Genomic DNA, 55,585 nt, shown 5'->3' with positions numbered 1-55,585 from the left:
AAGTGGAACGGGAACTGCGCACTCTTGGTGAACGCGCCGAGCAGGATCAGCACCAGCGCCACCGGGTACAGCGCGTGCGCGCGGATGATGTCGCCCGAGGCCAGCACGATGTCGAGCTCGTAGCTGCCGACGATGCGGCCCAGCACGAGCACGCCGGCCAAGAGGCACAGCCCGCCCGCGCCGGTGACAGTGAGCGCCATGCGCGCACCGCGCCGCGCGTCGCGCCGGTGGTGCCAGTAGCCGATGAGCAGGAAGGAGAACAGGCTGGTGAGTTCCCAGAACAGCACCATCTGGATCAGGTTGCCCGAGAGCACCACGCCCATCATCGCGCCCATGAACGCGAGGAAGAACGAGAAGAAGCGCGGCACCGGGTCGGAGGCCGACATGTAGTAGCGCGCATAGAGCACCACCAGCGCGCCGATGCCCAGCACCAGCATGCAGAACAGCCACGCGAAGCCGTCGAGGCGGAACACGAGGTTCAGGCCGAGGGCGGGCAGCCACTCGATCTCCTGGCGCAGCACGTTGCCGTGCGCGATCTGCGGAAAGAGCCAGGCGACCTGGATCGCGCAGCCCAATGCGACGAGCCCTGCGAGGGTCGACTCCCGGTTGCGCGCGTTGGACGGCATCAACGCGGCCAGCACGCTGGCAAGAAAGGGGAGTGCGACGAGAAGGGCGAGGGGCATCGGGGGTCGATTCTATCGACCGACCCTCTGGAGAGCCCCTGTCTATAACCGCAGGAGCACGGGCAGTTTTTTCGCTGTCACGAAGCCAGCACGAGCTGCACGCTGCGGATGCCCAGCCAGGTCAGCACCAGCGAGCCGCACAGGTGCAGCAGGCCGGTGCCCAGCGCCAGCAGCGGTCGTCCACCGAGCAGCAGCGCGACCACTTCGGCCGAGAAGCTCGAGAAGGTCGTGAGCCCGCCGAGGAAGCCGGTGATGAGCAGCAGCCGCCACACCGGGTCGAGCTGCGGCAGCGCCTGGAAGACGGCCACGGCCACGCCGACGAGGTAGCCGCCGACGAGGTTGGCGGCCAGCGTGCCGTAGGGCACGGGGCCGCCGGTGTTGAGCCAGAGGCCCAGGCCCCAGCGGGCGAGGGCGCCGCACGAGGCGCCCACGCAGATCGCTAGAACCGGCAGCAGAGGAGGCATCCGTTCCCTTGTCGTCGTCGCACTGTCATTTCTCCTTGCCCATCACCAGGTCGGGCAGGATCGTGACGATACCCGGGAACAACGTGATCAGCGCGATGCACAGCACGAGGCAGAAGAAGAACGGAATCGCCGCCCTGGCGATCACGTTGCTGTCCTTGCCTGTCATGTTCTGCAGCACGAACAGGTTGAAGCCCACCGGCGGCGTGACCTCGGCGATCTCGACCAGCAGCACCACGAAGATGCCGAACCAGACCAGGTCGAAGCCCGCCTTCTGGATCATCGGCAGCACCACCGCGCTGGTCAGCACGATCATCGAGATGCCGTCCAGCGCCGTGCCCAGCACCAGGTACACCACCACCAGCGCACCGATGAGCGCATAGGGCGACAGGTGCATGCTGTCGACCCATTCGGCCAGCTCACGCGGGATGCCGGTGAAGGCCATGGTCTTGGTCAGGAACGCAGCCCCGGCCAGGATGAACATGATCATGCAGCTGGTGCGCGTGGCACCCATGATCCCGTCCTTGAAGTTCTGCCAGGTCAGGCTCTTGCCGTAGGCCGCGATGGCCAGCGAGCCCAGCACGCCGAAGGCCGCGCACTCGGTGGCCGTGGCCCAGCCGGCCACCAGCACCCAGACGATGAACACGATCAGCAGCGCGCACGGGATGAGGTTGCCTGAGAGCCTGATCTTCTCCATGAAGGTGGTCGGTGGATCGGCCGGCGGCACCTGGTCGGGGTGGCGCAGGCTCCACCAGCCGATGTAGCCCGAGAACAGCAGCATCAACAAAAAGCCCGGTAGGAAGCCCGCCAGGAAGATGCGGATGATCGACGCGTCGGCCGCCACCGCGTACACCACCATGGTGATCGAGGGCGGAATCAGGATGCCCAGCGTGCCGGCCGTGGCCAGCGAGCCGATGGCCAGCTTCTCGTTGTAGCCGCGGCGCTTGAGCTCGGGCAGCGCCACCTTGGCGATGGTCGCGCAGGTGGCGGCCGAGGAGCCCGAGACCGAGCCGAACACGCCGCAGCCGAGGATGGTGGTGTGCATGAGCCGGCCGGGCACGCGGTTGAGCCACGGCCTCAAGCCTTCGAACATCTCTTCGCTGAGCTTGGTGCGGAACAGGATCTCGCCCATCCAGATGAACAGCGGCAGCGCCGCCAACTCCCAGCTCGCGTTGCTTTCCCAGAAGGCCGAGAACAGGTTCTTGCCGGGCAGGGTGTTGGTGAAGAAGGCCTGGCCGACCCAGCCGACGATGGCCAGGGTCATGGCGATCCAGACGCCGCCGGCGAGCAGCAACAGCATGATGCCGAGCAGCAGCGCGCCCATCAGAAGGGTTTCGAGCATCGGTGTCTTTGTTGTTGTCGTTCAGACGTCGGAGGAGAAGTCGCCCGCAGCATGGCGCTCTTCGACGGCGCGCTGGTAGCTGGGCTTCTCGCCGCGCACCACGCCGACGAGTTCGTCGACCATGGCGATCAGGAGCAGCCAGCAGCCGATCACGAAGCTCGATTGCGGAATCCAGATCGGGATCACGAGCAGGCCCGTGGCCATCTCCTTGAACTCGTAGCTTTCGTACGTGAAGCTGGTGGCCCAGTAGGTCAGGTAGGCCACCGACACGGCGGCGACCAGCAGGCAGGCCACGTCGAGCACGCGGCGCACCTTGGGCGGCACGGCATCGAGCAGCAGCGTGACGCGCACGAAGTCGCCGTGCCGGAACGCATGCGCCATCGCGAAGAAGGCCGCCGCCGCGCACAGCCAGGCCACCGCGTCGTTGAGCCCGCTCACGTGCCAGTTCATCTGCCGGCCCACGCCGGCCACGATCATCAGCACGAAGATCAGGAAAACGCAGAACGCGCCGAGCGCGCCGGCACCGTTGTACAGGCGGTCGAGGAAGCGCCTCACGGCTTACTTCTTCTTGTAGGCGTCGACGATCGCCGCGCCGTCGGCACCGGCCGCCTTGAGCCAGTCGGCCTGCATGATGCCGCCGACCTGGCGCATGTCGGTGTCCAGCTTGGGCGAGGGCTTGTGGATCTTCATGCCGCGCTCGGCCAAGAGGCGCTTGTACTCGTCGTTCTTCTCCTGCGCGACCTTCCAGCCGCGTGCTTCTGCATCGGCGGCAGCCTTGGTGACGGCGGCCTTGCCGGCGGCGTCGAGTGCATCGAAGGCCTTGGCGTTCACGAGGATCGCGTTCTTCGGAATCCAGGCCTGCGTGTCGTAGAAGTTCTTGATGTGCTCGAAGGTCTTGGTGTCGTAGCCGGTGGAGCCCGAGCTCATGTAGCTCTCGATCACACCCGTGGCCATGGCGGCGCTCAGTTCGGCCTGCTGGATCTGCACCGGCTGCGCGCCGATGAGCTCGGCGATCTTGGCCGTGGCCGGGCTGTAGGCACGCCACTTGATGCCACGCAGGTCGGCCACCGAGCCGATCTCCTTCTTGGTGTAGATGCCTTGGGGCGCCCATGGCACCACGAACAGCACCTTGATGCCTTGCGCAGCCAGCAGCTTGTCCATCGCGGGCTTGGAGGCGTCGTAGAGCTTGCGGGCCTCGGGATAGGTCGTCGCCAGGAAAGGCACGCCGTCCAGCGCGTAGATCGGGTTCTCGTTGGCGTAGTTGGCCAGCAGGATCTCGCCGGCCTGGGCCTGGCCGCTTTGCACGGCGCGCTTGATTTCGGGCGCCTTGAACAGCGACGCGTTGGCGTGCACCGTGATCTTCAGCTTGCCGCCGGTGGCCGCGTCCACGTCTTTGGCGAACTGCGTGATGTTCTCGGTGTGGTAGTTGGTCGCGGGGTAGGCGGTGGGCAGGTCCCACTTGGTTTGCGCGAAGGCGGCGGCGCCAAGGGTGAGGCCCGCCAGGGCAATGCCGAACTTGTGATTCATGGACGCGCTCCGGAATGTAGTCAAAGCTGAATGAAAGAAAAGCATACGTGCAAATTCCGGGCCATTCGCTGAGGCATTTCCCTGCCATGTGGCGTCGATGCGGCACCAGCTGCGGGCATGAAAAAACCGCCTCGAGGGCGGTTTCTTCGGTTCAGGGCGAGGTCACTGCTTGGCGGGTTTCGCCTCGGCCACCTTGGCGGCCTTGCTTGCCTTGGCCGGTGCCGCCGCGCCGTTGAAGCTCTGGCCGTTGACCGTCAGGCCCTCGGCCGACAGCTTGGCCGCGCTCTTCTCCTTCACGCCCTTCACGCGCTGCATGAGGTCGGGCCAGTCCTTGAACTCGCCTTCCTTGCGCGCGTCGAGGATGCGCTTGGACAGCGACGGGCCGACGCCCTTGAGGCCGTCGAGGTCGGCGGCGCTGCCCTTGTTGGCGTCGACGGCGGCAAACGAGACGGCCGCGAAGCACATGGCGAGCGTGGCGATGACTTTCTTGAACATGGTGAAAACTCCCTCTTTCAATCGTTGGTATGGCTATGCCGACAGGAATATCGGCTTCGGCTCAACGAGAGGGCGCGCGCACCAGTTGACGTGAAAACGGGGCCCAGGGCCCCGTGTGACGATTGTTCCGAACCGTGGTCAGAGTTCTTCCACGCGCCGCGGCGGATAGCTGTCCCAAGCCTGGCAGCCGGGGCAGTGCCAGAAGTACTGGTGCGCCTCGAAGCCGCAGGCCGCGCAGCGGTAGCGCATGAGCGGACGGGTCGCCTGGTCGAGCGCGCGTTGCACCTGCGGATGGAACTGCTCGTGCTCGAAGCGCTCGCCGGCGAGCCAGCGCGAAGCCGCGACGAGCGAGGGCTGGTGCGCGAGGTGGGCGATGTAGCTGTCGCGCGGCGTGGGGGCTTCGGTGGGCGTGTCCGATGGCGTGGCGTCGGGTGTGCCGCCGAGCGCGATCAGCGCCTCGAGCACGTCGATCGACGGCGACTCGGCATAGCGCCGCTGCAGCAGCGCCAGCGCCTCGCCTTCGCGCTGCGCGGCCACGGCGGCCTTCTGCAGCGACGCGGCGTACAGCGGCAGCGCCAGCGGCGCCGTGTCGCTGAGCCCTTCGAGCGTGTCGAAGGCCGCGGCGGCTTCGCCGTTGCGCAGCTGCAAGGTGGCGGTGTCGATGGCCGGGCGCGGTGCCTGCGGCGCCAGGGCGCGGGCCTGCGTGAGCAGGTCGCCGGCGCCCTGCAGGTCGCCGGCCGCGACGCGTTCGTTGGCCTGCTCGCACAGGTGGTGGGCGCGGCGCGTGCTGTAGCTGGCCTGGTCGGACTCGTCGAGCTTCTGTGCCACGTCGGCGGCCTGCGCCCATTCGCGCGAGCGTTCGTAGATGGCCAGCAGCGCGAGCCGGGCCTCGTTCTCGTAGCGCGTGCCTTCGAGCTTCTGCAGCGCCGCTTCGGCGCGGTCGAGCAGGCCGGCGCGCAGGAAGTCTTGCGCCAGCGCGTGCTGCGCGCGTTCGCGGTCGGCACGGCTCAGGTCGCCGCGGCCCAGCAGGTGCTCATGCACGCGCACGGCGCGCTGGTACTCGCCGCGGCGGCGGAACAGGTTGCCGAGCGCGAAGTGCAGCTCCTGCGTGTCGGGGTCGTTCTGCACGGCCTCGATGAAGGCGTCGATGGCCTGGTCCTGCTGCTCGTTGAGCAGGAAGTTCAGGCCGCGAAAGTAGGCCTTGGGTGCCTGCCGGTTCTCGAGCTTGAGCTGGCGGATGTCGAAGCGCGATGCGAGCCAGCCCAGCACGAAGGCGACGGGCAGGCCGATCAGCAGCCAGCTGGGATCAAAGTCCATGTTGACGTACGGCGGGAAGGTCGGTGGCGGAGATGGACGGCGTTGCCGCGGAGGCGGTCGCAGTGGCCAGCGGTGCGGGCGAGGGGGCTTCGGTGGTCGCAGGCACTTGCGCCGCGGCGGCGCGGTGTTTCCACCAGCCGGGCAGCATCCCCAGCGCGCCGACCACGAGCCCGCCGGCAAAGGCCGCGAGCACGACGAGCACCAGCGGCGCGCGCCAGTGGGTTCCGAAGAAGAAGTAGACGGTCGCGTCGTGCTGGTTGTTCAGCGCGAAGGCGAAGAGCGTAAAAAAAATGGCTGCCTTGAGCAGCCACAGGAGGTACTTCATAGCTGTTCCCGTTGCCGGGAGCATTCTACGTTTGCATTCATTTGCATCAGGCCTTGCGGCCGGCGGCTTCCTTGCCTGCATCGAGCTCGGCGGTCTTCGCGTCGACGGCTTCGCGCAGCGCCTTGCCCGGCTTGAAGTGCGGCACGCGCTTCTCGGGAATCTGCACGCTCTCGCCCGAACGCGGGTTGCGGCCGATGCGCGGCGGACGGCGGTTGACCGAGAAGCTGCCGAAGCCACGGATCTCGATGCGATGGCCGCGCACCAGCGCGTCGCTCATGGCGTCCAGGATGGTCTTGACGGCGTATTCGGCATCGCGGTGCGTGAGCTGCGCGAAACGGGCTGCGAGTTCTTCGACGAGGTCTGAGCGGGTCATAGGCCAAACATAAACGAAAAACGTGGACGAAAAAAAAGACAGAGCGGCCCCGGGGGCCTGCCTCTGTCTTCGGACTCAGCTTACTTGTTGTCGCTGTTGTCGAGCTTGGCGCGCAGCAGGGCGCCCAGGCTGGTCGTGCCCGCGTTTTCGCGTGCCGACTGCTGGCTCAGGCTGGCCATGGCGCCTTGTTCGTCAACCATGTCCTTCTGCTTGATCGACAGCTGGATGTTGCGGGTCTTGCGATCCACATTCACCACGATGGCCGTGACTTCGTCGCCTTCCTTGAGCACGTTGCGGGCATCTTCGACGCGGTCGCGCGAGATTTCCGAAGCACGCAGGTAGCCGATGATGTCTTCGCCGAGGTCGATTTCAGCGCCGCGGGCGTCCACGGTCTTGACCTTGCCGGTCACGATCTGGCCCTTGTCGTTCACGGTGGTGAACGTGGTGAACGGATCGCTGTCGAGCTGCTTGATGCCCAGCGAGATGCGTTCGCGGTCGACGTCGACAGCCAGCACGATCGCTTCGACTTCCTGGCCCTTCTTGTAGTTGCGAACGGCGGTTTCGCCGGTTTCGTTCCACGAGAGGTCCGAGAGGTGAACCAGGCCGTCGATGCCGGCAGCCAGACCCACGAACACGCCGAAGTCGGTGATCGACTTGATCGGGCCCTTGACGCGGTCGCCACGCTTCGTGTTCTGAGCGAACTCTTGCCACGGGTTGGCCTTGCACTGCTTCATGCCCAGGCTGATGCGGCGCTTGTCTTCGTCGATTTCCAGGACCATGACTTCGACTTCGTCGCCCAGCGAGACGATCTTGTTCGGAGCGATGTTCTTGTTGGTCCAGTCCATTTCGGAGACGTGCACCAGGCCTTCGATGCCGGGTTCGAGTTCGACGAACGCGCCGTAGTCGGCAATGTTCGTGACCTTGCCGAACAGGCGGGTCGATTGCGGGTAGCGGCGCGAAACGCCCATCCACGGGTCGTCACCCATTTGCTTGAGACCCAGCGAGACACGGTTCTTTTCGGTGTCGAACTTGAGGATCTTGGCGGTGATTTCCTGGCCGGCCTGAACGACTTCGCTCGGGTGGCGGACACGGCGCCATGCCATGTCGGTGATGTGCAGCAGGCCGTCGATGCCGCCGAGGTCCACGAACGCACCGTATTCGGTGATGTTCTTGACCACGCCGCGCACGACTGCGCCTTCCTTCAGGGTTTCCATCAGCTTGGCGCGTTCTTCGCCCATGCTGGCTTCGACCACGGCACGGCGCGACAGCACGACGTTGTTGCGCTTGCGATCGAGCTTGATGACCTTGAATTCGAGGGTCTTGTTCTCGTACGGGGTCAGGTCCTTGATCGGACGCGTGTCGATCAGCGAACCCGGCAGGAACGCGCGGATGCCGTTGACCAGGACGGTGAGACCGCCCTTGACCTTGCCGCTGGTGGTGCCGGTGACGAAGTCGCCCGATTCCAGGGCCTTCTCGAGGGCGAGCCACGAAGCCAGACGCTTGGCGGTGTCGCGCGAGAGGATGGTGTCGCCGTAGCCGTTTTCAACGCTGCCGATGGCAACGGAAACGAAATCGCCGGCCTGGACTTCGAGTTCGCCCTTGTCGTTCTTGAACTCTTCGATCGGCACATACGCTTCGGACTTCAGACCGGCGTTGACGACGACGTGGTTGTGTTCGACACGCACGACTTCGGCGGTGATGACCTCGCCGCTGCGCATTTCGGAACGCTTCAGGGACTCTTCGAATAGGTCGGCAAAAGATTCAGACATTTATGGTTCCTTCCGTCAGGCAGGGTTGGCAGGCGCTCTTGCGAAATTGCGTGCGGCTGCTGTGGGTCTGTAGACGGCGGTTAGGTTGTGGGCGTGAGCCCGGTTGGTTGAACAACCAGCAGGCCGGTGCGCTGTCGCGCGGAAGGAGCCTGCTGGAGCGGTAGGCGCCACCCGGAACACCCGGGAGACGCAAGCCTTTCAAGCGGACTTGAAAGGCTGCACTTCAATCCGCTCAAGCGGACTTGAACGGTTGAATTTCTTGCCACCAGTTCAACACCGTGTCGATCGAGCGTTCGATGGACAGCTGGGAGTTGTCGAGGTGGCGAGCATCCTGCGCCGGCTTCAGAGGGGCGACGCTGCGGGAAGAGTCCCGGGCGTCACGTGCTTCCAAGTCGGAGCGAAGACTGTCGAGTGTAGTCGAAATACCCTTTGAAATCAACTGCTTATGCCGCCGTTCGGCGCGCTGGGCGGCTCCCGCCGTGAGGAACACCTTGAGCGCTGCGTCGGGGAAGATCACGGTGCCCATGTCGCGCCCGTCGGCCACCAGGCCGGGCAGGCGGCGAAAGCGGTGCTGCAGGTCTTGCAGCGCCTCGCGCACGGCGGGCAGCGCGGAGACGCGCGAGGCGTCCATGCCGGCGGCTTCGGTGCGGATGTCGTCGCTCACGTCTTCGCCGGCCAGCAGCACCTTGCCCTCGGTGAACTGCAGGGGCAGGGCGGCGGCGAGGGCGGCGATCTGCGCTTCGTTCGCGGCCGTGGCCTCCAGGCCGGCGCGGCGGGCGGCGAGCCCGGTCACGCGGTAGAGCGATCCCGAGTCGAGGTAGTGGTAGCCCAGCAGGCGCCCCACCTCGGCGGCCAGCGTGCCCTTGCCCGAGGCGGTTGGGCCGTCGATGCAGATCACGGGCACCTCGGCAGCCTCGGCCACCGAGAACAGGGTCTCGAAGTAGTCGGGGAAGGTCTTGGCGACGCAGTGCGGCTCGAGGATGCGCACCGGCACGCCGGCCGGATTGAAGGCCGCGAGCGAGAAGCACATGGCGACCCGGTGGTCGTCGTAGGTGCGGATGCTGGCGGGCCGCCAGCCGGCGGCGGGGAGGGGGTGGACGCGGATGAAATCGGGCCCGGCCTCGACCGTCGCGCCGAGCTTTTGCAGCTCGTTCGCCATGGCGTCGATGCGGTCGGTTTCCTTCACGCGCCAGCTTGCGATGTTGCGCAGCGTGCTGGGGCCGTCGGCGTACAGCGCCATGACGGCCAGTGTCATCGCGGCGTCGGGGATGTGGTTCGCGTCGAGGTCGATGGCCTTCAAGGGCCAGGCGCCGCGGCGGATTTCGAGCCAGTTCGGGCCGCTGTCGACCCGCGCGCCCATCTGTTGGGCGGCGTCGATGAAGCGGATGTCGCCCTGGATCGAGGCCGCGCCGACACCTTCGATGCGGATGCCGTTCTGCCCCGAAACGCCCGTTGCGATGGCCCCGAGTGCTATGAAATAGCTAGCAGAGGACGCGTCCGCCTCGACGTGGATCTCGCCCGGCGAGCTGTAGCGGCTGCCGGCGGGGATGGTGAAGCGCTCCCAGCCGTCGCGCTGCACCTTGATGCCAAAGCGTGCCAGCAGGTTCAGCGTGATCTCGATGTAGGGCTTGGAGATCAGCTCGCCGACCACTTCGATCACGATGTCGTCGGCCGCCGCGAGCGGCAGCGCCAGCAGCAGGGCGGTCAGGAACTGGCTCGACACGTCGCCGCGCACGCGGATCGGTGCGCCCAGCGCCAGCTCGCCGTGCGACACCGGGTGGATGCGCAGCGGCGGGTAGCCGGGGTTGCCGAGGTAGTCGATGCGGCAGCCGAGTTGCGTGAGGGCGTCGACCAGGTCGCCGATCGGGCGCTCGTGCATGCGCGGCACGCCGCTGAGTTCGAATTCGCCGCCGAGCAGTGACAGCGCCGCCGTCAGCGGACGCATGGCCGTGCCGGCGTTGCCCAGGAACAGCGGCAGCAGCGTCGCGCCCAGCGACGGCGGCAGCTGGCCGCCCAGGCCCGTGATGCGCAGCGAGGCGCCGGCCGGCTCGATGCCGCAGCCCAGCGCGCGCAGGGCGTCGAGCATCACGCGCGTGTCGTCGGAATCGAGCAGGTCGTGGATCGTGGTGGTGCCGCTGGCGAGCGCCGCCAGCAGCAGCACGCGGTTGGAGATGCTCTTGGAGCCCGGCAGCCGGACCGTGCCGGCGGCGCCCGCGAGGGGCGGGAGGTCGAGGAAGGCGGTCGAGAACATGTCAGCTGTCCTGCTGGGCCAGAGCGTCCGTGCTCGAATTCGGCCGCCAGGCGGCGCGCGCCTTGCTGGCGGCGGCGATGGATTGCTCCAGGCCCTGCAGGTCGCCGGCGGTCATCAGCGTCTCGAGGTCGTCGAGCGCCTTGCGGAAGGCCTGCGACTGCTGCAGCACCTGCTCGCGGTTGGCGAGCAGCACGTCGCGCCACATGACGGGGTCGCTGGCGGCGATGCGCGAGAAGTCGCGAAAGCCCGGCCCCGCCAGGCTCAGGAAGCGGTCGCCCTGCGGCTGGCCGATGAGCGCGTTGGTGTAGGCAAAGGCCAGCAGGTGCGGCAGGTGGCTCACGGCGGCGAAGGCGGCGTCGTGCTCCTCATGCGTCATGGTGACGACGTTGGCGCCGATGCCGCTCCACACCTGCGAGGCGCGCTGCACGTTGGAGCGCAGCGTGGTCTTGACGGGGGTCAGCACGACCTGGCGGCCGGTGAAGAGCGAGGCTTCGGCATGCTCGATGCCGGAGACTTCCTTGCCGGCGATCGGATGCGCCGGCACGAAGTTCGCGAACTGCTTTTGCAGGCCGTTGCGCGCGGCCTCGATCACGTCGCCCTTGGTCGAGCCCACGTCCATCACCAGCGTGTCGGCCGAGATGCCGTGGCGGATGGCCTTGAAGGTGGCTTCCGAGGCGGCCACCGGCACGGCCAGCAGCACGATGTCGGCGCCCGACACCGCCAGCAGCGCCGAGGGCGCCGCCACGTCGATCACGCCGAGCTGGCGCGCCCGTTCGGTGGTGGAGGGCGACTTGCTGTAGCCCACCACGCGTTTCACCAGCTTCGCGCGCTTGAGCGCGAGCGCAAAGGAGCCGCCCATGAGGCCGCAGCCGATCAATCCCAGTTGCTCGAACATCGCGTCGGTCCGTTCGGCTCAGGCTTTGATCGGGTAGGCGCCGAGCACCTTGTAGAAGGCGCAGAGGCCGCGCAGTTCGGCCAGCGCCGCCGCCACGTTGGGCTGCGAGGGGTGGCCGTCGAGGTCGATGTAGAAGTAGTACTCCCACTGGCCGGTGCGTGCGGGGCGCGACTCGAAGCGCGTCATCGAGACGTTGTTGGCCTTCAGGGGCACCAGCAGGTCGTGCACCGCGCCGGGGCGGTTGGGCACCGAGACGATCAGGCTCGTGCAGTCCTTGCCCGAGGCCGGCGGCATGGCCAGCGTCTGCGGCAGGCAGATCACGGAGAAGCGGGTGCGGTTGTACGAATCGTCCTGGATGGCATGCGCCACGATGTGCAGGCCGAAGCGGGTGGCGGCGCGTTCGCCGGCCAGTGCGGCCCAGGCCGGGTTGGTGGCCGCGAGGCGCGCGCCTTCGGCGTTGCTCGACACGGCGCGCCGCTCGGCGTTGGGCAGGTGCTTGGACAGCCAGGTCTGGCACTGCGCCAGCGCCTGCGGGTGGGCCAGCACGGCCTCGACGCCTTCGAGCGAATTGCTGCTGCGCATCAGGTGGTGGCGCACCAGCAGGCTGACCTCGCCGACGACATGGGTGGGCGAGTGCAGGAACAGGTCGAGCGAGCGTGTGACCACGCCCTCGGTCGAGTTCTCGACGCCGACCACGCCGTACTGGGCGCTGCCTGCGGCGGTGGCGTGGAACACCTCGTCGAAGCTGGCGCAGTAGATCAGGTCGGCGGCGCCGCCGAAGTACTCGATGGCGGCCTGTTCGCAGAAGGTGCCTTCGGGGCCGAGCACGGCCACGCGCTGGGGCGATTCGAGTGCCAGGCAGGCCGACATGATCTCGCGCCAGATGGCCGCGACATGGAGGTCCTTGAGCGGACCGCCATTGCTTTTCTGCATCTTGTCGATGACCGCGGCGACGCGGTCGGGGCGGAAGAAGGGCGTGCCTTCGCGCTTCTTGACCTCGCCGACCAGCTCGGCCACATGGGCGCGCTCATTGAGCAGGCTCAGCAGCCGTTGGTCGAGGGAGTCGATCTGCACGCGCAGACCGGCCAGGCTTTCGGAATTGTCGGGGGTGGTGGGTGGTGTGGGGGCAGAGGCGGTCATCGGTGCGAGCAACAGGGCATGCGCCTACGCATGCGATCGCTCGAATTCTCTCATGTAGGCCACCAAGGCCTGCACCCCTGCCAGCGGCATGGCGTTGTAGATGCTCGCGCGCATGCCACCGACCGACTTGTGGCCCTTGAGCTGCAGCAGCCCGGCTTCGCGCGCGCCGGCCAGGAAGGCTTCGTTGCGCCCCTCGTCGGCCAGGAAGAACGGCACGTTCATGCGCGAACGGCAGTTGGCATCGATGCGGTTGGCGTAGAAGTCGGAGCCGTCGATGAAGTCGTACAGCAGCTTCGCCTTCTCGACATTGCGCTGCTCCATGGCGGCAACGCCGGTGAGCGCGCCCTCGGTCTGCTGCAGCAGCCATTGGAACGTGAGCCCTGCCATGTAGATGCCCCAGGTCGGCGGGGTGTTGTACATGGAGTGGTTGTCGGCCACGGTCTTGTAGTTAAACGCGCTCGGGCAGATCTCGAGCGCGTGGCCCAGCAGGTCGTCGCGCACGACCACGATGGTCAGGCCGGCGGGGCCGAGGTTCTTCTGGGCGCCGCCGAAGGCCAGGCCGACGCGGGTCCAGTCGACGCTGCGCGAAGCGACGTGGGAAGAAAAATCGATGACCAGCGGCGCCTTGCTGCCGAGCGCGGCCAGGTCGGGCAGTTGCTGGAACTCGATGCCGTTGATGGTCTCGTTGCTGCACACGTGCACGTACGAGGCGTCGGCGGACAGCTGCCAGCTGGCGGGATCGGGCAGCTTCGTGTGCTGGTTGTCAGCGTTGCTGGCCGCCACGCGGGCGGTGCAGTAGCGCTGCGCTTCCTTGTGCGACTTGGCGCTCCAGCTGCCGGTGACGACGAAGTCGGCAACGCCGCCGCGTGACAGGTTCAGCGGCACGATGGCGTTCTCGCCGAGGCCGCCACCCTGCATGAACAGGATGTGAAAGTGCGAGGGGATGGCCAGCAGCGTGCGGATGTCGGCTTCGGCCTGGGTGCAGATGGCACCGAATTCCTTGCCGCGATGGCTCATCTCCATCACGCTCATGCCGCTGCCCTGCCAATCGAGCATCTCGGAAGCGGCGCGTTGCAGCACCGCCTCCGGCATGGCAGCCGGACCGGCCGAAAAGTTGTAGGGGCGCTTGCCGGCCGGCGTCTGCTGCTGGGTCACGTTGCTTTACTTCTTGGCGGGAGCCTTGGCGGCGGGCGCCTTGGCGGGAGCTGCTGCACCGTCGGTCGGAGCACCGAGGGCCTTGGCGACGTTGGTGTCGAGTGCGCGCATCTTGGGTTCGATGGTGGCGCGGGTTTCGGTCACCAGCTTTTCCGTCAGAGCGGTCTGCATCTTCGGGTTCAGTTCCTGGTACTTCTTGCTCAGGGGCGAGTTGATCCAGGCCAGCAGCTGCTTGAGTTCGTCTTCGCTGAAGTTCTGCTCGAGGATGGGCGTGAGGGCGCCAGGGGCGATCTGCACGGCCTTGTCGCGCACCAGCGGGTAGGCGTCGTCGAAGTACTTCTTCAGCTCGGCGTCAGCGGCCTTGGCGGCGGATTCGCGCTTGGCTTCGGGCACCTGGGTCTGCAGGTACTGCGAACCGGCTTGCGCGATGGGGGCGCTCGACTGCTCGATCAGGCCGCGTGCCAGCGACTCGATGCCGGGGCGCTGGATCTCGATGAACTGCTTGATTAGCGTGGCCTTGTCCTGGGCCATGGCGGCCATGGACGAGCCGGCGAGGGCAGCGGTCAGGAGTGCGAGCTTGAGTTGTTTTTTCACTGAGGATTCTCCGTTGAAGATGTGGAAGTGTCGTCTGCGTCCGGCTCACCTTCGCCGTTCGCGTCGTTTTCGACGATGCGTTGAAGCCCGCTGAGTTTGGCGCCTTCGTCGAGCCCGATCAGCGTGACGCCTTGCGTCGCCCGACCCAGTTCGCGAATCTCGGCCACACGGGTGCGCACGAGCACACCCTTGTCGGTGATGAGCATGATCTCATCGTCCGCATGAACGAGCGTGGCGGCAACGACCTTGCCGTTGCGCTCACTCTGTTGAATCGCGATCATGCCTTTGGTTCCGCGGCCATGACGCGTGTATTCGGTAATGCTTGTGCGTTTTCCGTAACCATTTTCGGTGGCGGTGAGCACGCTCTGCTGTTCGTCTTCGGCCACCAACATGGCGATCACGCCTTGGCCGGGCTCCAGCGACATGCCGCGCACGCCGCGGGCGTTGCGGCCCAGCGGGCGGACGTCTTCCTCGTCGAAGCGCACGGCCTTGCCGTTGTCGCTGAAGAGCATCACGTCGTGCTTGCCGTCGGTGAGCGCCGCGCCGATGAGGTAGTCGCCTTCATCGAGGTTCACGGCAATGATGCCGCCTTTGCGCGGGTTGCTGAATTCGTCGAGCGCCGTCTTCTTGACCGTGCCCATCGAGGTCGCCATGAACACGTACTGGTCGGCCGGGAAGTTGCGCTTCTCGCCGGTGAGGGCGAGGGCGACGTTGATCTTCTCGCCTTCCTGCAGCGGGAACATGTTGACGATGGGGCGTCCGCGCGAGCCGCGCGAACCTGCCGGCACTTCCCACACCTTGAGCCAGTACAGCCGGCCGCGGTTGGAGAAGCACAGGATGTAGTCGTGCGTGTTGGCGATGAAGAGCTGGTCGATCCAGTCGTCGTCCTTGGTGGACGTGGCCTGCTTGCCGCGCCCGCCGCGCTTTTGCGCGCGGTACTCGCCCAGCGGCTGGCTCTTGATGTAGCCGCTGTGCGAGAGCGTGACGACCATGTCGGTCGGCGTGATCAGGTCTTCGGTCGAGAGGTCGTAGGCACTGTGCTCGACCAGGCTGCGGCGGGCGCCGATCTTCGACTGGCCGAACTCCTGCTTGATCTCGCCGAGTTCGTCGCCAATGATGATCGAGACGCGCTCGGGCTTGGCCAGGATGTCGAGCAGGTCGTCGATCTCGGCCATGACGTCCTTGTACTCGGCGACAATCTTGTCCTGCTCGAGGCCGGTCAGGCGCTGCAGGCGCATCTGCAGGATTTCCTGCGCTTGCGTTTCCGACAGGCGGTACAGGCCGTCGCCGCCCATGCCGTACTCGCGCTCGAGGCCTTCGGGGCGGTAGTCGTCGGCGTTGATCACGCCGCCATCGGCACGCGAACGGGTGAGCATCTCGCGCACCAGCTTGCTGTCCCAGCTGCGGGTCATCAGCTCGGCCTTGGCGACCGGCGGGGTGGGCGACTCGCGGATGATGCGGATGAACTCGTCGATGTTGGCCAGCGCCACCGCCAGGCCTTCGAGCACGTGGCCGCGTTCGCGGGCCTTGCGCAGCGTGAAGACGGTGCGGCGCGTGACCACTTCGCGGCGGTGCTGCAGGAAGACCTCGATCAGGTCCTTCAGGTTGCACAGCTTGGGCTGGCCGTCGACCAGCGCCACCATGTTGATGCCGAAGGTGTCCTGCAGCTGGGTCTGCTTGTAGAGGTTGTTGAGTACCACCTCGGGCACTTCGCCGCGCTTGAGCTCGATCACCAGGCGCATGCCCGACTTGTCGGACTCGTCCTGGATGTGGCTGATGCCTTCGATCTTCTTCTCGTGCACCAGCTCGGCCATGCGCTCCTGCAGCGTCTTCTTGTTGACCTGGTAGGGGAGCTCGTCGACGATGATCGCCTGGCGCTGGCCACGGTCGATCTCCTCGAAGTGGCACTTGGCGCGCATCACGACCTTGCCGCGGCCGGTGCGGTAGCCGTCCTTCACGCCGTTGATGCCGTAGATGATGCCGGCGGTGGGGAAGTCGGGCGCCGGCACGATTTCCATCAACTCGTCGATGCTCGCCTGCGGATTGCGCAGCAGATACAGGCAGGCATCCACCACTTCATTCAGGTTGTGCGGCGGGATATTGGTGGCCATGCCGACCGCAATACCGCCGGAGCCATTGACCAGCAAATTCGGCAGCTGGCTGGGTAAAACTTTCGGTTCTTTTTCGGAGCCGTCGTAATTGTCCTGAAAGTCGACAGTTTCCTTGTCGATATCGGCCAGCATTTCATGCGCAATTTTGGCCAGCCGGATTTCCGTATAACGCATTGCGGCGGCGTTGTCGCCGTCGACCGACCCGAAGTTGCCCTGGCCGTCGACCAGCATATGGCGCATCGAGAAGTCCTGGGCCAGCCGGACGATGGTGTCGTAAACCGACTGGTCGCCGTGCGGGTGGTACTTACCGATCACGTCGCCGACGATACGGGCCGACTTCTTGTACGGCCGGTTCCAGTCGTTGTTGAGCTCGTGCATCGCGTACAGCACGCGCCGGTGCACCGGCTTGAGGCCGTCGCGGGCGTCGGGAAGCGCCCGGCCGACGATCACGCTCATGGCGTAATCGAGGTAGCTGCTGCGCATTTCCTCTTCGAGACTGATGGGCAGGGTTTCTTTGGCGAAGGAGGTCATGAGCAAGAGGCTGGCGGCAGGAAGGCGAAATTTTACGCTGTGAGGGGTGTCGCACCGCCGCAACACAAGGGCTCTATTCCGCCTCCGTCCTACGCTTCAGGGGCGTCCAGCGGCCTGTTTGCCAAAGACCCTATGGCACAATCGTCTCAACGTTTTGGGTGGTGGTCACTTAAAGCGTCCTTGATTCGCAGCGCGGCTGCGGCTTTTTCCCCAAGAGGAGAACCATGAAGAAACTGAATAAAGTGGCGATGATGTTTGCAGTCGCTGCGCTCGCCACTGCCGCCGGCGCGCAGACCCGTGTCACCGCTGCGAACGGCGGTCCTACGATCGACAACTGGCAAAACGGCACCGGCGAACTGGTCTGGAAGAACGGCACGAACGAACTGTGCTGGCGCGATGCCAACTGGACGCCCGCAACGGCTGCCGCCGGTTGCGACGGCGCTCTGGTTCCGGCTGCTCCGGCTGCTGTGGCTCCCACGCCTGGCGCTCCGGTCGCTCCGCCTGCCGCACAAGTCGCTGCTTCGAAGGTCACCTTCGCTGCTGACGCCTTCTTCGACTTCGACAAGTCGGTGCTGAAGCCCGAAGGTCGCGCCAAGCTGACCGACCTGGTCGAGAAGATCCGTGGCGTGAACCTCGAAGTCATCATCGCTGTGGGTCACACCGACTCCATCGGTACCGACGCCTACAACCAGCGTCTGTCGGTGCGTCGCGCCGAAGCCGTCAAGGCCTTCCTGGTCTCGAAGGGCATCGAACGCAACCGCGTCTACACCGAAGGCAAGGGCGAGAAGCAGCCTGTGGCTGACAACCGCACCAAGGAAGGCCGCGCCAAGAACCGTCGCGTGGAAATCGAAGTGGTTGGCACCCGCGCCAACTGATCGATCGATTCCATCGACGAATGAAAACCCCGCCTCGGCGGGGTTTTTTTATGCCTGCCGTATTTGCGGCCGTGCCTGAGGCAAGCCCATTGCGTTCGAGCCGGGCTTTGCTCGCTTCATAATTGGCCCATGACAGAAAACGTGAATGCAGACCCGGCCGAACTGGCCAAGTTTTCGGAGCTCGCACACCGGTGGTGGGATTTGGAGAGCGAATTCCGCCCGCTGCACGAAATCAATCCATTGCGGCTGGAATGGATTGACGGTATTGCGCCTATTTCGGGCCAGCGCGTGGTCGATATCGGCTGCGGCGGCGGCATCCTGGCCGATTCGATGGCGCGCAAGGGCGCCGACGTGCTGGGCGTCGACCTCGCGACCAAGGCGCTCAAGGTCGCTCAACTGCACGCCCTCGAAGCCGGGACGCGCGGCGTCAAGTACCGCGAAGTCAGTGCCGAGGCGCTGGCAGCCGAGCAGCCCGGCAGCTTCGATGTGGTCACCTGCATGGAAATGCTGGAGCACGTGCCCGATCCGGCATCGGTGATCCAGGCCTGCGCCACCCTGGTGAAGCCGGGCGGCTGGGTGTTCTTCTCGACCATCAACCGCAACCTGAAGTCCTTCATGCTGGCGATCGTGGGCGCCGAGTACGTCCTGGGCATGCTGCCGCGCGGCACGCACGAGTACCCCAAGCTGATCCGTCCCAGCGAACTGGCCGGCTACTGCCGCGCTGCCAGCCTGGACCTGCGCCACACCCGCGGCATGGAATACAACCCGCTGACCCGCCGCTACTGGCTCAGTGCCGACACCAGCGTCAACTACCTCTTCGCGACCCAGAAGCCGGCGCTGCCGGAGGCGCAGGGATGATGAAGATCGGGAGCACGACCACACAGGCCATCCTGTTCGACCTCGACGGCACGCTGATCGACAGCGCGCCCGACCTCGGCGCAGCCGCCGACAAGATGCGCACCGACCGCGGCCTGGAGCCCTACCCACTGGAGCGCTACCGCCCGATGGCTGGCGCCGGCGCGCGCGGCATGCTCGGCATCGCATTCGGCATCACACCCGATGCGCCCGAGTTCGACGCGCTGCGCGAGGAGTTCTACGTCGCCTACGAGCGCCGCATGCTGCTCAACACGCTGGTGTTCGAGGGCGTCGTGCCGCTGATCGAGGCGATCCGCGAGCGCGGCTTGCGCTGGGGCGTGGTCACCAACAAGTCGGCCCGCTTCACCGAACCGCTGACGGCTGCGATGCCGCTCTTCGCGAGCGCGGGCGCGATCGTGAGCGGCGACACCACGCCGTTCGCCAAGCCGCACCCCGAACCGCTGCACGAGGCGGCGCGCCGTCTCGGCGTGGCGCCCGAGGCCTGCATCTACGTGGGAGACGACGAGCGCGACATCATCGCGGGCCGCGCCGCGGGCATGGGAACCGTGGCGGCCACCTACGGCTACATGGGTTCGCAGGCCGATGCGGCGCTGTGGAAAGCCGATGCCTCAATCTCTTCGCCCCTGGAGCTCTTGAAGTTACTCAATAGCGCCTAAAATGAGTCGCTTGGGGCTGCACTGGTTTCGACGTGGGTTCGGAGTCGCAGCGGGGCATGTCGAGCTGAATGCGCTCGTAAAACAGATTCAAACAAACTAACTGCAAACGACGAACGTTTCGCACTCGCTGCTTAATTGCCAGTGAGCCTTGCAACAGTTGGCCGATGGGCTGGGCAAGGGGGTCTGGAGCAATCCTGACCTCCCGGCTGCAAGGATAATTACATGGGCTGGCTCCGATCCGGGTACCTTGGGTCGGGGCGAGAAAATAGGGTGCTGGCGTCCGGTTTAGCGTGTGACTGCGCGACTCCGGAAGCGAGACTCAAATCAGATCACTACACATGTAGAACTGCGCGATGAAGGCTTGCGGACGGGGGTTCAAATCCCCCCAGCTCCACCACACAACGACCCAGGGCGTTCACTGAAATTCAGTGAACGCCCTTTTTCATTGGCCAGACGGCTTCGTTTGGACGACCCCCGCGATCCCGTCGATGGGGTTCACTCCACACGCTAGCTAGTCAATCGCGATCTTGTTCTTCTTCACAAGGTCTGCCCAGCGCCGCATGTCGGTGTGGATGTAGTCGGCGGTCTGCTTCGCGCTGCTGGCTTCGGGAAACATGCCGACGTTCTCGAAGCCTTTCATGACCTCCGGGTCCTTCAGGGCTTGTGCCACCGCTTCGTTGAGGCGATCGCTTCGGTCTGCCGGGAGGCCCGTGCGCGCAGCGAGGACGAACCACTGGCTTGCTTCGAAGTTGGCGATGCCGGCTTCCCTGAGTGTCGGCACCTCGGGCAAGGAGGCGGAGCGGGTCGCCGTGGAGACCCCATACGCCTTGAGCTTGCCGGACTTGATGTGCGGGAGCACGGGTGTGATGCCCAGCACGGCCAGGGGGAGCTGTCCACCGATCACGTCGGTCACCGCCTGGTTGCCGCCCTTGTAGGGCACATGCGTCATCGTCACGCCTGTCAGTGCCTGGATGAGTTCTCCGGTCAGGTGTTGGCCGGTGCCGTTGCCGGAAGAGCCGTAGCTGTACTTGTCCGGGTGGGCGGATGCGTCTGAGAGCAGGGCCTTGAGGTCCTTGGGTGCGTCGGGCCGTGCCGGTCCTACGAGAACGGTGGAGCCTTTGGCGAGCATGGCGATGGCGCTCATCTCCTTGCCGATCTGCGGCATCGGGATGCTCGTGAGCACCGGGCCGGGAACCGTCACCAGGGTATAGCCGTCGGCGGGCTGGGTTGCCACGTATCGCAGCGCGAGCGAGCCCGTGGCGCCGGGCTTGTTGTCGACCACGATGGGCTGGCCGAGCGTCGCTTCCAGCTTGCGGGCGACAAGGCGCGTGACGACATCGACGCTGCCCCCGGGTGGGTAGCCGACGACCCAGGTGATCGCTCGAGAGGGGTACTTCTCTTGCGCGAGCGCCGCAGAAGACGCCAGCGCCGTGAGCGCGCAGAAGATCAGAAAGAGGCCTCGGCGGCCGCCTGGATGCTTGGACATGGGGTGAGCCTTCTGGGACGGTGGAGAGATGCTCGAGCGCGTCAGGGATTCCGCGGCCTCAGTCTGGCGCGCCCGGCGCCGTGTGAGGATGTGCTGCCGCACTCTGATGGAAGGCGCGGACCATCCGCTGGATTGGCCCCAGGACCCACGTGTTGTAGACGAGCACATCCGACTCCTCCTTGGGGTCGCGCGTGATGTTGAAGAGATAGGGCGACTCGAGCTTGCCCTTGCCTTCGTTCACCTCGGGCTCCCAGTAGAAATGCAGCTTCCAGTCGCGCCATTTCACTGCGCGCAGTTCGTTCTTGATATGGAAGAGAAAGCCCTCGCGCAAGGATTTCTGTTCGCCGAGGAAGAAGGGCATCTGGTCCATGCCATCGATCGGCCTGTCCTCGGGAATGCGGGCGCCACCCGCGCGTGCCAGCGTGGAGAAGAGGTCGGTGACGTGCACGATCTCGTTGCTCACCCGGCCTGCGGCGATCTTGCCCGGCCAGCGCACGATGCACGGCACGCGCAGGCTGCCTTCCATGGCCGTGTGATAGGTGCCGCGCCAGGGGCCGGCCGTGCCGCGGTACGGAGCGCGGAACTCGGGGCCGTTGTCGCTCGCGAAGATGAAGAGGGTGTCTTCTGAAATGCCGAGGCGCTCGATCTCGTCGATGACCTGGCCCACGCGGTGATCCATCTCGACCATGGAATCGGCGAAGTCGCCATGGCCGGTGCGGCCCGCGAAATCGCGGTGAGGCAGGGTGGGGAAATGCAGGTGCGTGAGCGGCAGATAAAGGAAGAACGGCTTCTGTGCCGCGTGGTTGCGCTGGATGAATTCCAGAGACCGGTTCGTCAGCGTCTCGTCGATGCGCCGGCGCGAATCCAGGTTGTATTCCTCGACGTTCTGCGAAGGCGCACCGGCACGGCCCTGCATGATGTACGGGATGTCCGCCACGCTCGGGTCGTAGCCGACACTGGCCGTGAACTGGCTCTCGTCCGTGGTGCGCGGAATGCCGTACCACTCGTCGAATCCCCGGTCGCTCGGGAAGCGGCCTTCCACATCGCCCAGGTGCCATTTGCCGTAGTGCGCAGTCGCATAGCCCTGTGCCGAGAGCAACTGCGCCAGGGTGATCTCGCGGCGTGCCAGGCCCTGAGGCAGGCCGGGCGGCACCGATTGCAGGCAGCCCGTGCGGATCGGATGCCGCCCGCTCATCAGCGCGGAGCGCGTCGGCACGCAATCGCTCTCGACATTGAAGTTCTGCAGCAGAAGGCCTTGGCTGGCGAGCGCGTCGATGCGTGGCGTGGGCGCGCCCCGCAGCGCCCCGCCGCCGTAGCAGCCGAGCTCGCCCCAGCCGAGGTTGTCGGCAAGGATGAGAACGATGTTGGGTGGGTTCATGGAGGGACTCATTGCGACTGCAGTCTAGGAACGGCTAGGATTCGGGTGTTTCCAATTGGGAAATCTTCGTTGACTTTTATTCATGTCCTTCTCGGCACGCGACCTCGACTACTTCCTGGAAGTGGCGCGCCATGGGCAGCTGGCCCGTGCTGCAACCAGCCTGACGGTGACGGCCGCGGCGCTGTCCAAGGCGATCCGCCGGCTGGAGGACGAGATGGGGCTCGGTCTCTTCGAGCGCTCGGGCCATGGCATGACACTCACGCCCTTCGGCGTCGCGTTCCGCGAACGTGCGCAACGCATGAAGTCAGAGCACGACGAGGCGCTTCGTCATGCGGGCGACGTCCGCGCAGGACGCGCCGGGCTCATCCGTGTGGGCGCGACGCTGGCGGTTCTGGATGCCGTGCTTTCACCGGCGCTTGCGGCGCTGCAGCCCCGTCGCCCGGGCATGCATGTGCGCCTGGAAGTGGCGTCCTCGGACGAGTTGATCGACTGGACGCGCCAGGGCCTGCTCGATGTCGCCGTGATTCCGACCTATGAATCCATGCCGCACGGCCTGGTGCATGAGGATCTGCTGACCGATGCGCTCGTCGCCGTGGCGCGCGTGGGGCATCCGGTCTTCGCGCGTCGCCGTCTCACGATGGGCGATCTGTCGAAATTCCCCTGGGTGCTGCCGTCCGTTCACTCGGCTGCACGCGCGAAGCTGGACGAGGTATTTCGCTGCGCGGGCGCGACGCCGCCGCAAGGCGCGATCGAGGTGCACTTCAATGCGTCCTGGTCGCTGCCGGTGCTTGCAGCGACCGATCTGATGGGCATCGTCCCGATCTCCGTGCTCGCACTGCCCCAGGCGCGTGGTGTCAAGGTGATTCCCGTTGACGCGCTGTCGATTCCGAGGCGCATCTCGCTTTTCTCACGTCCGAATACCTACCGCTCCCCACTCCTCGAGGAGTTCGTGCAGGCGCTCAAGGCACTGGCGCCGGCGCAGCGAAGCAGCGCGGCGCGCAAGGGCTGACGGACGCTCGCTGAGGTCGTCTTCAGTTCGCTGTCGTCGCCTTCACCGGCCAGTCGCGCAGCTTGCCCGGGTTCAGCAAGCCCATCGGATCGAAGCGCTGCTTCACCTCGATGACTTCCGGCGGCAGCGGGCCGCCGGCCTTGCCGTCTTCCACGATGTTCACGTGCGGGTTGTTGATGTGCACCTGGTGCGCACGGTGGATGTCGATGATCTCGTTCAGGCGATCCTCGGTACTGAAGCGCACGAGTTGCAGCCCGCTGCAGGTGAGGAGCCCCGCCGCGTTGCGCAGGAACTCGACGTGCATCATGACCTCGCCGCCCAGCAGTTTTTCCATCTCGATGACCTGCTCGACATGCCGGCCGGGGATGAACCCGCTTTGCAGGTAGGTCAGCGTCGGGTCGATCTTCAGCGCGTGCAGCGTCGTGTGGTTCCAGGTGAACTCCATCAGCGTGCGGTTGCTCTTCTGCACTTCGGCGGCCGTCTTGCGGTAGCTCACGGTGCCACCGTGCGCCTGCACCAAAAGCATCATGGCCGGCTCGCTCTGCTCGGCCACCAGCGACAGCACCGTGTGGCAGCCCTTCGGCAGGTGCGTCGCCAGCTGCGCGAGGTGGTCGGCGATGGGCGCCGCGAAGAAGGTGACGCCGCGCTTCACGATGCCCGGCGCATGCGCGAGCTTGTCCGCGAAGTTCAGCGCGTTCTCGAAGTCGTCGAAGGTCACCAGCGTCTCGAGCCACGGATGCGCGGGCGCCAGTGCGATCTCCAGCTCCAGCACGAGGCCGTTGGTGCCCCACAGGTGGTGCATGCGCATCGCTTCGGCGCCGCGCAGTTCGATCACCTGCGGCTCGGCCTCGATGGTCATCGCGCGAATGCCCAGCACATTGCCGGGCGCGCCCAGCGGCCCGTAGTTGATCGAGCCCACGCCGCCGAAGCCACCACCGAACAGGCCGCCCAGCGTCGCGCTGCGGTAGGTCGAGGGCACGCAGCGCATCTCCTGGCCGGTGGGTCTTGTCTGCTTCTCGAGTTCGCCCAGGCGGATGCCGGCCTGCGCGCGCGCCACGCCGGGCTGCACCCACAGGCAGGCGTTGTAGCCCGTCATGTCGAGCACCACGCCGCCGGCGAGCGGCGTGGTCTGGCCGTAGTTGCCGGTGCCGCTGCCACGAATGGTGATGGGCACGCCGCGGCGCGCGCAGGCGCCCACCACCGCGCGGATGTCTTCTTCGGTGCGCGGGCGCACCACCACGTCGGCGCGCTTGTCCTTCAGCTGGCGGGTGAGCACCGGGCTGAACCAGGAGAAGTCCTGTGAGAGGCGCGTGACGCGGCCTTCGTCGGTGATCCAGTCGAGGTCGGGGAGTTCGAGCAGCAGTTGTTCGATGGCGGAAGCGGGAGCATTCATGGTCGATTTCAATCCTGGGAAAGTTCGCTCGCATGCCACGAGCCCAGCGCCACCTTGGTGAGCCAGGCCATCAGCACGAAGAGCGCGACACCGGTGAGGGAGATGAGCAGCAGGGCCGCGAACATGCGCGGAATGTTCAGCTGGAAGCCCGCCTGCAGGATCTGGTAGGCCAGCCCCGCGCCCGAGCCGCCGGTGCCGGCCACGAACTCCGCCACCACCGCGCCGATCAGCGCCAGGCCGCTGGAGATGCGCAGCCCGCCGAAGAAATAGGGCAGCGCGCTCGGAATGCGCAGGCGCACCAGCTGCTGCCAGCGCGTGGCGCGGTTCAGCTTGAAGTAGCTCTGCAGGTCGGGGTCGATGCTGCGCAGGCCCAGCGTGGTGTTGCTGATGATGGGAAACAGCGCCACCAGCGCCGCGCACACCGTCATGGCCGCGACCGGGTTCTTCACCCAGATGATGATCAGCGGCGCCACGGCCACGATGGGCGTGACCTGCAGCAGCACCGCGTACGGAAAGAGGGCGGTCTCGATGCGCTTGCTCTGCACGAACAGGAACGAGATCAGCACACCCGCCACCGTGGCCAGCGCGAAGGACAGCACCGTGATCTTCAGCGTGACCAGGAGCGCGCTGCCCAGCGGCGCCCAGTCGGTCACCAGCGTCTGCACCATCAGCCAGGGCGAGGGCACGAGGTAGGGCGGCAGTTCCATGGCGACCACCATCCATTGCCACAGCGCGACCAGCACCACGCCGATGAGCACCGGGTAGAGCACGCGCTGCACGCGCGGCTGGCTCAGCAGGGGCGCCGCGGGTTTCGTCGCCGTCTTCATGGCGCGGCCTCCTCTTCTTCTGTGGTGCTGGCGCGCAGCAGGCTGTCCTGCAACTGCTTCGCGTGGCGCGCGAACGCGGGCGTGACCATGAAGTCGGCCTGGCGCGGGTAGGGCTCGTCGATCTGGAACTGCTCGACCACGCGACCCGGCCGCGCGGCCATCATCACCACGCGGCTCGAGAGGAACACCGCCTCGTGGATCGAGTGCGTCACGAAGATCACCGTGAGCTTCTTCTTGCGCCACAGTTCGAGCAGGTCGGCGTCGAGCTTGTGGCGCGTGATCTCGTCGAGTGCGCCGAAGGGCTCGTCCATCAGCAGCAGGTCCGGCTGCGTGACCAGGCCGCGCGCGATCGACACGCGCATCTGCATGCCGCCCGACAGCGCGCGCGGCAGCGCACTGGCGAACTTCTCCAGCCCCACGAGTGCGAGCGATTCCGTCACCCGCGCGTCGGCCTCCTTGCGCGGCACGCCGGCCAGGTCCAGCGGCAGCCGCACATTGGTCTGCACGCTGGCCCACGGCATCAGCGTGGGCGACTGGAACACGAACGACATCTTGTGCGGGCAGTCGTGCAACTGCGCCACGGGCTTGCGCCACACCAGCAGGCGCCCGTCGCTGGGTTCGAGCATGCCCGCCACCATCTTCAGCAGCGTGCTCTTGCCGCAGCCCGAGGGGCCCAGCAGCGTGACGAACTCGCCTTCGGCGATCGACAGGTCCACCGGCAGCAGCGCCTGCGTGCCGTTGGGGTAGGTCTTCTCGGCCGAGAGCACTTCCACCGCCGGCACGGCAGGCGTGGTCGGCGGTGCGAGGGTGTGGGGTTCGATGCGGTTCATGGCCGGCGAGGTTCAGGGCAAGACCTTGGCGTCCTTCACGAACTCGGTCGTGTAGGTTTTGGCCAAGTCGACCTTGGCCGGATCGAGCAGCTTGGAGGCCACGAGAAAGTCGTAGCTCGCTTTGGCGCGCGCATCGGTGATCACGCCGATGCCGAGCTTGGCCGCATCGCCGCCGGTGACCATGCCCATCTCCTTGAGCTTGGCCACGCTGTAGGCGAGCTGGTCGTCGGTCATGTTGGGGTTGTCCTTCTTGATCAGCGCGTTGGCCGGTGCCGGGTCGGCCAGGTAGCTCTTCCAGCCCTCGGCCGAGGCCTTCACGAAGGCGGCGACCTGCTTGCTGCGCTCCTTCACCGTCTTGTCCATGCACGACACGGTGACCGCGTAGGAGGGGTAGCCGTGGTCGCTGAACATGAGCACCGTGCTCTTCACGCCGGCCTTCTGGATGGCGTAGGGCTCGGAGGTCAGATAGCCCTGCTGCGCGGTGTTCGGGTCGGCCACGAAGGGCTGGATGTTGAAGGTGTAGGGACGCGTCTGTTCGTCCTTCAGGCCGAAGCGGGCCTTGAGCCACGGCCAGTAGCCGCGGTTGGCCTGCGCGCCGATGAGCAGCGTCTTGCCCTTGAGGTCCTCGAACTTCTTGACGTCGTCGTGCGCGATCAGCACCTGCGGGTCCTTCTGGAAGAAGGCCGCCACGTTGACCACCGGCACGCCGCCTTCGCGCACCTGCATCATCTGGATGTCGCTCGATCCCATGATGCAGTCGGCCTGGCCCGCGGCCATCATCTGCGTGATGTTGACCTGCGGGCCGCCCATGCGGATCGTCACGTCCAGGCCGTGCTTCTTGTAGATGCCCTGCGCCACCGCCTGGTAGAAGCCGCCGTGCTCGGCCTGCGCATACCAGTTGGTCATGTAGGTGAACTTGTCCTGGGCCTGTGCGGGTGCGACGGCCGCGAGGAGCGAGAGCGCGGCGGCGCCGGCCAGGGAAAGAGCGAAGGAGCGCATGGTGGGAACCTCTCGAAGGCAGGAGTGGAAGAACGGGGAAGAAAAAAAGAACCGATGTACGCAGCGCGCGCGGCACGCCTCAGGCGGGCTCGAACGACTGCTGGATGAAGCCCTGCTGGTGGCCGCGCTCCCAGGTGGCTTCCTCGCGCACGACCCAGCGCAGCGCATGAAGCTCGGTCAGTGCCTGCGCCCAGCTGCCTGCGAGCGTGTCCAGGATTTCGAGGCCCTGTTCGCGCGTGGCGCTGGTCGGGTCGCCGATCACGCCGCTGGGGCCGAAGTCGCGCGCGGTCCAGGCGCAGGCCGGGCGGCCGTCGGCCGACAGCAGCTTGATCGGGAAGGGCGGCGGAAAGTTGGCCACCGCGCGTTCCATGTGCACGGTGTCGGGCGCCAGCGCGAGCATCAGCGCGGTTTCCGAATGGCCCGCGTGCATCGCGAGCTTCTTCTCCTGCTCGCTCACCTGCCGGCTCGCCGCGCTGGGCAGGCGCGACACGCCGTGCGGCACGATCACGAAGTCGCCATGGCGCAGGCGCAGTTCGCGCGCCGCCATCTCCAGCACCTGCGGCTGGCCGCCGTGCCCGTTGGCGAACAGCAGCTTGCGAAAGCCCGAGCGATACACCGATTCGCCGATCTCGATCACGGTCGACAGCAGCGTGGTGCCCGTGAGCGTCACCGTGCCGGGAAAGTGCAGGTGCTCTTCCGACTTGCCGTAGGTGATCGGCGGCAGGGCAAAGGCGCGCACTTCGGCCGGCAGCTTCTCCAGCGCCTTGCCCATCACGCCCGAGGCGATCACGCTGTCGACCGAGCACGGCAGGTGCGGGCCGTGCTGCTCGATCGCGCCGCACGGCAGCACGATGACGGTGTTCTCGCGGTCGGGCAGCGCGGCGATTTCGGTCCAGCTCAGGTAGGGCAGGAAGCGGTGGGGCGGAATGTAGCCGTGGAGCATGGGGGTCCTTGCGTGTTCTTTATTCAGGGAAGAAAGGCGATGCATCGCCGTGCGTCACGCGGCCGTCGCGCAGCACCACGCGGGTGGCGCTGCGCGAGGGCCAGCCGTGGCGGTCGGCCTGCGTGAACAGCACCAGGTCGGCTTTCGCGCCGACCAGCGTGGGCGCCGTCGTGGCGGGCGTGCGTTCCAGCCAGTCGCTGCGGCACAGCGCCTGCGACCAGGTGTCGAAGGGGTCGTCGAGCTGTGCCACCAGCGCGGCCGTGCCCAGTGCCTCGACCGGATCGAAGCTGCCGAGGCGGCAGAACGGGTCCTGCACGTTGTCGCTCGCGAACAGCAGCGGAATGCCGCGCGCATGCGCTTCCTTGACCAGCGTGATGCCGCGCTGGCGCGGCGTGCGCCCGGTGACGGCGTCCTGCAGCAGCAGGTTGGTGGCGGGCAGCGACACCACGGTGATGGGCGCGCGCGCCACGGCGTCCAGCGTGGCGAAGGCCTGCGCCTCGGGCTGGGCCGCCAGCGCGCAGAGGTGGCCGCAGACCACGCGGCCTTCGTAGCCGATCTCGCGCAGCAGGCGCGCGGTGGTCTGCAGGCCCACGGCCGAGGCGTCGAGTTCCTCGTCCACGTGCAGGTCGATGTCGAGCTCGCAGGCCTGCGCCGCCAGCAGCAGGTTGCGCAGCGCGTTCTCGCTCCAGTTGGTGGAGTGCACGAAGCCGCCGAGCAGCGCGTGCGGTCCGGTGGCCTTCACCTGCCGCGCCAGGCGCAGTGCCTGCGACGCGTCTTCGAACAGGGGCAGCTTGATGAGGGCGACCTGCTCCAGCCGCACCCGGCCGGCCCATTCCTGCGCCAGCTCGGCCATGACGGGCCAGGCCGTGGGCAGCGCGTCGGGCTCCCACCAGTCGACGTGCGTGCGCACATGGGCGGTGCCGCATGCCCAGGCCCATTGCAGGCCGCGCGATGCACGTTCGCGCACGTCGGCGGGCGTCCAGTGCACGCGGTCGGCCAGCATCGCGTCGATCGCGCCGAGCAGGCCGGGCTGCACCTTTTGCATGCGCGCCAGCGTGAATGCCTTGTCCAGGTGCGTGTGCGCGTCGACGAAGGCGGGGAGGGCGAGCGTGCCGGCGAGGTCCCAGCCGGCGCCCGGCGTGATGTCCCTCGCGGGCTGCACCGAGCGGACGCGGCCGGCTTCGATGCCGATGCGTGCGAGTTCGGGCACACCGTGGCGCTGCGGCCAGTCGGCGGGCAGCAGCCAGCGCGGCAGCCGTGCGTTGTCCAGCAGCGCGGGCGCGGTCATGCGAAACGCGCCTCCGCCGGGCCTGCGGGGGCGCTGGTTTCCATCGACAGACGGCAGGCAACGCGGACGTGCATGAATTTGACCAATCAATCAGAGCAACTGGTCAGGTTATGCAAGCGACGTGCCAGTCCGGGTGCACCGGACTGGGGAGGCGGGCGTCTGCCCGCGACTGATGCGACTACGTTGCCTGGCGCGGCCAGAGCCGCACCGCCAGCGCGGCGGTGGCCGTGGCGGTCGCCAGCGCCGTCACGCCGGCCCAGCCCCACGCGGCGAGCACCAGCGCGCCCAGCGCCGAGCCGGTCGCCATGCCGATGAACATGCTGGTGAACAGCACGGCGTTGAGCCGGCTGCGCGCACCGGGCTCGATGCCGTAGACGATCGTCTGGTGGGCGATGAGCGCCGCCTGCATGCCCAGGTCGAAGCCGATCGCGGCCAACGCCAGCAGCCACAGCTGCGCATGCGGCGCCATCAGCGGTGCCAGCCCCATGGCCGCGAACGACACCAGCGCCAGCCCCGCGCCCAGGCGCGTCACCAGCTCCGGTCCGCGCCGGTCGGCCAGCCGCCCGGCCAGCGGTGCCGCCAGCGCGCCCGCCGCGCCGGCCAGGCCGAAGGCGCCTGCCGCCGCGCTGCCCAGGTGGAAGGGCGCGCCGTGCAGCATCACGGCCAGCGTCGACCAGAAGGCGCTGAATCCCACGGCCAGCAGCGCCTGGGCCAGCGCCGCGCGGCGCAGCGTGCCGTGGCGCGACCACAGCGTGCCCAACGAGCCGAGCAGGGCGCCGTAGGCCAGGTGCGTGGTCGGCCGAAAGCGCGGCAGCCCGCGCCAGGCCGCGGCGCCGATGAGCGCGATGCTGGCCGCGGCCGCGATGAACATCGCGCGCCAGCCGAAGTGCTCGGCCACGAAGCCGCTCACCACGCGCGACAGCAGGATGCCCAGCAGCAGCCCCGTCATCACCGTGCCGACCGTCTTGCCGCGCGTGGCGTCGGGCGCCAGCGTGGCGGCGGCGGGCACGAGGTCCTGGGCCATCGTGGCCGCCAGCCCGATCGCGAGGCTGGCCGCGAGCAGCACGCCGATCGACGGTGCCGCGCCGGCCACCAGCAGCGCGGCGCACAGCGCCCCTGCCTTGATCAGCACGATGCGGCGCCGGTCGAAGCGGTCGCCCAGCGGCGCCAGCAGCAGGATGCCCAGCGCATAGCCCAGCTGCGTGAGCGTGGGAATGAAGCCCACCGCACGGGTGGAGGCGCCGATGTCGGCGCCCAGTACCCCGAGCATCGGCTGGGCGTAGTAGAGCGAGGCCACCGACAGGCCCGCGCCGGCGGCCAGCAGCAGGATCAGCGAGGCCGGCAGGCCGTGCCCCGGCGCGGAGGCCGGTGCATGCGTGGTTTGAATGGAAGACATGGTGTTAACCCTCGATTATCGAAGCAAGGGTTGGAATGTGCCCGCTGGGGGCTTGGCTTGGTAGTCCCGTGGATCGCACAATGCCCATACGCCAAACGCATAAATAAGGCCATGTCCACGTCCCCTGCTGTCGACCGCATCGAGCTGATGCAGACCTTTCTTCACATCGTCGAGGCCGGCAGCCTGTCGGCCGCCGCGCTCCAGATGGGCGCGACCCAGCCCACCGTGAGCCGTCGCCTGCAGGCGCTGGAGCGCTCGCTGGGCGTGCGGCTGCTGCGTCGCTCCACGCACGCCATGAAGCTCACGGAAGACGGCGAGCGCTGCTACGAGCGGGCCCGGGAGCTGATCGCCGACTGGCACGCCTTCGAAGCCGATCTGCGCGGCGTGGGCGACGAGCCCGAGGGCACGCTGCGCGTGGTCGCGCCGCATGCGCTGGGCCAGCTGCTGCTGGTCGGTCCGCTGGCCGAGTACCTGCGCGCCTATCCGCGCGTGTCCGTCGAATGGCTGCTGAACGACCGCCGGCCCGACTTCATCGCCGAAGGCGTCGACTGCGCGATCCAGGTCGGCGAGATGACCGACGCGATGGCCGTGGCGGTCAAGGTCTCGGAGGTCCCGCGCGTGGTGGTCGCCGCGCCCTCGCTGCTGGAGGGCCGCTCACCGCCCGCGCACGCGGCGGAACTGGCCGAGCTGCCGTGGCTTGCGCTGCGCACCTTCTATCGCAACGAGGTGCTGCTCACGCACCGGCCGACCGGCGAGATCGCGCGCGTGCCGATCCGTCCACGCATGAGCACCGACAGCCTCTATGCGCTGCAAAGCGCGGCGCGCATGGGACTGGGCGCCTGCCTGGGTTCGGCCTGGCTTCTGAACGAGGACATCGCCGCCGGACGGCTGGTGCAGCTCGTGCCGCAATGGCATGTGGCGCCGCTGCCCGTCTACCTGACCTACCCGCACACGCGCTTCCAGCCGGCGCGCTTGCGCCGCTTCATCGAGATGATGCGGCTTGCATTGGCCGACCCGACGGGCCAGGTCTGGGAGGCGCGCGTGGGCTGAGCGAGGGCGGTGCGGAACTCAGGCCTTGATGCCGCAGCCGCCCAGGACGAACGCCACCAGTTCGCGCGCGATCGGTTCGCGGTCGATCGGCGCCTCGGGCGGCAGGCCGAGCATCACGCGCGTCTGGATCGCGTAGTCGGCGTAGCTCTGGGTCATGGCCCAGATGTGCATCAGCAGCAGGCGCGCATCGAGCGGGCGCATCTGCCCGCGCGCGATCCAGCCGTTGATGATGTCGACCTTCTTCTGCGTCCACGCCTGCGCGTTGGGCCAGTAGCGGTCGAGGTTGCGTCCGCCGTCGAGCACCTCGCGCGTGAAGATGCGCGAGATCTCGGGGTTGTCGAACGCATGGTCGAGCTTCTTGCGGATGTAGTCGCCCAGCACCGTGGCCGGGTCGCTGGCGTCCTCGAACGAGAACACCACCTTCCAGGCATGCAGCACCTGCATCAGCAGCTCTTCGTAGAGCTCTTCCTTGCCGGCGATGTAGTAGTGCAGCTGGGGCTTGGTGAGGCCGGCGCGCGCGGCGATGGCCTGGGTGGAGGTGCCCTTCAGGCCGTGCAGGCTGAACTCGGTCACCGCCGCCGTGCGGATGGCCGCCATGATGCGTTCACGCCCCGGCCTCGCGCGCGACAGCGGGCCGTCGGGTGCGGGCATTTCTTGGGCGATGGCGGGGGGCACGGGGGCGGTGGCGACGGTCATGGGCGTGGGAGGCGCGGCGTGCGCCCGGCCGATGGTAATCCTTGGCCCGTGGCCCTTTCTTGCAATGAGTGCGCCTGCACCTTTCTCGATGGGCGATGAAAGGTGACAGCGGTCGGCATCGAGGCGTTTCCCTGAGCTATTTTTTTCTTCCCCTTGCCTCTACCAGCGCCGAACCGCTGTCGAAACGTAGTGTGCGCAACGCAGGTGAAGTCAGAGTGAAGTCTGTGCAGGCCTTGCGTGAACGGATCAGAGGCCGTCCAGTTCGCCCTTGACGTGCGTGCGCGTGTCGCCGCCGACCCAGACCTGGCCGGCGTCGTCGCGGGTCAGGTGGATGCGGCCCTGCCGGCCCAGGCGTGTGCCCTGCGCGGCGACATAGTCGTCTTGTGCCACGCCCGTGGCGAAGAGCCACTGCGCGAGCGAGGCATTGAGGCTGCCCGTGACGGGGTCTTCGACGATGGCGCCCAGATGGTCGGTGAAGAAGGCGCGCACTTCGAAGGCTGCATCGCCGCCCTCGGCATGAGGGCCGACCACGCCGACGTCGATGCGGGTGGGCCAGCGTCGGGCCGGCTCCAGAGACAGCACCTTCTCGGCCGACGCCAGCCGGATTCCCAGCCAGCCGGGGCCGTTGTCGATCCAGGCCGCGTCCTCGATGTCGTCGGCTTCGATGCCCAGCAGCCGCCGTGCATCGTCGAGTTCGACCGGGGTCGGCGCGCCCGAGCGGATCAGCGGCGGCGCGGCGAACGCGAGCCGTCCCTGGTCGCGCCGAATCTGGACCAGCCCTGCGCCGCACTCCTGCGTGATCACCGTGGCTTGTTGCCGGGGCGCGCCCGGGCCTGACAGCCAGGCGTGGCAGCTGCCGAGCGTGGGGTGGCCTGCAAAGGGCATCTCCCGGTCCAGGGTGAAGATCCTCACGCGGTAGTCCGCCTCCGGGTGCGTGGGTGCGAAGACAAACGCGGTTTCCGAGAGGTTGAACCAGCGCGTCAGCTGCTGCATGTCGTGCGTGGCGAGGGCGTCGGCGCCGGTGACGACCGCCAGCGGATTGCCCGAGAGCGGGCCGGCGCCGAAGACGTCGACCATGTGGACGGTGATGCTCATGCGTTCGGTCTTTCGCCGGGATTCATTGGATTCAATTCTGCGAGACCAGCAGCTTGAGCCCCGCGGCCGCGAACACCGCCGAGAGCACGCCTTCGATCCAGCGCCGCAGCCGCGCATACAGCGCAATCATCGAGGCGGTGGAGAAGACGATCGCGTAGCCGCCGAACACCATGATGCCGAGGCACACGCAACCGCCTACGATGGCCGGCAACCCGCCGGCGGGTGCGTCCTGGCGCACGCCGAGCGAGATGATCGCGATCCACGACATGATCGCCTTCGGGTTGCCGATGTGCATGAGCACGCCCTGGCGGTAGAGGGTGCGGTAGCGCAATGCGCCGCGTTCCGCGCTGTTCTTCACCGCGTCGGTGCCGGGTCGCATGGCGGACCGGCCCGCGCGAAAAGCCAGGTACAGCAGGTAGAGGCCGCCGGCGATCTTGAGCACGACAAGCGCCCGCGCATACGCGGTCAGGACCGCGGAAACACCGGTCGCCGCCAGGATCGCCCAGAAGAGCGAGCCCGTGACAACGCCGGCCGCAAGCGCGAGCGCAGGGCGGCGGCCGTCACGCATCGCGGTGCCCATGATGGCCATGTTGCTCGGCCCCGGACTGGCGGTGGCGATGAGGTACGTCCCGTAGACGAGTGCGATCTGGCTGACGGCCATGCGGGTGCTCCAAAACCAAGGGTGTCTTCGGCGGCCTGCCTTCCGGAGGCCGAGGAGTGAAAGTTACACTATTGAAATATTCAAAAAGTGTCACGTGACACTTTTATTTGCAAGGCCGCGCACGTGCTCCTTCGATCCTCCTGGACGCCCCGTCTGGCAAGCAACGGCACGAATGCCACCGAGCGGGTGGTGCTGGCCCTGGCCGACGACATCGTCGAGGGGCGGCTCGCGGGCGGCGATCGCCTGCCTGCCCATCGGGACCTGGCGAAGACGCTGCAGATCGGCCTGGGCACCGTGACGAAGGCCTATGCCATCCTGGAGCGCAGGGGCCTCACGCGCAGCGTCAAGGGCCGGGGAACCTTCGTGGCGATCCACCAGGCGCACGGCGACCGGCAGATCGATCTGTCGTCGAATGCGCCGCCGGCTGCGCTCGGTGCGCGCGTGCTGGCGCGCACGCTGACGGGCATCGCGCGCAAGATCGACGCGGATCACTTCAACCTGTACGCGCCACCCGGTGGGCACCTGGAACATCGCCGCGTTCTCGCTCGCTGGCTCGAAACGATCGGCCTGGCCGTCGATCCGTCGCAGCTGGTGCTGACCAGCAGCGCACGCCAGGCGCTGTCGCTGGCCTTCGATCTGGTGTGCGGGCGGCAAGGCGTGCTGCTGACCGAACGGATCACCTATCCCGGCGCCCTCGCGCTGGCCCGGCGCAAGGGGTGTCGCATCCAGGGCGTCGAGATGGACGCGGAAGGGATGGTGCCGCAGGCGCTCGCACAGGCGCTCGACGGCGTGGCGCCCGCCGGAGGCACGGCGGTCTATCTCACCCCGACGCTGCACAACCCGACGACGGCCACGATGAGCGCGAAGCGACGGCGGGCCATCGTGGCGGTGTGCCGCCGCGCGGGCGCCTGGATCATCGAAGACGGCGTGTATGCGGCGGCCTCCGACGGCTTGCCCCAGCTGGCCACATTGGCACCCGACATCGCGTTGCACGTGAACGGGCTCTCCAAGTCGCTCGGCCCGGGATTGCAGGTCGGCGTGCTGGCACTGCCGACCGACCTGTGCGGCCCGGCGCAGGAGCTGCTGCAGGACGTGCCCATGGCGCCGTCGGCGTTCTCCTGCGCAGTGGTCGATGAATGGCTGGCCACCGGCGTGGTCGCCTCGGTCCAGCGCGATCTGCGCCACGAGGCCCGGCGGCGTTCCAGGCTGGCCGTCTCGCTGCTCGGTGCCCGCGAACTGGTCTGGCATCCCGATGCCTACAACGTCTGGCTGCCGATGCGGCGCGATGTTGCCGAAGGCGTCGTGGCCGCGGCGGCGCAAGCCGGCGTGAAGCTCACCCCGCCGCAGACCCTGATGGCGAACCCGAAGGACAAGGCGAGCGGCCTGCGAATCTGCCTGGGCGGCCCCGGCTTCGACGAGCTGACCGGGGCCCTGGCGCTTCTGGCCACCTTGCTGAAGCGAAGCGCCTGACGCGGCGCGGACCTCAGACCACCGGTGCCGGGGCGCCGTCGGTGGGCGCGCTGGCGTGCCGGTCGTCGGGCGGCGCGGTCACGATCGAGTCGAGGGCGGGCTCGGCCTTGCGAAGGCGTGCGAGATCGGGCCGCGGCCGGCGCAGCCGCGGGTCGGGCGCGAAGGCCTGTTCCATCGCCTGCGCGGCCGACAGCAGCGCGAGGTCGCCGCGAAAGCGCCCCACCACCTGCAGGCCGAAGGGCATGCCGCGCTCGTCGGTGCCGCACGGCAGGCTGATTGCAGGGTGGGTGGTCAGCGTCACGACGTAGGTCAGTGCGAGCCAGCGGTAGTAGTTCTCCTGCGGGCGGCCGTCGATCTGCAGCGCATGCGACTGCGTCCAGGCAAAGGGCGACACCGGTGTCGTGGGCGAGAGCACGAGGTCGTAGTTCTCGAACACCTTCTGGAAGCGCTGGAGGATGCGCGTCTGTTCCGTCTGCGCCCAGGCCGCGTCCGGCAGGCTCATGCGCGCGCCCATCTCGTAGTTGCTGCGCGGGTTCGGGCCCAGGCTCTCGGGGGCGCGTTCGTAGGCCTCGCGCATGCCGGCGACGAAGGCCTCCGCGCGCAGCACGTCGAAGCAGCGGTGCACTTCGCCCAGGTCGAAGTGCACCTCGTCGCAGGCCGCAAAGAGTCCGCGCATGGCGGCCATGCGGTCGTGCATCGTCCGGCGGATCGACGGGTCGACATCGCACAGGCCGAAGTCGGTGGTCCAGGCCACGCGCAGGCGCGACAGGTCCAGCGGCGTCGGCCGCGCAAAGGCCGACGCATCCAGCGGATAGCTCAGGGGATCGCCCGGATGCGGGCCCGCCGTGGCCGCGAGCTGGAGGCAGGCGTCGGCCACATCGCGCCCCATCGGACCGACCACCGAGATCGGCGACCAGCCCAGGCTCTTGCGCACGCTGGGCACGATGCCCGGCGACGGCCGCAGGCCCACCACGCCGCACTTGGCGGCCGGGATGCGCAGCGAGCCGCCGGTGTCGGAGCCGGTGCACACCGGCAGCATGTCCAACGCCAGCGCCGCGGCCGAACCGCCCGACGAACCGCCGGCGTTGAGGTTGGGGTCGAAGGGATTGCCCGTGGCCCCCCAGACCGGATTGCGGCTGTTGGCGCCGGCGCCCATCTCGGGCACGTTGGTCTTGCCCACCACGATCGCCCCGGCGGCACGCAAGCGGCGCACCAGCTCGATGTCGTTCGACGGCACATGGTTGCGCAGGGCGGGGGTTCCCATGGTGGACAGCAGTCCCGCCGTCGGCTCGAGGTCCTTCACGCCCAGCGGCAGGCCGTGCAGCAGGCCCAGCGGCTCGCCGCTCTTCACGGCCCGCTCCGCGGCGCGGGCTTCGGCGCGGGCGCGCTCGTAGCAGGTGGCGGTCACGGCGTTGACGAAGGGGTTGAGCTGTTCGATGCGCGCGATGCAGGCTTCGAGCAGTTCGACCGGCGAAAGGGCGCGGGTGCCGATCAGCCGACGCAGTTCCACGGCGGAGAGTTCGACGAGATCGGAGGAGGAAGAAGTTTGGGTCATGGCTTTCGGAATGTGCCGCACTCAGTCGGCCTGGATGTTGGCGCGCCGGGCGACGGCGCGCATGAGCGGCAGTTCGCGTTCGATCTGCGCGAGCGAGGCGGCGGCGCCGGCGAAGGCCGGCTCCGCGCCCTGGGCCTGCAGGGCCGCCTGGGCCTGGGGCGTGGCGACGATCTTGGCGAGTGTCTTCTCCAGCCGCTCGCGCACCGGCGCGGGGGTGCCCTTCGGCGCGACGACCATGATCCAGGTGTCGGCATCGACCTCGGGGTAGCCCGCCTCGGCGAAGGTCGGAACCTGCGGCAGCTGCGAGGAGCGCTGACGGGTGGTCACGGCGATCGCCTTGACCTTGCCGCCCTTGAGCTGCGGAATGGCGGCGGTGACGGTGTCCACCGAGAACGGCACCTGGCCGCCGATCAGGTCCGTCATGGCCGGTGCGCTGCCCCGGTAGGGCACGTGCATGATCTTCGCGCCCACCGCCTGCAGGATGATCTCGCCGGTGAAGTGCGAGGAGGTGCCCGTGCCGAAGGATGCGTACGAGTACTTGTCGGGCGCCGCGCGCACCGCGCTGGCGAACTCCTTGACGTTGCCGATGGGCACGTTCTTGTTGGCCAGCAGGATCAGCGGAATGCGCGCGACGATCGCGACCGGCTCGAAGCTGCCCAGGGCGTCGTAGGGCAGGTTCGGGCGGATGGCCGGGTTCATCGTGAGGGTCGAGCCCGAGCCGAGCAGCAGGGTGTAGCCGTCGGGCGATGCCTTGGCCACGAACGCGGCGCCGACCGCCGTGCCGGCACCGGGGCGGTTGTCGATGAGCACCGGCTGCCCCAGTTCCTCCGACAGGCGCTGGCCGACCAGGCGCCCCACCGTGTCCGCGCTGCCGCCGGGCGGGTACGGCACCACCAGCGTGACGGGGCGCGTCGGGTAGGCCAATTGAGCCTGCGCCTGTGCCATCGCGGGCAGGGCCGTGCCGAGGCAGGCGGCCAGGCCCGCGAGGACGGCACAGCACCAGCGCCGCTGCGGCGCTTGCGAACGGGGAGCGTTCATTGACAGGGTCCTTCCGTAGAGCGAAGAGAAGAGGGGGAGGGGAAATGCTGGGGCACGCCCTGCGGTGTAGCAAGCACAATGATTGGAAGGTTGCGTTGCTGCTGTCGCAACGCAGACCACGTCGATGAAATCTCCCACTTCCAAGCCTCCCGCCTCCGCCCGCACCGGGGCGCGCACCGAACGCCCGATCAACCAGCGCGTGCTCCAGGAGGAGTCGATGCGCTACTTCCTGGAGGTGGCGCGCGTCGGCTCGGTCACCGAGGCGGCCGTGCGGCTGAACGTGGCGCCGTCGGCCGTGAGCCGCCAGATCGGCCGCATCGAGCGCGAGCTCGACACCCTCCTGTTCGAGCGCCGCGCCCGCGGCATGGCGCTCAATTCAGCCGGCGAGCTGCTGGCGGCGCACGCGCGCCGGGCCTGGCTCGACATCGAGCGCGTGACGGACGACATCCTCGCGCTGCGCGGCCTGCGCAAGGGCGAGGTGCGCGTGGCCGCGACCGAGGGCTTTGCCTACGAGTTCCTGCCGGCCCTGGTGGCGGCGTTCCAGGCGCGCTGTCCCGGCATCCGCTTCTCGCTCGACATGTGCGTGCAGCGCGAAGTGGCGCGCCGCGTGCGCGAAGGCCTGGTCGACCTCGGCGTGACGGTGAGCCTGGGCTCGGAGCACGGCCTGGACGTCGAGATCCGGCACCCCTCGCCCGTGTGCGCGGTCATGGCGCCTTCGCATCCGCTGGCCGAGCGGCGGCAGGTGTCGCTGGCGCAGGTGGTCCATTACCCGCTCGCGCTGCCGGCGCCCACGTCGACGCTGCGCCAGCTGCTCAACATCAGCTGCGCCCGCCAGCGCCTGCCGCTCGAGGCGGCATTGACCAGCGATCACCTCTACCCGCTGGTGCACTACGCGGCGCACGGCCAGGCCGTGACCTTCTGCGGCGAGCTCGCGCTGCGCCAGCAGCTCGAGAACGGCACGATCGTGGCGCGTGCCTTGCGCGACCGCGAGATGAACGAGCGGCATTTCGAGGTGCAGAGCATGGCGGGGCGGCGCCTGCCCGATGCGGCGCGCGCGTTCGTCGAGCACCTGCGCGAAGTGCTCAGCGCTTGATGCGCGGCGCGGGGCCGAAGCTCAGTCGGCCGTGATGTTGTTCGCTTTCACGACGGCGCCCCACATCTTGTACTGGTCGCGGGTCATCGCGCCGAGCTGCTCGGGCGAGCCGCCGCCGGGCTCGTCCCCGCGATCGACGATGCTCTTGACGACGGTCGGCTCCTTCAGGGCCGCGTTCATGGCGCTGTTGGCCTTCTTCACGACCTCGGGGCTCAACCCGGGCGGCCCGTACAGGCCGATGAAGGAGATGATGCTGAAGTCCTTGATGCCGCTTTCCGCGGCGGTGGGCACATTCGGCAGCATCGGCGAACGCTTGTCGCTGGTCACCAGCAGGGGCCGCAGCTGACCCGACTTCACGAACGGCGCGACGACGGAGGTGGCGTCGAACATGGCGTCGAGGCGGCCGGCCATCAGGTCGACCATGGCCGGGCTGCTGCCCTTGTAGGGCACATGGTTCATCGCCGGGTTGCCCAGGCGCTCGCGCAGCAGTTCCATGGTGACGTGAATCAGCGAGCCTGCGCCCCCCGTTCCGTAGTCGATGCCCTTGCCGCTCTTGGCACGCGACTTCACCTCTTCGGCGAACTGCGCGTAGGTCTTGATCGGCGAGGTGGCGGGCACCACCAGGACCAGCGGCGACTGCAGCATGATGCCGATGGGGGTCATCTTTTGCGGGTCGACGATGCCGAGCTTGGTGTACACGTGCGGCATGATCGTCATCGAGCCGTTGCCCACCAGCAGCTTGTGGCCGTCCGGCGGCGCCTTCATCAGTTCAACGGACGCGATGTTGCCGTTCACGCCGGCCTTGTTGTCGATGACCACGGGCTGGCCGAGCGCGCCCTGCATGCCGTTCGTCAACACGCGGCCGGCGAAGTCGGTCTGCCCGCCGGGCGGGAAGCCGATCAGCAGCGTGACCGATTTGCTGGGCCAGGCCGTCTGTGCCCACGCGGGGCTTGCCCCGAAGGCGCCCAGGCCGAGTGCCGCGGCACCCAGGCAAAGAAGCAGGCGCCGCGGCGCTGCACGAAGGGGCTGGGTGGCTTGGATCATGAAGTCCTCCGAAGGGTCGTCTGTGGCAAATCGCAGCGCGCCCGCCCGTGGATCGACACACGGGCCGGGGCGCTGCCCTGCGGGCTCAGTTCACGGCGAAGCAGTACATCAGGCCGGCACTGCCGCTTTGCTTGAGCTGGTCGACGCTGCAGCCCCGCGTGCCGTGCGAGGCGTTCCACGAGGCGTTGGCGACCGGGTCGGGGTTGGTGCCCTTCTTGTCGTGGTGGCCGACGATGGCCGAGCCGTCGACGCTGCGCGTCCAGTTGCCGCAGGTGGTGTCCTTGCCGGCGGCGGCCGGTGCGAGCGTGCCGTCGGGGCGCGAGCCGGTGAGGATGTCGTGCCGGTTGACCGGGTCACCGAAGCCCGAGACCACCTCGCCCTTTTCGGTCAGCGAGGTGTCCTTGCCGAGCTTGGCGTTCGCGCTGTGCAGGTCGGCCACGCTGGTGGCCACGACCACGCCCTTGGCATTGCGCCACGGCCCGGCGCCGATGCGGTCGCGTGCGTTGACGGCCGGCTGGCCGCCCGCTTCGGCGGCGCTCAGGTAGGCACGCCAGGTCTTGCCGCCCGCACCGGCGCTGGCGGCCAGCGCCTGGCACTGGCGGTCCGCGCCGGCCAGGCCGCCGAGGTCGCCGCCCTTGCCAGGGTTGGCACTCGTGATGAAGAAGCTCATCGGGTTGGCGTCCTTGCCCGAAGACATGGCGCCGCATGCAGCGAGGAGCGCGACCGCCGAGGCCGCGGCACCCCATGACAGAACGGAACGATGGCGCATGCGAGGTCTCCTTGGAGTGGTTGGAGTTGGCGAGGCTACCCGCTTCGCACACGCCGCGTTCCCCTCGACAACCCGCAGACACGCTGGCCGTGGGCGAGGTGGTCGAGGGGGCGCGTGCTCAGGGCGTCAGCGCCGCGGAGCCCGCGATCGCGTTCGCCTCGGCCGCGCAGTCGGCCGCGGGCGGAGCGCTGTCCGGCCGGCTGCGTGCCTGCGCGATCTCGTTCTTCGCCGCGCTCATCTGCGCCGTGAACACCGGGTTGGCGTGCAGCCGGCCCACGGTGGCCGCGCCGATCAGGCGTCCTGCTTCGATGTCGCTGCGCCAGTGCACGCCGCAGATGCCGCGGCTTTGCGCGAAGGCGCGGCCGCGCTGCAGCAGCGCGTCCGTGCGCTCCGGCGCGAGCTCCGTCAGCACCAGCGCCCAGGCCCAGCCCAGCGCCGAGTGCCCGGAGGGGTAGGAGCCGTCCTTGGCCAGGTGCGCTTCTTCCTTCGGCGTGCAGCTGGCGGCCTTCAGTGCCACGAAGGGCCGCGTGCGCTGGTACTTCTCCTTGGCCTTGTAGGTGGCGCCGCCGGCATCGGCCAGCGTGCGCCGCAGCAGCATGTTCAGGTGCGGCGTCTGCTGCTCGGAGATGCGCACGCCCAGCGCGCAGGAGAAGGTGGAGGCCGCCTCCGGAAAGCGCAGGTTGGCATCGCGCACCGCGAGCGCGCCGCGCGGCGAACCCTGCAGCGCGGTGAGGCTGCGGAACGCGGCGACGTCGGCCGCCAGCGCGGCCGAGTTGGCCTCGGGCGGCGGCGGCAGCAGCGCCAGGCTGTCGGGCATCTCGGCCGAGGCCAGGTAGCCCTTGAGATAGCCCGACCCCGGGCGTGTTTCGCCGACGTCGGCCGCCGAGGTGGTCGGCGCGGGCGGCGTGGCGCATCCGCCCGCGAGCAGGGCCGCGATGAGCAGCGGCGACAGGTGTTTCAAAGCCATGGGTACCTCTTCTCGCATGCGCTCAGAACGCGTGGCGGATGCCGAAGTCGTAGCCCATCGACGAGCGCGGCGCCCAGCCTGCAGCCTGCGCGGTGCCGCCCGTGAGGTAGGCGGCCGAGCCGCCGGTGATGGCGCCCATCACGCCGGGGTTGTTCCAGCCGTCCTTGATGCGGATGCGCGACACCGAGGCGTACAGCGCGGTGCGCTTGGACAGGTTGTGCACGTAGCCCAGCGAGATCTGGTTGGCCGTGGTGTCGCGGTTGCCGTTCAGGCCCCACAGCAGGCTGTTCAGGTCGGTCGCGGCCGGCGCGCCGTTCTTGTACTTCACCGACGCGTACGACGCGCGGATGAGGCCTGGGCCCACCGGCACGGTCACGCCCAGCATGTAGCCGTTGTACTTGTCCTTGCGCGTGGCGGTGTTCATGAACGGAGCCGCCAGGCCCGGCAGGTTCTGCAGCGTGCCCGTCTCGTTCTTGTCCTGCACGCGCGACACCTCGGCGAACAGCTTGGCGGGGCCGAAGTTGTACGACGCGCCCAGGTTCAGCGCGTTGATCTTGCGCTCCTGCGTGGCGGTCGCGATGCCCAGCGCGTTGAGCGTGGTGCTGTCGGCGGCCGTGCTCTGGCCGTAGGCGATGGCCATGTCGAGCGGCCCGCTGGCATAGCCCAGGCGGCCGCCCACGTAGCGGCCCTTGGCCGATGGCGTGCCGGGCTGGTCGCTGCGCTGGGTGTTCTCGTGCAGCGTGTACTGCAGCTGGCCGTAGACGCCGCCCAGGTTCGGCGGCAGGAAGTAGCCGATCGAGTTGCCGGTGCGGATGTAGTTGTCGGTCGCGGCCACCACGGAGCCGGGGCCGGCGATGGCGGCGATGCGGCTGTTGATGTTGGCGATGAGGTTGGTGCCCACGCCGTTGGTGCCGAAGGGATCGAAGACGGTGTCGTTCCAGAAGGTCGCGGCGTAGTCGCGGCCCAGGCGCAGTTCGCCGAACGGGCCCGACAGGCTCATCGTCGAGCGGCGGTTGAAGTTGGTGATGCCCTTGGCGCCGTCGTCGTTGGTGATGCCCGACTCCAGCCAGAAGCTCGCCGCCAGGCCGCCACCGAGGTCTTCCGTGCCGCGAAAGCCGACGCGGCTGCCCGCATAGCCCGAGTTCGACAGCGCGGTCTGGCTCGTCTTGGCACTGCCGCCCGCGGCGTTCGCCGGTTGCAGCGCGAAGGGGTTGGGGCTGTGGTACGTGCTCTTGGACGTGTAGCGGCTGATGCCGACGTCGACGATGCCGAACACCGTGACGGACGATTGCGCCGATGCAGTACCGGCAATCGCGAGAAGGGCCAGTGCGGCGAGGGAGTGATGTTTCATGGCAGGTCTTGCTTTGCTTGCTTCTTCAGGGATGAACGAGTCCGCTGGTGCGCATCGCTGCGTTCCAGGGCTCGGGTGTTCCGAAGGGCGGATGCCCTTCGGGGACTTCGGGAAAAAGGGGGGCGGCCTCTAGCCGCGCACGCAGGGCGTGCGGCCGCGCATCACGGCATTCGCATCGCGTCGCGCGAGCCGCGCATGCTGCGCAGGGGTCTCGTCGTTCGCGCATCGCGTCGCATGCGCGACGCGAGAAGCCGGATCAACGAACGCGCCGCGGTGCTGCAAAACAGCGGCAGGCGTGCAGGCAGGGAACGTGCATGTCTCACTTAGGGAGTTCCTCGTTGTTCTTTGATTGGCCAGTCCTATGATAGGAATCGCTGCTCTTCGAATCCGTCAACCAGGCAACAGTTTTTGCTGAGTCATCCCATGGAATACCCGCAACCCGTATCGCAGAGCACAAGGGAAGAGATCGAGCACGGGCTGAGCACGTGCGCGGTGTTTCTCGATTGGCCGAAAGACCGGCTGCGCGAGTTGGCGAACGCCGCGCGCGCCAGGCACTACCGGCGCCGCACGCCGCTCGTGAGTCGCGGCAACCACCAGCGGGAGGTGTTCGTGATCGTGTCGGGCTCGATCGAGATCGCGGCCACCAACGCGGCCGGCGACAAGTACATCCTCTCGGTGCTCGGGGCCGGCCAGATCACGCGCATGGTGCATCTCATCGACGACATGCAGCCCATCTTCGCCTTCGATGCGCGCGCCGATTCGCACATCATCCACATCCCCGGTGCCGCGATGCGGCGCATCCTCGATGCGGAGCCGGTGCTGTGGCGCAGCATCGCCCAGACCATGCTGCGGCGCTATCGCATGAGCGCCGAGATCCTGCAGGACCAGGTGCTGGGCTCGGTGCGCCGGCGCACGGCGATCACGCTGCTCAACATGGTGTATCGCTACGGGGACGCGAGCGGCGCGCCGTGCGACACCGAGCTGCGCGTGTCGCAGACCGACCTGGCGAACATGCTGGGCGTGTCGCGCCAGACCGTCGGCAAGGAACTGGCGCAGTTCAAGGACGAGGGCGTGCTCGGCTGCAACGAGGGCTACCGCCTGGTCACCGTGGTCGACCTGCCCCGGCTGCACCGCATCGCCGCGGAAGACTGAGGCCTCAGCACGGCGCGCAACTCAGGCGGTAGGCGTGCGGGCTGGTGCCGGTCCAGCGCACGAAGGCATGCCGGAAGTTCGCGGCCTCGCTGTAGCCCAGGCGCTCCGCGATCTCCTCGGTGGTCATGCGGGTCTTGCGCAGGTACTCGATGGCCAGCCGCAGGCGCACCTCGTTGAGGATCGACCGGTACGTGGTGCCGTGCGTCGCGAGCCGCCGCCGCAGCGTGCGCGGCTCCAGCGCGAGCGTGCGGGCCATCGACTCGATGCTCGGAAAGCGCCACGGCATCTGCTCCACCAGCGTGCGGCGCACCGCCGCGGCGATGCCGCCGGCATGCGCCAGCCCGGCCACGAACTGCTGGCAGCTCTCGCTGGCCATGGCGTGCGTGAGCGGATCGTGCAGGCGCGGCGCGCGCGTGCACCAGGCCTCGTCGAACTGCAGCGCGTTGTCAGGCTGGCCGAACTGCACGGGGCACTGGAACCACGCCTCCCAGACGCCCGCGCCGTGCTCGGGAGCGGGGCAGGCCAGGCGCAGGCCCGTGAAGCCGAAGCCATCGCCGTAGAGGTCGCGCGCCAGCGTCAGGTGGGCCGCGAAGGTGAAGGCCAGCGCAAAGCGGTAGAGCGGGTCGCGCGGGTCGGGCGACACCAGCACCTCGAAGCTGCAGGTGCCCGGCGCGCGCGCGGGGTCGTGGTGCATGTCGGCCAGCGGCCCGATGGCGCGGCGGTAGGTGATGGCGAACTCGATCAACGCGCTGAAGGTGGGGCTGCTCTGCAATGCATAGCCCCACATGCCGTAGGCCGTGAGGTGCATGCGCGCGCCGGCGCGCAGCGCCACCGTGGGGTTGCGTGCCAGCGCGAGCGCATTGCGCAGCACGGTGACCGTCTGCGCATACGACACACGCGTGCCGGGCTCGCGCAGCGCGGCCTCGTCGAGCTCGCTGCCGGCCAGGGCCTGTGCGGCGGGGATGCCGTCCGAGGCCAGCGTGGCGACGATCGCGGCGATGCGCTGCGGGGTGTACACCCGGGGTTCGAAATCGGGAGGCGGGTGATGCACGGGTCTCGGCCGGCGGCGCAATCAGTCCAGCGTGACGCCCGTGGCCCGCGTGAGCTTCAGCGACACGGGCAGGAACGCCTTGTACGCCGCCGAGGCTTCGGTCGGCGTGTTGCCGATGGGCTCGGCGCCCATGTCCTCGATGCGGCGCTGCACTTCGGGCTGCTTCACCACCGCGGCGACTTCGCGGCTGAGCTTCTCGACGATGGCATCGGGCGTCTTGGCCGGCACCAGCAGCGAGGTCGGCGCCATGAGCATGAACATGTCGTCCTTGTAGCCCTGCTCGGCGAAGGTGGGCACCGTGGGGGCGGCCTTGGCGCGCTGCGCGCCCGGCACGGCGATGGCGCGCAGCTTGCCGGCCGCGACGTAGGGCTGGAAGGTGCTGATGGAACCCACGGTCATCTGGATCACGCCGCTGAGCAGGTCGACCGCCATCGGGCTCTCGCCCTTGTAGGCCACGTGCAGCGTCTGGGTGCCGTAGGTCTTGTCCATGAAGACCTGCATCTGGTGCGGCTGCACGCCGGGGCCCCAGGAGCCCATCGCGTACTTGCCGGGCGCCTTGCGCACGGCCTCGACGAGGCCCTTGAAATCCTGGGCCGGCACCGAGGGGTGCACGACCATGATCGTGCGCGTGCTCGCGATGTCCGACACGTGGCGCAGGTCGGTGCGCGGGTCGTAGGGCAGCTTCTTGTACAGCGCCAGGTTCGCGGCGATCGGGCCCGGCACCGACAGCAGCACGGTGTAGCCGTCGGGCGCGCTCTTGGCCACGTAGTCGGTGCCGATGATGCCGCCTGCGCCGCTGCGGTTCTCCACCAGCACCGGCTGCTTCAGCCGCTTGGCGAGCCCGTCGCCCACCAGCCGCGCGAGCGCGTCGGCCGAGCCGCCGGCCTGGTACTGGACGATGATGCGGATCGGCTTGCTCGGGTAGTCGGCCTGCGCCAGGGCGGCACCGGCCGCCAGGTGGAGCCCGACGATGCACAGGCCGGGCGCGCGCAGCGCGCGGAAGCGGGAACGGGTCATGAAGTGAGTGCCTTTCGGGTGGGAGACGATGCGGTCGGTTCGGTCAGGGCAGGCGCTTCAGCGCAGGCGGTGCCCAGCGCCCGTCGAGCACCGGCGCCTGCGGCACGTACAGGCGCAGGTTCATGCTGAAGGGGCCGGCGGGCGCGGGCAGCCAGTTCGGGGCCTTGTCCGGGCCCGGCGACGCGTGCTGGATGTACAGGTCCAGCGAGCCATCGGCGTTGAAGGCGAGCGCGTCGCGGTCGCCGATGGCGTAGCGGTCGAGTGCGTTGTCGACGAAGAACTGGTCGGGGCCGTACAGCGTCAGTGACCAGAACGCATCGGCCGGCGGCAGCTCGTGCGCGTCGAAGTGCAGCACATAGCGCGCAGTGCCCGACAGCGGCTGGCCCTCGCTGTCGCAGACCGAGCGCGGGTACATCGCCTCTTCGCGCGGCAGGGCGCCAAGCCCCGCGTAGGCGACGAAGGCGCGCGCCAGGTAGTCGTTGCCGTAGACGCCCACATTGCTGCCGAGGCTCCAGCCGTTGCGCACCATGCGCATCGCCGGCGCGCGCTCGAGCATGCGCCGGTAGGCATCGGGCGCGGCGCGCTCGAGGGCTCGTTGCACCACATCGGGTGCTTCGGCCAGTGCGAAGCCGCGGCCGGGGACGAGGCCGATGCGCTCCATGCGCAGCAGCAGCGCACCGTCGGTGGCATGCGGCGGGTTGCGCTGGAGCAGTTCGGCGAAGAGCGCGAAGAAGTCGCCGGCGCCGAGCGCGGCCACCTGTTCGACGGGCGGGCGCATGTCCACCGCCGGGTCGACGCGGCCGGCGGGTAGGTCATGGGGCTTGCCCCAAGCGGACAGCGGCACGGCCTTGAAGCCCGCTTGCAGCGTGTGCACGTGGGCATAGTCGGCCGCGCCGTTGGTCTGGATGCGCCCGACGATCCAGCCCACGTCCGTGGGGCTCACGATGGCGCGCAAGCCCTCGGGCAGCGCGCCTTTCCAGCGCGGTCCGACGAGCGCGAAGTGGCCGCCGCTGTTGCCGTTGGTGCGCGTGCCCAGCGTGGCGAACACGTCGGTCCACAGGTCGTAGAACGGAATGACGTGGTAGCGCTCGCCCATGTCCGGCAGCGTCAGCACCAGCGGCTCGTCGCCGACGTCGTACCAGATGTTGGAGTACAGCGTGTCGGCGTTGGGACGCACCACGTCCTTGAAGCCGGCGTCGGGGTAGGTGGGCACGTGCACGAAGCGGTTCATCGGCCCGCGCACGCGCGCGCCGTCGGGCTGGGCGACGTTGGTGGCCACGCGGCGCGTCAGCTCCATCACCACCATCGGATAGGCATAGGTGTAGGCCTCGATGCCGATGGCGTAGGCGTCTGCTTCGGTGATCAACGTGCTCACGACTGGACCTCCGCATAGCGCAGCCAGACGTCGTGGATCTGCCCGTCGAAGCCGAACGGCGCGCGGTCGAAGTACTCGGCCGCCACCGGCGAGCCCAGGTCGCAGCCGACGTCGAAGGTCTCGCAGGCCGAGAAGATGGCCGTCACCGTGACGCCGATGTCGCAGGCCGCCACTTGCAGGCCATCGACGCGCAGCACGGCGCGCGCGGGCCGCTGGGGCGCCGTGCCGTCGCTCATCGTGAACTCGACGTCGATCGCGCGGCGTCCGGCGGCAATGCGTTCGGGCGAGCGCGCCTTGAAGCGGTACATGCCGAGCATGTTGTATTCGTAGGCCGGGTGGCCGTCGTCCAGGTACAGGCAGATGCCGCCGTTGAAGCCGCCCAGCGCGAACAGCACGCCGCTCGCGCGCTCGCCCAGCGTGGCATCGACGGTGGCCGTGTGGCTGCGCGTCTTGATGTTGGGCGCGCAGTTCTCCGGAATGCGCGTGATGTCGCCGCTGAAGTGCCACGAGGTATGCCGGGGCGCGATGCGGTGCTGCGGCTTCAGCGTCAGGTGGTAGATCGCGCCCAGCGGATAGACGTGGTTGATGCCCGCCTGCACGGCGAACATCTCCTTCATCTGCGCCAGCTTGGCCGGCTGCGCCTGCGCCAGGTCGTGCGCTTGCGCGTAGTCCTTCGCGACGTGGTACAGCTCCCAGACGTCGTTGTCCGGGTCCCAGGTGGCCAGCCCGGGCGCGGCGCCCGCGACCCAGGGAATGCGCGGGCCGAAGACGCCCGCGGTCCAGCCGTCGTGGTGCACCATGCGGCTGCCCGCCACCTCGAAGTACTGCACGCCCTTGCGGCCCTCGGCCTGCGGATGGGCGAAGGTGTAGGCCATCGAGATGCCGTCCAGCGAATCCTGCCGCACGCCGTTGAGCTCGACCGGCGGCGTGATGCCCAAGATGTCGTAGAGCGTGGGCGCGATGTCGTTGACGTGGTGGAACTGCGAGCGCGGCGTGGTGTCGGGCCGGATGCCGCGCGGCCACGACACGACCAGCGGCGTGCGCGTGCCGCCGAAGTGCGCGGCGATGAGCTTGGTGCTCTGGAACGGCGTGGAGCCGGCCCAGGCCCAACCGGCGTGGTACATGTTGTCGGTCTTGCGTCCGCCCAGCGCGTCGAGGCCGCCCAGGCCTTCCAGCAGTTCGAGGTGCTGCGAGATCTTGGTGGAGATGCGGTTCTGCGCCAGCAGCTCGACCACGGTGCCGTTCTGTCCTTCGGCGCTGCCGCCGTTGTCGCTGAACACGAAGAACACCAGCGTGTTGTCGCGCAGCCCGAGCTGCTCCAGCTCGTCGACGACCTTGCCGATCTGCGCATCGGTGTGCTCGAGGAAGCCCGCGTAGACCTCCATCAGCCGGCGCTGGAACGGGCGCTCGGCCTCGGGAATGCTGTCCCAGCTGGCGAGCGTCTCGGGCCGGGGCGTGAGTTCGGCGGTCTCGGGAATCCAGCCCATCTCCTTCTGGCGCGCGAAGGCGCGTTCGCGGTAGGCGTCCCAGCCGTCGTCGAACTTACCCTTGTACTTGTCGGTCCATTCCTTGAAGACGTGGTGCGGGCCGTGCACCGCGCCGGGCGCCCAGTACATCAGGAAGGGCTTGTCGGGCGTGATGGCGCGGTGGCGGCGCAGCCAGCCGCAGGCCTTGTCGGCCATGTCCTCGCTCAGGTGGTAGCCCTCGTCGCGCGGCGGTTCGATGAGCGTGGTGTTCTCGACCAGGCGCGGCTCGTACTGCGAGCTCTCGCCGCCCAGGAAACCGTAGAAGTGGTTGAAGCCGTGGCCGGTGGGCCAGCGATCGAAGGGGCCCATCTGCGTGGTCAGGTTGGCCGGCGTGTTGTGCCACTTGCCGAACGCGGCCGTGTTGTAGCCCCAGGCCCCGAGCACCTCGGCCAGGGTGCCGGCGCTCTTGGGAATGACGCCCACGTAGCCGTCCCAGTCGGTGGCGTATTCGGAGATGTGGCCGTAGCCCACGCGGTGCGCGTTGCGCCCCGTCAGCAGCGAGGCGCGCGTGGGCGAGCACACGCCGCAGTTGTGGAAGGCGTTGTAGGTGATGCCGCTGCCGGCCAGCCGCGTCAGCGTGGGCGTGTGGATCTCGCCGCCGAAGGTGTCGGGGTGCGCGAAGCCGGCGTCGTCGAGCATCACGATCAGCACGTTCGGTGCGTCGTCGCGCAGGTGCGGCACCGCCTTGCGCCGCTCGTGCGTGGACTCCGACAGCTTGCGCCCCGCGATGCTGGCGCTGGGCGGCGCGTCGAAGGGCAGGTGGCTGCCCTGGCCGGGCAGGGTGTTGAAGCCGCCGAGGGTCGCGGACGGGTTGGATTTTTCTTGTGTCATGGGGTCTCCGGGACGCGCGGGGCAGGGCCCCGGCGTCGTGATGGATCGGGCGTCAGTCCAGCGTGACGCCGATGGACTTGACCAGGGCGCTCCAGTCCTGCAGGTCCTGGCGCAGGACCTCCTTGAACTGCTCCGGCGTGGGGCGCGGCAGGTCGGTGAAGTTGAGTTCGCGCAGGCGCTGGATCACGGCCGGGTCCTGCAGGGCGCGGTAGATCTCTTCGTTCAGGCGCTTGACGATGGCGGGCGGCGTCTTGGCCGGTACGAAGAAGCCGTACCAGGTGTAGTTCTTGAACGGGAACCCGGCCTGCGTCATCGTGGGCACGTCGGGCAGCATCGGCAGGCGATCGGGGCCGCTGTAGGCCAGGGCCTTGACCCGGCCGGCCTTCACCACCTCGATGGTGGAGGAGATGTCGGCGAAGCCGGCGTCCACCTGGCCGCCCATGAGGTCCTGCACGCAGGGGCTGCTGCCCTTGTAGGGCACGTGCAGCAGCGAGATGCCGGCCTGCTTCTTCAGGCTTTCCATCGTGAGGTGGCCGCCCGAGCCGTTGCCCCACGAGCAGTAGTTCAGCTTGTCGGGGTGGGCCTTGGCATGGGCGACGAAGTCCTTGAGCGTGTTCGGCGGCAGGTCCTTGCGCACCAGCAGCAGGTTGCCGCCGCGGCCCACCTGCGCGACGGGCGCGAAGTCCTTGAGCGGCTCGTAGGGCAGCTTCTTGTAGAGCGCCGGGTTGATCACCATCGTGGCGGCGTAGGTGAACAGCACGCGCGTGCCGTCGGCCGGCCCCTTGGCGACGAAGTCGACGCCCAGGATGCCGTTGGCACCGGCGCGGTTGTCGACGATCACGCTCTGCTTGAAGGCCTTGCCCAGCACATCTGCGAACAGCCGCGCGATGAGGTCGGTGCCGCCGGCGGGCGGCGTGGGCACGACGATGGTCACCGTCTTGCTCGGGTAGGCGGCGCCGTCTTGCGCCGTGGCCGTGCCGGCGAGGGCGAGAAGGGCCAGCGCGGTGAGTGCTGGCCGCAGCAATGTCCTGTTCACGGAAGTGTCTCCTTGGGAATGGGTCGCGCAGGCCCCGCGCCTCTGGGCGCGTCCCCCATTGCCATGGGGGGTGGGACTGCGTCTCCATGCTAGGAAACAGCGGCCATCGATTCCGTCAACCAGCCGACAGATTCGCCGACACCGGCTCGGGGAATACCCTCTGGCTCAGCCGGATGCGGGCTGCATGCCGACCGGCGACGGCGCGTTGTCGCCCCGTGGCCGCGCGCACCTGCGCTGCGGCGCGCTCACGCGCCGAGCTTTCGCGCAATCAGGTCCTTCATGATCTCGCTGGTGCCGCCGTAGATGCGCTGCACGCGCGCGTCGGCGTACATGCGTGCGATCGGGTACTCGACCATGTAGCCGTAGCCGCCGAACAGCTGCAGGCATTCGTCCAGGACCTTGCCCTGCTGCTCGGTGCACCACAGCTTGGCCATGTAGGCGGCCTCCTGGTCGAGCGTGCCGTCGACCATGCGCTGGATGCAGTCGTTGACGAAGGTGCGCACGACGTGCGCGATGGTCGCGCACTCCGCGAGCTTGAAGCGCGTGTTCTGGAAATCGAACACGGCTTGCCCGAAGGCCTTGCGCTGCTGCGTGTATTCGAGCGTGAGTTCCACCGCGCGTTCGATCACCGCGGCGGCCGGCACGCACAGGAACAGGCGCTCGTAGGAAAGCTGGCTCATGAGCTGCACGAAGCCGTCGCCTTCCTTGCCGCCCAGCAGGTGGTCGGCCGGCACGCGCACGCCGTCGAAGAAAAGCTCGGCCGTGTCCGACGCATGCTGGCCCAGCTTCTCGAGCCGGCGTCCCACGCGAAAGCCCGGCAGGCCGTCGGTTTCCAGGACGATCAGCGACACTCCGCGGCTGCCCGCCTCGCCGGTGCGCACCGCCACCACCAGCAGGTTGCCCGTGAAGCCGTTGGTGATGAAGGTCTTGGCGCCGTCGATCACGTAGTGGTCGCCGTCGCGCCGCGCGCGCGTGCGCAGCGCCTTCAGGTCCGAGCCGCAGCCGGGCTCGGTGAGCGCGATGCCGGCCAGCAGCTCGCCGCTGGCGAGTTTCGGCAGCCAGCGTTGCTTCTGTGCCTCGGTGCCGTAGTCGAGGATGTAGTGCGCCGCCAGGTTGTGCACGCCGGTGTTGGCGGGGAACTCGGCCTTGGCCAGCTCGTCCTGCACCACCATCTGGCAGGCTAGCGAGGCGCCGGCGCCGCCGTAGGCTTCGTCGAGTTCGGGCAGCAGGAAGCCCATCTGTCCGAACGGGCGCCAGGCCTCGCGCGGAATGAAGCCTTGGCGGCGCCAGCCGTCCAGGTGCGGCGAGAGTTCGCTCGCGATGTAGCGGCGCACCTGTTCGCGGAACGCGTCGGTGTCTTCGTCCATCCATCGATGGCGATACAGCTGTGGAAGCATGGTGTTCTTCGAGGTCGGTCAGTCAGTGGGTCGATCGATCGGCCTTTGCGCGGGCCAGGAAGCGCGCGCAGGCGTCGTTGAAAAATTCACCGGCCACGTGCCGGCGCTGGGCCGTGCATTCGTCGCTCAATTGCTGCGCGAGCGTGTTGTCGCTCGCCGCGTCGATCAGCTGCCGCGTATCACGCAGGGCGGCGGTCGACGCATTGCCCAGTCGCCTGGCGATCGCGCGGGCTTCTTCGAGCAGCACGGCATCGTCGACGCAGCGCCAGACGAGGCCCCATTGCTCGGCCTTCGCCGCGTCGATGCGTTCGCCGAGCAGCGCCATGCCGAGCGCGCGGCTGCGCCCGAGCAGGCGGGGCAGCGACCAGGTCGCGCCCAGGTCAGGCACGGCCCCCAGTTGCGGCACCTGGGGCACCAGGAAGTAGGCCGAGCGCGCCGCGAGCACGACGTCGGCCGCCAGCGCAATGCCCACGCCCGCGCCCACGCAGGGGCCGTTGACGGCGGCCACCACCGGCACCGCGCAGTCGGCGATGGCCTGCGTGATGGGGTTGCCCACCTCCTGCATGCCGCGCCCGATTTCTTCCTGCGCATGGGCCGGCCCGCCGGCGAGCACGTCGCCGAAGTAGCCGATGTCGCCCCCGCCGGAAAAGGCGCGGCCCGCGCCGGTCAGCACGATGGCGCGCACGCGCGCGTCGGCCGCGCTGTCGCGCAGCGCCGCCAGCAAGGCTTCGAGCAGCGGCGGTGCCAGGGCGTTGAGGGCATCGGGCCGGTCGAGCGTGAGCGTCGCGATGCCTTCATGCACCTCGCACCGGACAGCGGCGGTCATCGCTCAGAACCCCGTGAGGCCGCCGCTGCACACCAGCGTCTGGCCGCTCACGTAGTCGGACTCGGGAATGCACAGCAGGTAGACCGCACCCGCCGCTTCTTCGGGCGTGCCGCCACGGCCCAGCGGAATGCCGCGTTCCATCGCGGCCATGAGGTCGGGGTTCACGCCCACCTTGATGTCGCGCCCGTCGATGTTGGCGGTGCCGCCATCGGCGGCGTTGCCGGTCAGGCGGGTCTTGATGAGGCCGTAGGCCACGCAGTTGACCGTGACGTTCATGCGGCCCCATTCCTTGGCCAGCGTCTGCGTCATGCCGGTGATGCCGGCCTTGGCCGCCGCGTAGTTGGTCTGGCCCGGGTTGCCGAACAGGCCCGCCATCGACGAGATGTTGACGACCTTGCGCACCACGCGCTGTCCGGCTTCGGTCTCCGCCTTGCCGAGCGCGCGGATCACCGGCTGCGCCGCGCGCAGGATGCGAAACGGCGCCGTCAGGTGGCAGTCGAGCATCGCGTACCACTGCTCGTCGGTCATCTTCTGGATCACGTTGTCCCAGGTGTAGCCGGCGTTGTTGACGATGATGTCCAGGCCCTTGAATTCGCTCACCGCCGTGCCGACGAAGCGCTCGGCGAAGTCGGTCGCGTTGACGTTGCCGACGCAGGCCACGGCCTGGCCGCCGGCCTCGCGGATGGCCTGCACGGCCTCTTGCGCGGGTTCGGCGTCGAGGTCGTTGACGACGATGCGGGCGCCTTCGCTGGCGAGCTTCAGTGCGATCGAGCGGCCGATGCCGCGGCCCGAACCGGTGATGAGGGCGACCTTGCCTTCGAGTTTGTTTGTCATGGTGTTCTTTCCGGGATGTTGGGTTGTCAGAGCAGCGCGACGAAGGCTTCGCCGACGATCTTGGTCTGGCCGAACTGGTTGGTGCTCTGCAGTTCGATGCGAACGCCGCGTTCGCCGTTGCGCTCGGTCTTCTCGACGATGCGGCCGCTGCAGCGCATGGCGTTGCCCAGGTGCGTGATGCCCTGGAAACGCGCCTCGAAGTGGCGCAGCCGGCTTTGCGGCGCCCACTGCGTGAGCACGCGGCCCAGCCAGGCCATGCCCAGCATGCCCTGCGCGAACACGTCGGGCATGCCCGAGCGGCGTGCCATGTCGGTGTCGATGTGGATCGGGTTGTGGTCGCCCGAGGCGCCCGCGAAGAGCGCGAGCGCGGTGCGGTTCACGGCCGGCAACTGCACGGCCCGGAGTTCGTCGCCGACCTGCACGGAATCGAAAGTGGGGGAGGTCATGGGGTGTTCCTTCAGTGGCGGCAGACGATGACCGTGCGCAGCTCGGCCACGAGTTCGTCGCGCTGGTTGGTGGCGCGCGAGGTCTTCACCACGAACTCGAGCGCGCCGTTCTTCTTGTCGTAGATGTCGCTGACGGTGGACCGCACCGTCACCGTGTCACCCACGCAGGCGGGGCGGTGGTAGCTGAAGCTCTGCTCGCCGTGCAGCAGCTTCGACAACGGAATCTGCAGGTCGGTGAGCAGCTGGTCCGAAGCGCCCGAGTCCAGTTCGGCGGCGAACAGGAAGGTGGGCGGTGCGGGCAGGTCGGGGTAGCCGGCATCGCGCGCGGCAGCGGCATCGGTGTAGACCGGGTCGGTCTCGCCGATGGCCTTGGCGAAGAA

52 protein-coding genes and 1 other RNA gene (2 of these 53 cut by a window edge) are annotated in these 55,585 nt (G+C 68.2%); 9 read left to right on the top strand and 44 right to left on the bottom strand.

Annotated features, from left to right (window positions below):
• The 16 genes from AC07O4_RS19645 to gyrA form a co-directional block, all read right to left on the bottom strand.
• Positions 1–683: the beginning of a monovalent cation/H+ antiporter subunit A gene (locus AC07O4_RS19645; protein WP_495260525.1), read on the bottom strand. It extends 2,284 nt beyond the left edge of the window; the window shows 683 of its 2,967 coding nt (coding positions 1–683); its start codon is at positions 681–683; the stop codon falls past the left edge of the window.
• A gap of 77 nt (positions 684–760) precedes the next feature.
• Positions 761–1,147, bottom strand: a complete 387-nt coding sequence (crcB, locus tag AC07O4_RS19640) for a fluoride efflux transporter CrcB (protein WP_062468679.1) — start codon at positions 1,145–1,147, stop codon at positions 761–763.
• A gap of 25 nt (positions 1,148–1,172) precedes the next feature.
• Positions 1,173–2,486: a TRAP transporter large permease gene (locus tag AC07O4_RS19635; protein ID WP_175497132.1), complete on the bottom strand. Its 1,314-nt coding sequence runs from the start codon at positions 2,484–2,486 to the stop codon at positions 1,173–1,175.
• A gap of 21 nt (positions 2,487–2,507) precedes the next feature.
• Positions 2,508–3,041: a TRAP transporter small permease gene (locus tag AC07O4_RS19630; RefSeq protein ID WP_062468676.1), complete on the bottom strand. Its 534-nt coding sequence runs from the start codon at positions 3,039–3,041 to the stop codon at positions 2,508–2,510.
• A gap of 3 nt (positions 3,042–3,044) precedes the next feature.
• A complete protein-coding gene (locus AC07O4_RS19625; protein WP_062468673.1) occupies positions 3,045–4,013 on the bottom strand; it encodes a TRAP transporter substrate-binding protein in 969 nt (322 codons plus the stop codon).
• A gap of 162 nt (positions 4,014–4,175) precedes the next feature.
• Positions 4,176–4,508, bottom strand: a complete 333-nt coding sequence (locus AC07O4_RS19620) for a ComEA family DNA-binding protein (RefSeq protein ID WP_062468671.1) — start codon at positions 4,506–4,508, stop codon at positions 4,176–4,178.
• Positions 4,509–4,646: 138 nt separating this feature from the next.
• Positions 4,647–5,825 (bottom strand): lipopolysaccharide assembly protein LapB, encoded by a 1,179-nt coding sequence (lapB, locus tag AC07O4_RS19615; RefSeq protein ID WP_495305404.1) that lies wholly within the window; start codon positions 5,823–5,825, stop codon positions 4,647–4,649.
• Complete coding sequence (locus AC07O4_RS19610; RefSeq protein ID WP_062468665.1) at positions 5,815–6,150, bottom strand: LapA family protein; 336 nt, start codon at positions 6,148–6,150, stop codon at positions 5,815–5,817. The genes lapB and AC07O4_RS19610 overlap by 11 nt, the downstream gene beginning before the upstream one ends.
• Positions 6,151–6,196: 46 nt before the next feature.
• Positions 6,197–6,523, bottom strand: coding sequence for an integration host factor subunit beta (locus AC07O4_RS19605; RefSeq protein WP_056582668.1), 327 nt, complete (start codon positions 6,521–6,523; stop codon positions 6,197–6,199).
• 80 nt (positions 6,524–6,603) lie between these two features.
• The gene (gene rpsA, locus AC07O4_RS19600; RefSeq protein ID WP_062468664.1) at positions 6,604–8,292 is read right to left on the bottom strand and encodes a 30S ribosomal protein S1; all 1,689 of its coding nucleotides are present in this window, start codon (positions 8,290–8,292) and stop codon (positions 6,604–6,606) included.
• Positions 8,293–8,524: 232 nt separating this feature from the next.
• Positions 8,525–10,543: a bifunctional 3-phosphoshikimate 1-carboxyvinyltransferase/cytidylate kinase gene (locus tag AC07O4_RS19595; RefSeq protein ID WP_493194053.1), complete on the bottom strand. Its 2,019-nt coding sequence runs from the start codon at positions 10,541–10,543 to the stop codon at positions 8,525–8,527.
• Position 10,544: 1 nt separating this feature from the next.
• Complete coding sequence (locus AC07O4_RS19590; RefSeq protein WP_493194052.1) at positions 10,545–11,438, bottom strand: prephenate dehydrogenase; 894 nt, start codon at positions 11,436–11,438, stop codon at positions 10,545–10,547.
• A gap of 18 nt (positions 11,439–11,456) precedes the next feature.
• The gene (gene pheA / locus AC07O4_RS19585; RefSeq protein ID WP_062468655.1) at positions 11,457–12,578 is read right to left on the bottom strand and encodes a prephenate dehydratase; all 1,122 of its coding nucleotides are present in this window, start codon (positions 12,576–12,578) and stop codon (positions 11,457–11,459) included.
• Between the two features lie 24 nt (positions 12,579–12,602).
• Entirely contained in the window at positions 12,603–13,733 is a 1,131-nt protein-coding gene (gene serC, locus AC07O4_RS19580; protein ID WP_492745429.1) for a 3-phosphoserine/phosphohydroxythreonine transaminase, read from the bottom strand.
• A 6-nt stretch (positions 13,734–13,739) separates the two neighbouring features.
• Complete coding sequence (locus AC07O4_RS19575) at positions 13,740–14,327, bottom strand: DUF2059 domain-containing protein (RefSeq protein ID WP_235926701.1); 588 nt, start codon at positions 14,325–14,327, stop codon at positions 13,740–13,742.
• Entirely contained in the window at positions 14,324–16,969 is a 2,646-nt protein-coding gene (gene gyrA / locus AC07O4_RS19570) for a DNA gyrase subunit A (protein ID WP_495305403.1), read from the bottom strand. The genes AC07O4_RS19575 and gyrA overlap by 4 nt, the downstream gene beginning before the upstream one ends.
• Positions 16,970–17,193: 224 nt before the next feature.
• Here gyrA and ompA point away from each other — a divergent pair, with 224 nt between their 5' ends.
• The 4 genes from ompA to ssrA all read left to right on the top strand — a co-directional run bounded on the left by ompA (position 17,194) and on the right by ssrA (position 19,773).
• Entirely contained in the window at positions 17,194–17,844 is a 651-nt protein-coding gene (gene ompA / locus AC07O4_RS19565; protein WP_062468651.1) for an outer membrane protein OmpA, read from the top strand.
• Between the two features lie 129 nt (positions 17,845–17,973).
• Positions 17,974–18,702 carry a bifunctional 2-polyprenyl-6-hydroxyphenol methylase/3-demethylubiquinol 3-O-methyltransferase UbiG gene (gene ubiG, locus AC07O4_RS19560; RefSeq protein WP_492745427.1) on the top strand — a complete coding sequence of 243 codons (729 nt, stop codon included), beginning with the start codon at positions 17,974–17,976 and terminating at the stop codon, positions 18,700–18,702.
• Positions 18,699–19,376: an HAD family hydrolase gene (locus AC07O4_RS19555; RefSeq protein WP_492745425.1), complete on the top strand. Its 678-nt coding sequence runs from the start codon at positions 18,699–18,701 to the stop codon at positions 19,374–19,376. The genes ubiG and AC07O4_RS19555 overlap by 4 nt, the downstream gene beginning before the upstream one ends.
• A gap of 12 nt (positions 19,377–19,388) precedes the next feature.
• Positions 19,389–19,773, top strand: a transfer-messenger RNA (tmRNA) gene (ssrA, locus tag AC07O4_RS19550).
• A gap of 114 nt (positions 19,774–19,887) precedes the next feature.
• Here ssrA and AC07O4_RS19545 read toward each other — a convergent pair.
• Positions 19,888–20,862 carry a tripartite tricarboxylate transporter substrate binding protein gene (locus AC07O4_RS19545; protein WP_495305402.1) on the bottom strand — a complete coding sequence of 325 codons (975 nt, stop codon included), beginning with the start codon at positions 20,860–20,862 and terminating at the stop codon, positions 19,888–19,890.
• A gap of 58 nt (positions 20,863–20,920) precedes the next feature.
• Positions 20,921–22,240, bottom strand: coding sequence for an arylsulfatase (locus AC07O4_RS19540; protein WP_495305401.1), 1,320 nt, complete (start codon positions 22,238–22,240; stop codon positions 20,921–20,923).
• A gap of 82 nt (positions 22,241–22,322) precedes the next feature.
• On the opposite strand from AC07O4_RS19540, the gene AC07O4_RS19535 reads away from it, so the two are divergent.
• The gene (locus AC07O4_RS19535) at positions 22,323–23,249 is read left to right on the top strand and encodes a LysR family transcriptional regulator (RefSeq protein ID WP_495305400.1); all 927 of its coding nucleotides are present in this window, start codon (positions 22,323–22,325) and stop codon (positions 23,247–23,249) included.
• A 22-nt stretch (positions 23,250–23,271) separates the two neighbouring features.
• Here AC07O4_RS19535 and AC07O4_RS19530 read toward each other — a convergent pair whose 3' ends face one another.
• The 7 genes from AC07O4_RS19530 to AC07O4_RS19500 form a co-directional block, all read right to left on the bottom strand.
• The gene (locus AC07O4_RS19530) at positions 23,272–24,642 is read right to left on the bottom strand and encodes an FAD-binding oxidoreductase (protein ID WP_495305399.1); all 1,371 of its coding nucleotides are present in this window, start codon (positions 24,640–24,642) and stop codon (positions 23,272–23,274) included.
• Between the two features lie 8 nt (positions 24,643–24,650).
• Positions 24,651–25,469 carry an ABC transporter permease gene (locus AC07O4_RS19525; RefSeq protein ID WP_095744426.1) on the bottom strand — a complete coding sequence of 273 codons (819 nt, stop codon included), beginning with the start codon at positions 25,467–25,469 and terminating at the stop codon, positions 24,651–24,653.
• Positions 25,466–26,299: an ABC transporter ATP-binding protein gene (locus AC07O4_RS19520; RefSeq protein WP_495305398.1), complete on the bottom strand. Its 834-nt coding sequence runs from the start codon at positions 26,297–26,299 to the stop codon at positions 25,466–25,468. The genes AC07O4_RS19525 and AC07O4_RS19520 overlap by 4 nt, the downstream gene beginning before the upstream one ends.
• A gap of 12 nt (positions 26,300–26,311) precedes the next feature.
• Positions 26,312–27,298: an ABC transporter substrate-binding protein gene (locus tag AC07O4_RS19515; RefSeq protein WP_495305397.1), complete on the bottom strand. Its 987-nt coding sequence runs from the start codon at positions 27,296–27,298 to the stop codon at positions 26,312–26,314.
• Positions 27,299–27,377: 79 nt separating this feature from the next.
• A complete protein-coding gene (locus AC07O4_RS19510) occupies positions 27,378–28,241 on the bottom strand; it encodes a creatininase family protein (RefSeq protein ID WP_495305396.1) in 864 nt (287 codons plus the stop codon).
• A gap of 19 nt (positions 28,242–28,260) precedes the next feature.
• Complete coding sequence (locus AC07O4_RS19505; RefSeq protein ID WP_495305395.1) at positions 28,261–29,529, bottom strand: amidohydrolase family protein; 1,269 nt, start codon at positions 29,527–29,529, stop codon at positions 28,261–28,263.
• Positions 29,530–29,707: 178 nt separating this feature from the next.
• Positions 29,708–30,925, bottom strand: a complete 1,218-nt coding sequence (locus AC07O4_RS19500; protein WP_495305394.1) for an MFS transporter — start codon at positions 30,923–30,925, stop codon at positions 29,708–29,710.
• Positions 30,926–31,036: 111 nt separating this feature from the next.
• On the opposite strand from AC07O4_RS19500, the gene AC07O4_RS19495 reads away from it, so the two are divergent.
• The gene (locus tag AC07O4_RS19495; RefSeq protein WP_492741315.1) at positions 31,037–31,975 is read left to right on the top strand and encodes a LysR family transcriptional regulator; all 939 of its coding nucleotides are present in this window, start codon (positions 31,037–31,039) and stop codon (positions 31,973–31,975) included.
• 18 nt (positions 31,976–31,993) lie between these two features.
• Here AC07O4_RS19495 and AC07O4_RS19490 read toward each other — a convergent pair whose 3' ends face one another.
• From AC07O4_RS19490 to AC07O4_RS19480, 3 genes are all read right to left on the bottom strand, one after another.
• A complete protein-coding gene (locus AC07O4_RS19490) occupies positions 31,994–32,626 on the bottom strand; it encodes a TetR family transcriptional regulator C-terminal domain-containing protein (RefSeq protein ID WP_062470962.1) in 633 nt (210 codons plus the stop codon).
• A gap of 291 nt (positions 32,627–32,917) precedes the next feature.
• A complete protein-coding gene (locus AC07O4_RS19485; protein ID WP_495305393.1) occupies positions 32,918–33,766 on the bottom strand; it encodes a PhzF family phenazine biosynthesis protein in 849 nt (282 codons plus the stop codon).
• Between the two features lie 31 nt (positions 33,767–33,797).
• A complete protein-coding gene (locus AC07O4_RS19480) occupies positions 33,798–34,427 on the bottom strand; it encodes a LysE family translocator (protein WP_495305392.1) in 630 nt (209 codons plus the stop codon).
• Between the two features lie 123 nt (positions 34,428–34,550).
• On the opposite strand from AC07O4_RS19480, the gene AC07O4_RS19475 reads away from it, so the two are divergent.
• A complete protein-coding gene (locus AC07O4_RS19475) occupies positions 34,551–35,897 on the top strand; it encodes an aminotransferase-like domain-containing protein (protein WP_495305391.1) in 1,347 nt (448 codons plus the stop codon).
• A gap of 13 nt (positions 35,898–35,910) precedes the next feature.
• On the opposite strand, the gene AC07O4_RS19470 is transcribed toward AC07O4_RS19475, so the two are convergent.
• Both AC07O4_RS19470 and AC07O4_RS19465 read right to left on the bottom strand, forming a co-directional pair.
• Positions 35,911–37,452, bottom strand: coding sequence for an amidase (locus AC07O4_RS19470; RefSeq protein ID WP_495305390.1), 1,542 nt, complete (start codon positions 37,450–37,452; stop codon positions 35,911–35,913).
• Positions 37,453–37,473: 21 nt separating this feature from the next.
• Positions 37,474–38,490, bottom strand: a complete 1,017-nt coding sequence (locus AC07O4_RS19465; protein ID WP_495305389.1) for a Bug family tripartite tricarboxylate transporter substrate binding protein — start codon at positions 38,488–38,490, stop codon at positions 37,474–37,476.
• Between the two features lie 217 nt (positions 38,491–38,707).
• On the opposite strand from AC07O4_RS19465, the gene AC07O4_RS19460 reads away from it, so the two are divergent.
• On the top strand, positions 38,708–39,583 hold the full coding sequence (locus tag AC07O4_RS19460; protein WP_370869953.1) for a LysR family transcriptional regulator: 876 nt from the start codon (positions 38,708–38,710) through the stop codon (positions 39,581–39,583).
• Positions 39,584–39,604: 21 nt separating this feature from the next.
• Here the strand turns inward: AC07O4_RS19460 and AC07O4_RS19455 are convergent, their stop codons facing one another.
• From AC07O4_RS19455 to AC07O4_RS19440, 4 genes are all read right to left on the bottom strand, one after another.
• On the bottom strand, positions 39,605–40,627 hold the full coding sequence (locus AC07O4_RS19455) for a Bug family tripartite tricarboxylate transporter substrate binding protein (RefSeq protein ID WP_062470813.1): 1,023 nt from the start codon (positions 40,625–40,627) through the stop codon (positions 39,605–39,607).
• Positions 40,628–40,712: 85 nt separating this feature from the next.
• On the bottom strand, positions 40,713–41,396 hold the full coding sequence (locus AC07O4_RS19450) for a hypothetical protein (RefSeq protein WP_369644166.1): 684 nt from the start codon (positions 41,394–41,396) through the stop codon (positions 40,713–40,715).
• Positions 41,397–41,514: 118 nt separating this feature from the next.
• Positions 41,515–42,363, bottom strand: coding sequence for an acid phosphatase (locus tag AC07O4_RS19445; protein ID WP_495305388.1), 849 nt, complete (start codon positions 42,361–42,363; stop codon positions 41,515–41,517).
• A 22-nt stretch (positions 42,364–42,385) separates the two neighbouring features.
• Positions 42,386–43,714 (bottom strand): porin, encoded by a 1,329-nt coding sequence (locus AC07O4_RS19440; protein WP_495305387.1) that lies wholly within the window; start codon positions 43,712–43,714, stop codon positions 42,386–42,388.
• A 423-nt stretch (positions 43,715–44,137) separates the two neighbouring features.
• Between AC07O4_RS19440 and AC07O4_RS19435 the strand changes: the two genes are divergently transcribed.
• Complete coding sequence (locus AC07O4_RS19435; RefSeq protein ID WP_082817968.1) at positions 44,138–44,866, top strand: Crp/Fnr family transcriptional regulator; 729 nt, start codon at positions 44,138–44,140, stop codon at positions 44,864–44,866.
• 4 nt (positions 44,867–44,870) lie between these two features.
• Here AC07O4_RS19435 and AC07O4_RS19430 read toward each other — a convergent pair whose 3' ends face one another.
• The 10 genes from AC07O4_RS19430 to AC07O4_RS19385 all read right to left on the bottom strand — a co-directional run.
• Positions 44,871–45,917: an AraC family transcriptional regulator gene (locus tag AC07O4_RS19430; RefSeq protein WP_495305386.1), complete on the bottom strand. Its 1,047-nt coding sequence runs from the start codon at positions 45,915–45,917 to the stop codon at positions 44,871–44,873.
• 21 nt (positions 45,918–45,938) lie between these two features.
• Positions 45,939–46,934, bottom strand: coding sequence for a Bug family tripartite tricarboxylate transporter substrate binding protein (locus tag AC07O4_RS19425; protein WP_495305385.1), 996 nt, complete (start codon positions 46,932–46,934; stop codon positions 45,939–45,941).
• Between the two features lie 43 nt (positions 46,935–46,977).
• The gene (locus AC07O4_RS19420; protein WP_495305384.1) at positions 46,978–48,309 is read right to left on the bottom strand and encodes a DUF1254 domain-containing protein; all 1,332 of its coding nucleotides are present in this window, start codon (positions 48,307–48,309) and stop codon (positions 46,978–46,980) included.
• On the bottom strand, positions 48,306–50,666 hold the full coding sequence (locus tag AC07O4_RS19415; RefSeq protein ID WP_495305383.1) for an arylsulfatase: 2,361 nt from the start codon (positions 50,664–50,666) through the stop codon (positions 48,306–48,308). Before AC07O4_RS19415 ends, AC07O4_RS19420 begins: the two co-directional genes overlap by 4 nt.
• A 52-nt stretch (positions 50,667–50,718) precedes the next feature.
• On the bottom strand, positions 50,719–51,702 hold the full coding sequence (locus tag AC07O4_RS19410) for a Bug family tripartite tricarboxylate transporter substrate binding protein (protein WP_495305382.1): 984 nt from the start codon (positions 51,700–51,702) through the stop codon (positions 50,719–50,721).
• A 245-nt stretch (positions 51,703–51,947) separates the two neighbouring features.
• Positions 51,948–53,099 (bottom strand): acyl-CoA dehydrogenase family protein, encoded by a 1,152-nt coding sequence (locus AC07O4_RS19405; RefSeq protein ID WP_495305381.1) that lies wholly within the window; start codon positions 53,097–53,099, stop codon positions 51,948–51,950.
• A gap of 22 nt (positions 53,100–53,121) precedes the next feature.
• Positions 53,122–53,925, bottom strand: a complete 804-nt coding sequence (locus AC07O4_RS19400; RefSeq protein WP_495305380.1) for an enoyl-CoA hydratase-related protein — start codon at positions 53,923–53,925, stop codon at positions 53,122–53,124.
• A 3-nt stretch (positions 53,926–53,928) separates the two neighbouring features.
• The gene (locus AC07O4_RS19395; RefSeq protein ID WP_495305379.1) at positions 53,929–54,759 is read right to left on the bottom strand and encodes an SDR family NAD(P)-dependent oxidoreductase; all 831 of its coding nucleotides are present in this window, start codon (positions 54,757–54,759) and stop codon (positions 53,929–53,931) included.
• A 26-nt stretch (positions 54,760–54,785) separates the two neighbouring features.
• On the bottom strand, positions 54,786–55,205 hold the full coding sequence (locus tag AC07O4_RS19390; RefSeq protein WP_495305378.1) for a MaoC/PaaZ C-terminal domain-containing protein: 420 nt from the start codon (positions 55,203–55,205) through the stop codon (positions 54,786–54,788).
• Between the two features lie 11 nt (positions 55,206–55,216).
• Positions 55,217–55,585 carry the 3' portion of a MaoC family dehydratase N-terminal domain-containing protein gene (locus AC07O4_RS19385; protein ID WP_495305377.1) on the bottom strand. It continues 72 nt past the right edge of the window, so 369 of the gene's 441 nt are visible here — the last part of the coding sequence; the start codon falls outside the window, past its right edge — the gene reads right to left on this strand; the stop codon is at positions 55,217–55,219.

The sequence above is a fragment of the Variovorax sp. GW821-FHT09D04 genome, from assembly GCF_059416405.1.
This window is presented reverse-complemented; position numbering and strand designations above follow the sequence as displayed.

What these genes read in the sequence shown, in the direction of transcription:
- crcB (WP_062468679.1), bottom strand. Translation starts at nt 1,147, where the DNA reads ATGCCTCCTCTGCTGCCGGTTCTAGCGATCTGCGTGGGCGCCTCGTGC.
- AC07O4_RS19635 (WP_175497132.1), bottom strand. Translation starts at nt 2,486, where the DNA reads ATGCTCGAAACCCTTCTGATGGGCGCGCTGCTGCTCGGCATCATGCTG.
- AC07O4_RS19625 (WP_062468673.1), bottom strand. Translation starts at nt 4,013, where the DNA reads ATGAATCACAAGTTCGGCATTGCCCTGGCGGGCCTCACCCTTGGCGCC.
- AC07O4_RS19620 (WP_062468671.1), bottom strand. Translation starts at nt 4,508, where the DNA reads ATGTTCAAGAAAGTCATCGCCACGCTCGCCATGTGCTTCGCGGCCGTC.
- lapB (WP_495305404.1), bottom strand. Translation starts at nt 5,825, where the DNA reads ATGGACTTTGATCCCAGCTGGCTGCTGATCGGCCTGCCCGTCGCCTTC.
- AC07O4_RS19610 (WP_062468665.1), bottom strand. Translation starts at nt 6,150, where the DNA reads ATGAAGTACCTCCTGTGGCTGCTCAAGGCAGCCATTTTTTTTACGCTC.
- AC07O4_RS19605 (WP_056582668.1), bottom strand. Translation starts at nt 6,523, where the DNA reads ATGACCCGCTCAGACCTCGTCGAAGAACTCGCAGCCCGTTTCGCGCAG.
- rpsA (WP_062468664.1), bottom strand. Translation starts at nt 8,292, where the DNA reads ATGTCTGAATCTTTTGCCGACCTATTCGAAGAGTCCCTGAAGCGTTCC.
- AC07O4_RS19595 (WP_493194053.1), bottom strand. Translation starts at nt 10,543, where the DNA reads ATGTTCTCGACCGCCTTCCTCGACCTCCCGCCCCTCGCGGGCGCCGCC.
- AC07O4_RS19590 (WP_493194052.1), bottom strand. Translation starts at nt 11,438, where the DNA reads ATGTTCGAGCAACTGGGATTGATCGGCTGCGGCCTCATGGGCGGCTCC.
- pheA (WP_062468655.1), bottom strand. Translation starts at nt 12,578, where the DNA reads ATGACCGCCTCTGCCCCCACACCACCCACCACCCCCGACAATTCCGAA.
- gyrA (WP_495305403.1), bottom strand. Translation starts at nt 16,969, where the DNA reads ATGACCTCCTTCGCCAAAGAAACCCTGCCCATCAGTCTCGAAGAGGAA.
- ompA (WP_062468651.1), top strand. Translation starts at nt 17,194, where the DNA reads ATGAAGAAACTGAATAAAGTGGCGATGATGTTTGCAGTCGCTGCGCTC.
- ubiG (WP_492745427.1), top strand. Translation starts at nt 17,974, where the DNA reads ATGACAGAAAACGTGAATGCAGACCCGGCCGAACTGGCCAAGTTTTCG.
- AC07O4_RS19555 (WP_492745425.1), top strand. Translation starts at nt 18,699, where the DNA reads ATGATGAAGATCGGGAGCACGACCACACAGGCCATCCTGTTCGACCTC.
- AC07O4_RS19545 (WP_495305402.1), bottom strand. Translation starts at nt 20,862, where the DNA reads ATGTCCAAGCATCCAGGCGGCCGCCGAGGCCTCTTTCTGATCTTCTGC.
- AC07O4_RS19540 (WP_495305401.1), bottom strand. Translation starts at nt 22,240, where the DNA reads ATGAACCCACCCAACATCGTTCTCATCCTTGCCGACAACCTCGGCTGG.
- AC07O4_RS19535 (WP_495305400.1), top strand. Translation starts at nt 22,323, where the DNA reads ATGTCCTTCTCGGCACGCGACCTCGACTACTTCCTGGAAGTGGCGCGC.
- AC07O4_RS19530 (WP_495305399.1), bottom strand. Translation starts at nt 24,642, where the DNA reads ATGAATGCTCCCGCTTCCGCCATCGAACAACTGCTGCTCGAACTCCCC.
- AC07O4_RS19525 (WP_095744426.1), bottom strand. Translation starts at nt 25,469, where the DNA reads ATGAAGACGGCGACGAAACCCGCGGCGCCCCTGCTGAGCCAGCCGCGC.
- AC07O4_RS19520 (WP_495305398.1), bottom strand. Translation starts at nt 26,299, where the DNA reads ATGAACCGCATCGAACCCCACACCCTCGCACCGCCGACCACGCCTGCC.
- AC07O4_RS19515 (WP_495305397.1), bottom strand. Translation starts at nt 27,298, where the DNA reads ATGCGCTCCTTCGCTCTTTCCCTGGCCGGCGCCGCCGCGCTCTCGCTC.
- AC07O4_RS19510 (WP_495305396.1), bottom strand. Translation starts at nt 28,241, where the DNA reads ATGCTCCACGGCTACATTCCGCCCCACCGCTTCCTGCCCTACCTGAGC.
- AC07O4_RS19505 (WP_495305395.1), bottom strand. Translation starts at nt 29,529, where the DNA reads ATGACCGCGCCCGCGCTGCTGGACAACGCACGGCTGCCGCGCTGGCTG.
- AC07O4_RS19500 (WP_495305394.1), bottom strand. Translation starts at nt 30,925, where the DNA reads ATGTCTTCCATTCAAACCACGCATGCACCGGCCTCCGCGCCGGGGCAC.
- AC07O4_RS19495 (WP_492741315.1), top strand. Translation starts at nt 31,037, where the DNA reads ATGTCCACGTCCCCTGCTGTCGACCGCATCGAGCTGATGCAGACCTTT.
- AC07O4_RS19490 (WP_062470962.1), bottom strand. Translation starts at nt 32,626, where the DNA reads ATGCCCGCACCCGACGGCCCGCTGTCGCGCGCGAGGCCGGGGCGTGAA.
- AC07O4_RS19485 (WP_495305393.1), bottom strand. Translation starts at nt 33,766, where the DNA reads ATGAGCATCACCGTCCACATGGTCGACGTCTTCGGCGCCGGCCCGCTC.
- AC07O4_RS19480 (WP_495305392.1), bottom strand. Translation starts at nt 34,427, where the DNA reads ATGGCCGTCAGCCAGATCGCACTCGTCTACGGGACGTACCTCATCGCC.
- AC07O4_RS19470 (WP_495305390.1), bottom strand. Translation starts at nt 37,452, where the DNA reads ATGACCCAAACTTCTTCCTCCTCCGATCTCGTCGAACTCTCCGCCGTG.
- AC07O4_RS19465 (WP_495305389.1), bottom strand. Translation starts at nt 38,490, where the DNA reads ATGAACGCTCCCCGTTCGCAAGCGCCGCAGCGGCGCTGGTGCTGTGCC.
- AC07O4_RS19460 (WP_370869953.1), top strand. Translation starts at nt 38,708, where the DNA reads ATGCGCTACTTCCTGGAGGTGGCGCGCGTCGGCTCGGTCACCGAGGCG.
- AC07O4_RS19455 (WP_062470813.1), bottom strand. Translation starts at nt 40,627, where the DNA reads ATGATCCAAGCCACCCAGCCCCTTCGTGCAGCGCCGCGGCGCCTGCTT.
- AC07O4_RS19450 (WP_369644166.1), bottom strand. Translation starts at nt 41,396, where the DNA reads ATGCGCCATCGTTCCGTTCTGTCATGGGGTGCCGCGGCCTCGGCGGTC.
- AC07O4_RS19445 (WP_495305388.1), bottom strand. Translation starts at nt 42,363, where the DNA reads ATGGCTTTGAAACACCTGTCGCCGCTGCTCATCGCGGCCCTGCTCGCG.
- AC07O4_RS19440 (WP_495305387.1), bottom strand. Translation starts at nt 43,714, where the DNA reads ATGAAACATCACTCCCTCGCCGCACTGGCCCTTCTCGCGATTGCCGGT.
- AC07O4_RS19435 (WP_082817968.1), top strand. Translation starts at nt 44,138, where the DNA reads ATGGAATACCCGCAACCCGTATCGCAGAGCACAAGGGAAGAGATCGAG.
- AC07O4_RS19425 (WP_495305385.1), bottom strand. Translation starts at nt 46,934, where the DNA reads ATGACCCGTTCCCGCTTCCGCGCGCTGCGCGCGCCCGGCCTGTGCATC.
- AC07O4_RS19415 (WP_495305383.1), bottom strand. Translation starts at nt 50,666, where the DNA reads ATGACACAAGAAAAATCCAACCCGTCCGCGACCCTCGGCGGCTTCAAC.
- AC07O4_RS19405 (WP_495305381.1), bottom strand. Translation starts at nt 53,099, where the DNA reads ATGCTTCCACAGCTGTATCGCCATCGATGGATGGACGAAGACACCGAC.
- AC07O4_RS19400 (WP_495305380.1), bottom strand. Translation starts at nt 53,925, where the DNA reads ATGACCGCCGCTGTCCGGTGCGAGGTGCATGAAGGCATCGCGACGCTC.
- AC07O4_RS19395 (WP_495305379.1), bottom strand. Translation starts at nt 54,759, where the DNA reads ATGACAAACAAACTCGAAGGCAAGGTCGCCCTCATCACCGGTTCGGGC.
- AC07O4_RS19390 (WP_495305378.1), bottom strand. Translation starts at nt 55,205, where the DNA reads ATGACCTCCCCCACTTTCGATTCCGTGCAGGTCGGCGACGAACTCCGG.